We start from the raw sequence: 54,119 nt of genomic DNA, 5'->3' as shown, positions 1-54,119 counted from the left end.
GTGGAGAGCAGGGCCTTGAGCCCGTCGATGAGGTCCTCGTCCTCATGGAGCACATACGAGAGGTACGGCTCGGAGGACTGGTCCGCGATCGTGTAGACGGCGCACCAGGTGGCGAGGGTCGGGACCGTCATCTGGGCCATGAGCGCCAGGGTCTGGTCCCGGTCGAGCGTGCCGGCCAGCAGGTCCGACGCCTCGACGAGGAACGACAGGGAGCCGCGGCGCAGCCGTTCCAGCTCGCCGAGGCGCGCGGACTCCACGGCGAGCGCGATGCGGTCGGCGGCGAACTGGAGGCGCAGGGCCTCCTCGTTCGAGTAACGGCCGGCGCCCTCCGCCGCGACGCCGAGGGAGCCGGTGAGCCTTCCCTCGACCTTCAGCGGCACCGTGACGACCGAGCGCATCCCCGTGTCGGCGAGCAGGGGGACGGCGCCGGGCACGGCGGTCAGGTCCTCGTGGACGGCGGGCATGCGGGCGGAGCCGTAGCGTCCCGTACCGGCTTCGACGGGAACCCGGGCGAAGCGCTGGCGGGCCGAGGGGAGGCCCGTCGTCGCGCGGACCTCCAGCTCCGTCTCGTCGTCCGTGGCGAGCAGGAGGAACGCCGCGTCGGCGTCGAGCATGTCGCGGGCCCGCTCCACCGTCCGCTGCAGGAGGCCGTCCAGGTCGTCGGGGGCGGGGGAGCCGATGAACACCTCGAAGGGGTCCGCCGTACGGTTGTCGGACGAGGCGTCGGAAACCGGGGCGCGGACCGGCGACTGGAGGACGGCGCGTTCGTCGTCGCGGACGAGGAGGCAGACCGTAGACGGCTCGCCCTCGTTGTCGCGGACCCTCAGGTGCGAGGCGTAGACGGCGATGGTCCGGCCGTCGGCGCCGCGGACCCCGTAGCTGCCCTCCCAGCGGGAGAGCCGGAGGGCGTCGGCGATGCCCGTGCTGGTCCCGGGGGTGTGCGGCCAGGCCACGAAGTCGGTGAACTGCTTGCCGGTGACCTGCTCCGTGGTGTGCCCGAACACATACGTCGCGTCGTCGTTCCAGGCGCTGATCGCGCCCGTGCCGTCGATCTGGACCACGGCGACCCGGACTCGCCCGTCCGTGACGGGCAGGAGCGAGGTGGGCAGGACCGGGCCCGCCGAGCGGATGCCCACCGGCCGGTGGGGCAGGTCCAGCTGGAACCAGACGTGCTTGCGGGTGGGGCTGTACTCCACGCCCCAGCGGGAGGCCAGGGCGGCACAGAGGAGCAGCCCGCGGCCGTTCTCACGGTCGGGGCTGCCGAAGTCGATGCCGCTGCTCTGGAGCGGTACCTCGCGTTCCGGATAGTGGTCGGCGACCTCGACGCGAACGCCTTCCGCGGTGCGCAGGCACAACACGTCCGCGGCGGTGCCCGCATGGACGACGGCGTTGGTCACGAGCTCACTGGTGAGAACGACGGCGTCGTCGACGACATCGTTGTAGCCCCACCCCTGAAGCGTGTCCCGGACGAAGGCGCGGGCGGTCGCGACAGAGCGCCCGACCGGTTCGAACGTGGCGGCCGCGCGCGCGGTGATCACAGCACTCCCCATATTGGTGTCTCGTCGCTTCCCCGAGTCCTGTGCCCGTTTCTCGCCGCTTCGACTCGCCTGCCAGGCTAGACCTTCGGCGAAGGTCCCGGGTACACGAGGGCCGAGTTCGGGACAAGTCGCCCCGGTGGTACGCGGGCGCATCAGTATGGGTCCGCGGCGCGGAGGACGGGGGGCGATCGGAGCGGGTGGTCCGGCGACCGGTTCCGGCCTGGTACGTTGCAACGATTTGACCTCTGCCCGGCCGTCCGTTGACGGTGTGCGGTGGCGGTGAGCCAAAGTGGAACCGGGCAGGCTTCCGAAGAGGCCCGGGTGAAACGGTCAACCCCTGCGGGAGGGACACGGTGGAGTCTGGCGTGGCGGCGCAGGGTTCGAAGGCGCGTACAAAAGGCGGGCAGTCCGTGAAAAAGCAGCGCAATGGCACCGTCGAAGTGGACGCGGCGGCCCTGAACAGAGTGCTCGGGGCCCTCGTGGCGATGCGCGACGGCAATTTCCGCCGACGGCTCACCGTCTCCGGGGACGGCGTCCTGGCGGAGATCGCGGCGGTCTTCAACGAGGTGGCCGACCGCAACCTCCACCTCACCGGTGAGCTGGCGCGCGTACGGCGGGTGGTCGGGCGGGAGGGGAAGCTCACCGAACGCCTGGAGACGGGCGCCTGCGAGGGCTCCTGGGCCGCCGCGATCGACGCCTCCAACGAGCTCGTCGACGATCTCGCGCGGCCCGTCTCCGAGGTGGGCCGGGTCCTGTCGGCGGTCGCCGACGGCGACCTGGAGCAGCGGATGGAGCTGCGCTCGCACACGCAGGACGAGACGGTGCGCCCGCTGCGGGGGGAGTTCCTGAAGGTCGCCCGTACGGTCAACAACCTGGTCGACCAGTTGTCGGTCTTCACCGAACAGGTGACCCGGGTCGCCGTCGAGGTGGGTACCGAGGGCAAGCTCGGGGGCCAGGCGCAGGTGCGCGGGATGTCCGGGTCCTGGAAGGACCTCACGGACTCCGTCAACACCATGGCGTACCGGCTCACCGCTCAGGTGAGGGACATCGCCCTGGTGACGACGGCGGTCGCCAAGGGCGATCTGTCCCGCAAGGTCACCGTCCATGTGGCCGGCGAGATGCTCCAGCTGAAGAACACCGTCAACACGATGGTGGACCAGCTGTCCTCGTTCTCCTCCGAGGTGACGCGCGTCGCCCGCGAGGTGGGGACGGAGGGCGAGCTCGGCGGCCAGGCGACCGTGCCGGGCGTCGCCGGTGTGTGGAAGGACCTCACCGACTCCGTCAACACGATGGCGGGCAACCTCACCTCCCAGGTGCGCGGGATCGCGGAGGTGACGACGGCGGTCGCCAACGGCGACCTGACGCAGAAGGTCACGGTGAGCGCCCGCGGCGAGGTCGCCCAGCTCGCCGAGACGATCAACCAGATGACCGAGACGCTGCGCACCTTCGCGGACGAGGTGACGCGAGTGGCGAGCGAGGTCGGCGGCGAGGGGCTGCTCGGCGGGCAGGCGCAGGTGCCGGGGGCCGCGGGGACCTGGAAGGACCTCACCGACTCGGTGAACACGGTCTTCCGGAACCTGACCACGCAGGTGCGGGACATCGCGCAGGTGACCACGGCGGTGGCCAGCGGTGACATGTCGCAGAAGGTCACCGTCGACGTGGCCGGGGAGATGCTGGAGCTGAAGAACACCGTCAACACGATGGTGGACCAGCTCCAGTCGTTCGGTTCCGAGGTGACGCGGGTCGCCCGGGAGGTCGGCGTCGAGGGCCGGCTCGGGGGCCAGGCCGAGGTGCCGGGCGCGGCGGGGACCTGGAAGGACCTCACCGATTCGGTGAACACCGCCTTCCGCAACCTGACCGGTCAGGTCCGGGACATCGCGCAGGTCACCACGGCGGTCGCCAACGGCGACCTCTCCCAGAAGGTCACCGTCGACGTGGCCGGGGAGATGCTGGAGCTGAAGAACACCGTCAACACGATGGTGGCGCAGCTGTCCAGCTTCGCCGACCAGGTGACGCGGATGGCCCGGGACGTGGGCACCGAGGGCCGCCTCGGCGGTCAGGCACGGGTGGACGGCGTCTCTGGTACGTGGAAGGAGTTGACGGACTCCGTCAACTTCATGGCCGGGAACCTCACCTCCCAGGTGCGGCAGATCGCCCAGGTGACGACGGCGGTGGCGCGGGGCGACCTGTCGCAGAAGATCGACGTGGACGCCCGGGGCGAGATCCTGGAACTCAAGAACACGATCAACACCATGGTCGACCAGCTCTCGGCCTTCGCCGACCAGGTCACCAGGGTGGCTCGCGAAGTGGGTACGGACGGGCGCCTCGGGGGCCAGGCGCAGGTGCCCGGCGTGGCCGGAGTGTGGCGGGACCTCACCGATTCGGTGAACGGCATGGCGGGCAACCTCACCGCCCAGGTCCGCAACATCGCGCAGGTCGCCACGGCGGTGGCGCGCGGTGACCTGTCGCAGAAGATCGACGTGGACGCCCGGGGCGAGATCCTGGAACTCAAGAACACCCTGAACACGATGGTGGACCAGCTGTCCAACTTCGCGGAGCAGGTGACGCGGGTCGCCCGCGAGGTGGGCACGGAGGGCATCCTCGGCGGCCAGGCCGAGGTCCAGGGCGTCTCCGGTACGTGGAAGGACCTCACCCAGTCCGTCAACGGCATGGCGAACAACCTGACCCTCCAGGTCCGCAACATCGCCGAGGTCACCACCGCGGTCGCCAAGGGCGACCTCTCCAAGAAGATCACCGTCGACGCCAAGGGCGAGATCCTCGAACTGGTCACGACCGTCAACACGATGGTCGACCAGCTGCTGAACTTCGCCGACGAGGTGACCCGAGTGGCCCGCGAGGTGGGCACCGAGGGGATTCTCGGCGGTCAGGCGCGGGTGCGCGGGGCGACCGGCATCTGGAAGGACCTGAGCGACAACGTCAACCTGATGGCCAACAACCTCACCAGCCAGGTGCGCAACATCTCCCGGGTCTCCTCCGCGGTCGCCAACGGCGATCTGACGAAGAAGGTCACCGTGGAGGCGCGGGGCGAGGTCGCGGAGCTGGCCGACACCGTCAACACGATGGTGACGACGCTCTCCTCGTTCGCCGACGAGGTCACGCGTGTGGCCCGCGAGGTGGGCACGGAGGGCGAGCTGGGCGGCCAGGCCCGGGTGCCGGGCGTCTCGGGGACCTGGAAGGACCTCACCGAGTCCGTGAACTCGATGGCCTCCAACCTGACCGGTCAGGTGCGGCAGATCGCCACGGTCACCACCGCCATCGCCAAGGGCGACCTGACCAAGAAGATCGACATCGACGCGCGCGGCGAGATCCTGGAGCTGAAGAACACCATCAACACGATGGTCGACCAGCTGTCCTCGTTCGCCGAGCAGGTGACCCGGGTCGCCCGCGAGGTGGGCACCGAGGGGCAGTTGGGCGGGCAGGCGCGGGTGCGGGACGTGGACGGCACCTGGCGCGACCTCACCGAGTCGGTGAACGAGATGGCCGGCAACCTGACGCGCCAGGTACGGGCCATCGCGGCGGTCGCCACGGCGGTGACGCGCGGCGATCTGAACCTCAAGATCGACGTGGACGCGGCCGGTGAGATCCAGGTCCTCCAGGACAACATCAACACGATGATCGCGAACCTGCGCGACACCACGCTCGCCAACAAGGAGCAGGACTGGCTGAAGGGCAACCTCGCCCGGATCTCCGGTCTGATGCAGGGCCGCCGCGATCTGGACGACGTGGCCTCGCTGATCATGAGCGAGCTGACGCCGGTGGTCTCGGCGCAGCACGGCGCGTTCTTCCTGGCGATGGCTCCGGGAGATTCGGACGAGGTCGGTCCCGACAACGGCGAGGACGGCTCGTACGAGCTGCGGATGCGGGGGAGTTACGGCTACTCCGCGGGTTCGATGCCGACCTCCTTCCGGCCCGGGGAGACGCTCATCGGGACGGCGGCCGAGGAGAAGCGGACGATCCAGGTGGACAACGTGCCGCCGGGGTACCTGAAGATCTCCTCCGGGCTCGGGGAGGCCCCTCCGGCGCATGTGATCGTGCTGCCGGTGCTCTTCGAGGGCAAGGTCCTCGGCGTGATCGAACTGGCCTCCTTCCAGCCGTTCACGCACATCCAGCGGGACTTCCTCAACCAGCTCGCCGAGATGATCGCGACGAGCGTCAACACGATCAGCGTCAACACCAAGACCGAGAAGCTGCTGGAGCAGTCGCAGGAGCTGACCGAGCAACTGCGCGACCGTTCGCAGGAGTTGGAGAACCGTCAGAAGGCGCTCCAGGCGTCCAACGCCGAACTGGAGGAGAAGGCCGAGCTGCTGGCCCAGCAGAACCGCGACATCGAGGTGAAGAACACCGAGATCGAGGAGGCGCGCCAGGTGCTGGAGGAGCGCGCCGAGCAGCTCGCGGTCTCGATGCGCTACAAGTCCGAGTTTCTGGCGAACATGTCGCACGAGCTGCGCACGCCGCTCAACTCGCTGCTGATCCTCGCCAAGCTGCTGGCGGACAACGCCGAGGGCAACCTCTCGCCGAAGCAGGTGGAGTTCGCCGAGACGATCCACGGGGCCGGGTCCGACCTGCTCCAGCTGATCAACGACATCCTGGACCTGTCGAAGGTCGAGGCGGGCAAGATGGACGTCAGTCCCACCAGGATCGCGCTGGTCCAACTGGTGGACTACGTGGAGGCGACCTTCCGCCCGCTCACCGCGGAGAAGGGGCTCGACTTCTCCGTGCGGGTCTCGCCGGAGCTTCCCGCCACGCTGCACACCGACGAGCAGCGCCTGCTCCAGGTGCTGCGCAATCTGCTGTCCAACGCCGTGAAGTTCACCGACAGCGGTGCGGTGGAGCTGGTGATCCGGCCGGCCGGCGCCGACGTGCCCCACGCGATCCGGGAACATCTGCTGGAGGCGGGTACGCTCCGCGACCCGGACGCGGACCTGATCGCGTTCTCGGTCACCGACACCGGGATCGGGATCGCGTCCAGCAAGATGCTGGTGATCTTCGAGGCGTTCAAGCAGGCGGACGGCACGACGAGCCGCAAGTACGGCGGCACCGGTCTGGGCCTCTCCATCAGCCGGGAGATCGCCCGGCTGCTCGGCGGCGAGATCCATGCGGCGAGCGAGCCGGGGCGGGGTTCGACCTTCACCCTGTACCTGCCGCTGCACCGCGCCGAACTGCCGCCCCAGGGTTACCCCTCGACGGGTTCCGGTTCGGCCGAGGCGCTGGGCGGCGCGGGGGAGCCGGGGCAGGCTGCGTCGCCGCAGGACCAGCAGGGCCCGCTCGGCGACCCGGCCAACTCCGCCGGGGTGTTCCGCCGGCGGCGCAAGGCCCTGGGGGACGCGGCCCGCAGGGCCGCGCTGCCGGCCGGCCGCACCGCTCCCGGGAGCGCGCCGTCGCAGGAGGAATGGGTGCAGGGCGGCCAGGGCGACGGTCCGGCGCAGGATCAGGACGCCGGGGAGGAGCAGGCCCCCAGGCGGACATTCCGCTTCCGGGGGGAGAAGGTCCTCATCGTCGACGACGACATCCGCAACGTCTTCGCGCTCACCAGCGTGCTGGAGCAGCACGGACTGGCGGTGCTGTACGCGGAGAACGGCCGTGAGGGCATCGAAGTCCTGGAGCAGCACGACGACGTGACGGTCGTGCTGATGGACATCATGATGCCCGAGATGGACGGTTACGCGACGACGACCGCGATCCGGCGGATGCCGCAGTTCGCCGGGCTCCCGATCGTGGCGCTCACCGCGAAGGCGATGAAGGGCGACCGGGAGAAGGCCATCGACTGCGGAGCTTCCGACTATGTGACGAAGCCGGTCGATCCTGATCACTTGCTCGCGGTCATGGAGCAATGGATGCACGGAGAGTGATCGAAGACTGAGCGAATCGGCAGGAGTTGTTGTCCGACTCTGCTCGAACGGGTGTGAACCCGCTGCATTCGGGGAACCTTCTGGTCTCTCACCGCGTTTGCGGTATGTGCACGGTGACATCGCGGTGACAGGGTGTGGTGACGGGCGGGGTGCGGCTACCATGACCGGCACAAGGACGGACGGCGCAAGGGAGTCGTCCCCTGAGGCGGCACCCGGCGCATTTCCGGGGCGAGGAGGACGGGCCATGGTGCAGAAGGCCAAGATCCTCCTGGTCGATGACCGGCCGGAGAATCTGCTGGCGCTGGAGGCCATCCTCTCTGCGCTCGATCAGACACTGGTCCGGGCATCGTCAGGGGAGGAGGCGCTCAAAGCGCTGCTCACGGACGATTTCGCGGTCATTCTGCTGGACGTCCAGATGCCGGGCATGGACGGCTTCGAGACCGCCGCGCACATCAAGCGGCGGGAGCGGACCCGGGACATCCCCATCATCTTCCTCACCGCGATCAACCACGGTCCGCACCACACCTTCCGCGGCTACGCGGCCGGTGCGGTGGACTACATCTCGAAGCCGTTCGACCCGTGGGTGCTCCGTGCCAAGGTCTCGGTCTTCGTCGAGCTGTACATGAAGAACTGCAAGCTCCGGGAGCAGGCGGCGCTGCTGCGCCTGCAGTTGGAGGGCGACGGCCACGCGGGCGGTCGGCACGAGAAGGAGCCGGCCGGTCTGCTGGCCGAACTCTCCGCGCGGCTCGCCGCGGTCGAGGAGCAGGCCGAAGCGCTCTCCAAGCAGCTCGACGACGAATCCGCGGACGCCGCGGCGGTCGCCACCGCCGCCCACCTGGAACGCAAGCTGACCGGTCTGCGCCGGGCGCTCGACGCCCTGGAGCCGGGCACCGGCGGAAGCGCGGGCGTGCTGCCCGCTCCGAGCTGACCCCGCCCGCACCGCTCCGGCCCGCCGCCCCGGCGCACGCCGGTTCCCGATGGCGCGTCGGGCACCGAGGTGAACGGACGTCACTTCCCAGCCGCCTGTAGGCGACACGGACGGGTGAACCAGTAGGCGAACGTGTTCACGGGCGTCGACAGCGGTAACCTCGGCACCATGGCCTCACGTACGTCCGGCAAGGGTTCCCAGGGCACGGCGGGCACCACGAAGCGCGTCGGCCGTACCGCGGGGCCGGCGAAGAAAGCCGCGCCCGCGAAGAAGGCCGCCGCGAAGAGGGCGGCGGCTCCCGTGAAGAGGGCCCCCGTCAAGAAGGCGGCGGCCAGGAAGCCCGCGCCCAAGCCGGCGCCGTCCCCCACCGGCGGCCTCTACCGCCTGGTACGCGCGGTCTGGCTCGGGACCGCGCACGGTGTCGGCGCGGTGTTCCGCTCGATAGGGCGCGGAGCCAAGGGACTTGACCCCGCCCACCGCAAGGACGGCCTCGCGCTGCTGCTGCTCGGCCTGGCGCTGGTCGTCGCCGCCGGCACCTGGTCCAACCTCCAGGGCCCGGTCGGCGACCTGGTCGAGATGCTGGTCACCGGCGCCTTCGGGCGGCTCGATCTGCTCGCGCCGATACTCCTGGGCGCGATGGCGGTGCGGCTGATCCTCTATCCGGAGCGGCCGGAGGCCAACGGCCGCATCGTGATCGGGCTGTCCGCCCTCGTCGTCGGCGTCCTCGGCCAGGTCCACATCGCCTGCGGTTCGCCGGGCCGGGACGCGGGCACCGAGGCGATGCAGGACGCGGGCGGCCTGATCGGCTGGGCCGCCTCCAAGCCGCTGATCTTCATGATGGGCGAGGTCCTCGCCGTACCGCTGCTCGTGCTGCTGACCGTGTTCGGGCTCCTCGTCGTCACCGCCACCCCGGTCAACGCCATCCCGCAACGGCTGCGTCAGCTGGGCGTCCGCCTCGGCATCGTCGAACCGGACCCCGAGGACCTCGGGGGGTACGAGGACGACGACGAGCGCTACGACGAACAGTGGCGCGAGGCCCTGCCCGCCGGATCCCGCCGGCGCGGGGGCCGGCGCACCGACGCCGGCCCGGCCCCCCACCACGACCAGGCCGAGGAGGAGGCGCTCACCAAGCGGCGCAGGACCCGCCGGCCCTCCGCCCAGCCCGCGATGAACCGGCCGTTGGACGCGGTGGACGTCGCGGCCGCCGCCGCTGCCGCGCTCGACGGGGCGGTACTCAACGGCATGCCGCCCTCCCCGGTCGTCGCGGACCTGACGCAGGGCGTCTCCGTGGACCGGGAGCGCACCGGTACGCCCGTGCCCGGCGCCCGGGAGGCCGAACAGGAGGAGCGCCCGAAGCCGGGCGTGCGGAAGTCCGTCCCCGCGTCCGGGGACGCCGAGGAGCGGTCGGGCGGGGTGCCCGACCTGACCAAGCCCGCCCCCGAGTCCTCGCCGGGGCTGCCCGCCCGCGCCGAACAGCTCCAGCTCTCCGGCGACATCACGTACTCCCTGCCCTCGCTCGACCTGCTGGAGCGCGGGGGGCCCGGCAAGACCCGCAGCGCCGCCAACGACGCGGTCGTGGCCTCGCTGACCAACGTCTTCACCGAGTTCAAGGTCGACGCCGCGGTCACCGGCTTCACCCGGGGGCCGACGGTCACCCGCTACGAGATCGAGCTCGGCCCCGCCGTGAAGGTCGAGAAGATCACAGCCCTGGCCAAGAACATCGCCTACGCCGTGGCCAGCCCGGACGTGCGGATCATCTCCCCGATCCCCGGCAAGTCGGCGGTCGGCATCGAGATCCCCAACAGCGACCGGGAGATGGTCAACCTCGGAGACGTGCTGCGCCTGGCCGAGGACGACGACCCGATGATGGTGGCCTTCGGCAAGGACGTCGAGGGCGGCTACGTCATGCACAGCCTGGCCAAGATGCCCCACATGCTGGTGGCCGGCGCCACCGGCTCCGGAAAGTCCTCCTGCATCAACTGCCTGATCACCTCGGTCATGGTGCGGGCCACCCCCGAGGACGTGCGGATGGTCCTCGTCGACCCCAAGCGCGTCGAGCTGACCGCGTACGAGGGCATCCCCCACCTCATCACCCCGATCATCACCAATCCCAAGAAGGCCGCCGAGGCGCTCCAGTGGGTCGTCCGCGAGATGGACCTGCGCTACGACGACCTGGCCAACTTCGGCTACCGGCACATCGACGACTTCAACAAGGCGGTGCGCGAGGGCAAGCTCAAGCTGCCCGAGGGCAGCGAGCGGGAGCTGTCCCCGTACCCCTATCTCCTGGTGATCGTCGACGAGCTGGCCGACCTGATGATGGTGGCCCCGCGCGACGTCGAGGACTCCATCGTCCGCATCACCCAGCTGGCCCGCGCGGCCGGAATCCACCTGGTGCTGGCCACCCAGCGGCCCTCGGTCGACGTGGTGACCGGCCTGATCAAGGCCAACGTCCCCTCCCGGCTCGCCTTCGCCACCTCCTCGCTCGCCGACAGCCGCGTCATCCTCGACCAGCCCGGCGCCGAGAAGCTCATCGGCAAGGGCGACGGGCTCTTCCTCCCGATGGGCGCCAACAAGCCCACCCGCATGCAGGGGGCGTTCGTCACCGAGGACGAGGTCGCCGCCGTCGTCCAGCACTGCAAGGACCAGATGGCCCCGGTCTTCCGGGAGGACGTCGTCGTCGGCACCCAGCAGAAGAAGGAGATCGACGAGGACATCGGCGACGACCTGGACCTGCTCTGCCAGGCCGCCGAACTGGTCGTCTCCACCCAGTTCGGATCGACCTCCATGCTCCAGCGCAAGCTCCGGGTCGGCTTCGCGAAGGCGGGACGGCTGATGGACCTCATGGAGTCCCGCTCCATCGTCGGACCGAGCGAGGGCTCCAAGGCGCGCGACGTCCTCGTGAAACCCGACGAACTCGACGGCGTGTTGGCCGTCATCCGCGGGGAATCCGCTCCGTAACGGAATCCGCTCCGTAAAGGTTTTGTGGGCAACCGTTTCGTACGGCCGTACGTCCAGTTGAAGGGAGGGACGGAACCGTGCTCCTCCCCGTAGCCCGCTCCGTCTCGCCCCGCCCGTGCCCCCACCCCCGTTCGGCCCACTACCGGTTGCCCAGTCCTCGATCGGGGCCGTGCTCCGCCGCCGCTCCTCCCCGGAGCCGGAAGCGGGGCCGACCGGCGAACCCGATGGCGTACAAAGTCGTCCCTCCCGGTTGCCCCTCCCTTTCGTACCCCCCCTAGACTGAACATCCAGCAGGTGGCTCACGCTCGAAAGGCGCCCCCGTGTCCATCGGCAACTCCCCCGAAGACGACCGGCCTTCGATCGGTCGTGCCCTTCAGCAGGCTCGTATCGCCGCAGGTCTGACGGTCGAGGAAGTCAGCAGCTCCACCCGGGTGCGCATGCCCATCGTGCACGCGATCGAGCAGGACGACTTCTCCCGCTGCGGCGGCGACGTCTACGCCCGCGGCCACATCCGCACGCTCGCCCGCGCCGTGGGCCTCGATCCGGAACCGCTGGTCGAGGAGTACGACGCCGACCACGGCGGCCGTCCCGCTCCGACCCCGGCGGCCCCCCTCTTCGAGGCGGAACGCATCCGGTCCGAACCCCGGCGGCCCAACTGGACCGCCGCCATGGTCGCGGCCATCGTCGCCGTCGTCGGGTTCGCCGGGTTCACCCTCTTCAACGGAGGCGAGGACGAACCCTCCAACACCGCGCAGCTCGCGGAAGGCTCCCAGCCCGACAAGTCGGCGGCCAAGCCCACCGCGACCAAGCCTGCCGCCCCCAAGCCCGTGCCCTCCGAGAGCGCCATCGCCGCCGCCCCCCGGGACAAGGTGACGGTCAAGCTCAGCGCCGACCGGGGCAAGAGCTGGATCTCGGCCAAGGACCACAACGGACGGCTGCTCTTCGACGGGCTGCTGCTCCAGGGCGAGTCCAAGACCTTCCAGGACAACGAGCGCATCGACCTCGTCCTCGGCGACGCCGGGGCGATCCAGCTCTTCGTCAACGGAAAGCAGGTCCAGGACCGCTTCGGTCCCGGCCAGGTCGAACGCCTCACCTACACCAAGGGCGACCCCGAGGCAGGCTGATCCGCCGCCCTCACCTCTCCGCAGGCGCCACGACGGGCGTCCGGCCCCGCGCCGGGCGCCCGCCGGTCTTCCCGGGCCCGCGCCCGTCACTCCCCGTAGCGGAAAAGCGCTCGTGGGTGGCCTCGGCAACCCTGCACGGCAGGAGGGGCGCGGGGACGAAGTAGTCTTGAGTCCATGCCCGAACGCCGTACCGTCGCCCTTGTCACTCTTGGCTGCGCCCGTAACGAGGTGGACTCGGAGGAGCTTGCAGGCCGCTTGGCAGCGGACGGCTGGGACCTCGTCGAGGATGCCTCCGACGCGGATGTCGCAGTCGTCAACACCTGTGGGTTCGTCGAAGCCGCCAAGAAGGACTCCGTCGACGCCCTGCTCGAAGCCAACGATCTGAAGGACCACGGCCGCACCCAGGCCGTCGTCGCCGTCGGCTGTATGGCCGAGCGCTACGGGAAGGACCTCGCCGAGGCCCTGCCGGAGGCGGACGGCGTCCTCGGATTCGACGACTACGCCGACATCTCCGACCGGCTCCAGACCATCCTCAACGGCGGCATCCACGCCTCGCACACCCCGCGCGACCGCCGCAAGCTGCTGCCGATCAGCCCCGCCGAGCGGCAGGACGCCGCCGTGGCGCTGCCCGGCCACGCCCAGGAGACGCCCGCCCCCGCCCCCGAGGACCTGCCGGAGGGCGTCGCTCCGGTCTCCGGACCGCGGGCCCCGCTGCGCCGCCGCCTCGGCACCAGCCCCGTCGCCTCCGTGAAGCTCGCCTCCGGCTGCGACCGCCGCTGCTCCTTCTGCGCCATCCCCTCCTTCCGCGGCTCCTTCATCTCGCGCCGCCCGTCGGACGTGCTCCAGGAGACCCGCTGGCTGGCCGAGCAGGGCGTCAAGGAGGTCATGCTGGTCTCCGAGAACAACACCTCCTACGGCAAGGACCTCGGCGACATCCGCCTGCTGGAGACCCTGCTGCCCGAGCTGGCCGACGTGGACGGCATCGAGCGGATCCGGGTCAGCTACCTCCAGCCCGCCGAGATGCGCCCCGGCCTCATCGACGTGCTCACCTCGACGCCGAAGGTCGCCCCGTACTTCGACCTCTCCTTCCAGCACTCCGCCCCCGGCGTGCTGCGCGCGATGCGCCGCTTCGGCGACACCGACCGCTTCCTGGAGCTGCTGGACACCATTCGGAGCAAGGCGCCCGAGGCCGGCGCCCGCTCCAACTTCATCGTCGGCTTCCCCGGCGAGACCGAGGCCGACCTCGCGGAGCTGGAACGCTTCCTCACCGGTGCCCGCCTCGACGCGATCGGCGTCTTCGGCTACTCCGACGAGGAGGGCACCGAGGCGGTCGGTTACGAGAACAAGCTCGACGCCGACACCATCGCGGAGCGTCTCGCCCACATCTCCCAGCTGGCCGAGGAGCTGACGTCGCAGCGCGCCGAGGAGCGCGTGGGGGAGACCCTCCAGGTGCTGGTGGAGTCCGTGGAGTCGGACGAGGACGGCGAGGTCGCGGTCGGGCGCGCGGCTCACCAGGCACCCGAAACGGACGGCCAGGTGGTCTTCACCACACGCGAGGGACTCGTGCCGGGCCGTATGGTCGAGGCGAAGGCAGTGGGCACCGAGGGCGTGGACCTGGTGGCCGAACACCACGAGCTTGCGGAGGCGGCCAGATGACGGGAGTCCCGGCATCCGCGGCAGGCGGCTCCGGCGCGAAGCCGGTCCGCGGCGGCAAGCTGGGCACTGCGGCCGTCAACCAGGCCAGCCTGTGGAACATCGCCAACATCCTCACCATGGTCCGGCTGCTGCTGGTGCCCGGCTTCGTCCTGCTGCTGTTCCACAACGGCGGGTACGACCCGGCCTGGCGCTCCTTCGCCTGGGCGGCTTTCGCCGTCGCGATGATCACCGACCTGTTCGACGGCCATCTGGCACGGACGTACAACCTGGTCACGGACTTCGGGAAGATCGCCGACCCGATCGCCGACAAGGCGATCATGGGGGCCGCGCTGGTCTCGCTGTCCGTCCTGGGCGATCTGCCGTGGTGGATCACCGGAGTGATCATCGCGCGTGAGCTGGGGATCACGCTGATGCGGTTCTGGGTCATCCGCCACGCGGTGATCCCGGCCAGCAGAGGCGGCAAGCTCAAGACGCTCGCGCAGGGGACGGCGGCCGGGATGTACGTCCTGGCCCTCACGGGGCCCCTGGCGACGCTGCGGTTCTGGGTGATGATGGTCGCCGTCGTGCTGACGGTGGTCACCGGACTCGATTACGTACGCCAGGCGCTCGTCCTGCGTCGCAGGGGCCTCGCCGCCGAGCGGGCCGCGGCGGAAGCGCGGGCGGCGGACACCGCGGAGGCCCTGCGGGCGGTCGCCGGTTCTCCCGTGGGCGCCGGGCCGGCCGGCGCCGTGACGGATGTACGGGGTGGTGGGACGGACGCGCGGTCGGGGCCGGCGGACGTCCGGGGAGCCGCCGAGGCGCGGGGCGCCGCGGAGGCCGAGCGGTGACAGCCGCTGCCCGGGTGCTCCGGTCGCTCGGAGCGCGGGGCGAGACGCTCGCCGTCGCGGAATCGCTGACGGGCGGCCTGGTCGCCGCCGAGCTGACGGCCGTACCCGGCGCCTCCCGCTCCTTCCGGGGTTCGGTGACGGCGTACGCCACCTCGCTGAAGCGGGACGTCCTGGGCGTGGACGGGTCTCTCCTGGCGGAGCACGGAGCGGTGGACCCCGAGGTCGCGGTGCAGATGGCGGCCGGGGTGCGCCGGGTTCTCGACGCGGACTGGGGGATCTCCACCACGGGGGTCGCCGGGCCGGAGCCGCAGGACGGGCAGCCGGTCGGCACGGTGTACGTGGCCGTGGCCGGGCCCTCCGGCGTCGAGAAAGTCACTGCTCTGCGGTTGAATGGTAGGAGGGCGGATATCCGTAATGAGAGTGTGCGAAGCGTCCTCGAACTGCTCGCGGGCGAACTCGGCGGGAATGCGCGGGCACAGGATACGGAACAACACGGGGGGAATTGATGTTTGCAGCCCTGAGTGAACACGACATCGCTCCCCGCACGGCCGCAGCCCAAGGCGGTACGGTAGGGCGTGAAGGATGCGGCTACGCGGTCCGAGGAGGGAGCCACCGATGATTCTGCTCCGTCGCCTGTTGGGTGACGTGCTGCGTCGGCAGCGCCAGCGCCAAGGCCGTACTCTGCGCGAAGTCTCCTCGTCCGCCCGGGTCTCGCTCGGTTATCTCTCCGAGGTGGAGCGGGGGCAGAAGGAGGCATCCTCCGAACTGCTCTCCGCGATTTGCGACGCGCTTGACGTACGGATGTCCGAGCTCATGCGTGAGGTGAGCGACGAGCTCTCGCTCGCTGAGCTCGCCGAGTCGGCAGCTGCCACTGATCCGGTGCCAGTGCCGGTTCGCCCCATGCTCAACTCCGTCTCCGTCTCGTCGGTCGCAGGTGTGCCGTCGGGCCGGGTGACCATCAAGGCGCCCGCGGAAGCGGTGGACGTCGTCGCCGCTTGATTCCAGCGGCGCAATCGCTCGACCGGAGTCCCGGTCGGCCCTACCGGGCCGGCCGGGACTTTCGCGTGGGAGGGACGGGGCCCCGGTTCGGCGGGTGAGCCTGCGGGCGCGAAGTGGGGGCGGGCCCGGCTTCTGTGTGAGCTGTGCTTCATCCGTGGAGGACGGGTGTGAGACCTCGTCCGGGGGGCAGACGGAGGACAAGGCCCACATGACCGTTTTGCTTCATATGTGCCATCGTGGGTGATGCACCGAAACGGTCGGTCAAGCGGCTGACGGATGGGAGTAGCGCACATGACTGTGGTCAAGAGCACGTTGTCCGAGGGTGACCTGAAGGTCGTGGGAACGGCGCTGCAAGGCGCTCTGGTCGACCTCGTCGACCTGTCCCTGGTGGCCAAGCAGGTCCATTGGAACGTGGTCGGTCCGCGCTTCCGCTCCGTGCACCTCCAGCTCGACGATGTCGTCACCACGGCCCGCCAGCACTCCGACACCGTCGCCGAGCGCGCGTCGGCGGTCGGCGTCAACCCGGACGGGCGGTCCGGCACCGTGGCCAAGGAGACCGCCATCGCGTCCGTGCCCGAGGGCTGGATCAAGGACACCGACGCGGTGAAGATCCTGGTGGACGCGCTGGGCGTGGTCATCGGCCGGATGCGGGAGCGCATCGAGGTGACCGACGAGCCGGATCCGATCACCCAGGATCTGCTGATCGCGCTGACGGCGGAGCTCGAGAAGCACGCCTGGATGTTCCAAGCGGAAAGCGCCTGACCAGGTCAGGGGCCGGGATGGGGTGTGACCTGCGAAGTAATGCATCCCGAGGTATCCCGCTACGTCTGGCGGCATCCCGTAGTCATACGGAAGAACTCCGGAATCTGGCTGCCTGCCGGAAGGATTCCGGAACGCCAGACCGCCCCTGACCACTGGAACAACAGCTCACGACGTCGCAGAACGTCGAACGGCCCGGCACCCCGTACGCGGGTGCCGGGCCGTTGTGCTGCTCTGGTCGAAAGAGCGGCCGTTTAGGTACTGACACAAGATCATCGGCGTTTGACGTTTGGCCTGTGCCCCTCCGACGAACAGCGCCACCCCCCTGGGCCATCGACCGCCGACGACTCCTCGGCCAGCGCATCGCCCATCACCGCCGCGAGACGGGCCTCTCGCAAGAACAGCTCGCCGACCGCATCGGCGTAGAGCGCCGCACCATCCAGCGGTACGAGGCTGGCAGCCGAGACCCCCGATTCACCGACCTGCTTCTCATCGCGGCGGCCTTAGGCGGCAGAGTGGAAGACCTCGTGTGCGAGGAGGACCCGCCGGCCCCGGCCTCGCCGTGACCCAGACCAGCGGGAGTCAGCGGCGGTGACAGGAGCAGTCGCAGCGGCGGGTCTCCAGCGGCCGCGTCCACCGCGGGGCGCCCGGGAGCCGGGTCTCCCCGGGGCCGGGGCACTCCGCGTGCTCACCGATCCGGCACGCCGGGGCGAGGACCCCGGCGCGGGCCGGGGCGGTCACGGCTGCTCGCTGTACGGGGTGAGGTCGCACTGCTCCCGGCAGGGGGCGCAGGCGTACAGGGCGGCACCCGGGCCGGACCCCTGCTCGACCGCCTGGACCATCACGGCCGTGCCGGACGGGCCCTTGTGCCAGTGGCAGTACCCGAACGTGGCCTCTGCCGATGTGCCCGTGAGGTCGGTAGTCTCCTGCATGACGTCGCTCCTCCAAGCGGTGTCCGCACCCCGGGCCGGTGACACGGCGCCGGGGTTCTCACTGCCCCGGGTATACCGAGGTCTACCGCACTCTACTGCGGTCGCACGGTAGACCGCAGCTCCCTAGCGTCAACCGTATGAGCACGGAGCTGGACCGCACCCGCCCGGTATGGCGGCAGATCGCCGCAGCGATCACCGGCCGGATCGCCGACGGCACCTACCCGCCCGGCACCCGCGTCCCCTCCGTCGTCGAGATCGCCGCCGAGTGGGACGTCGCCGCGTCGACCGCGCAGAAAGTCCTCGCACACCTCAAGGCCGAAGGGGTGGTCCGCTCGGAGATCGGGCTGGGCACCTTCGTCGCCGACCGGCCCGGGTCGTAGGCTGCGGGCATGGCCGACATCGACATCCCCCCGCACCTGCTCGAGCTGGAGCGCACCGCGTGGGCGGAGCAGCAGGCCGGGGCGCTCACCCTCGCGACGGCGGACAAGGTGCAGGCCGCGTACCGGGAGCACGCGGCGGCCACCAACGGGGTGTCCCGGCTCGCGCTGGAGATGGCGACCAAGAAGCTGGTGCGGCACCCGGAAGAGTAGGCGTCCCGCGTCCCGCTCACAGCCCCACGTCATGCAGGTACGGCTCCGCCTCAGCAGGCACCGGCTGGGGCGGCGGGGGCGGCTCCATCTGGGACCGCCGTATGAACGAGACCAACGACCGCACCCAGCCCACCAGGTACCGGATCGTGTAGTCCTGCGCCGTGATCCTCTGCTGCGCCTCCGCCGCGCGCGTCTCACCCTCGGTGACACGGCGCTCCAGTCGCTCGATGTGCTGGCCGAGCTTGTCGGTCACCGCGGAGAAGTCGTCCCGCCGGTCAGCCCCTCGGGACCGCGGCTGACGGCGGCCGATCACCGCCGTGACGATCCCTCCCACCGCAGTAACCCCGGCCACCGCCAGGGCGCTCAGCGCGGTCAGCATCTCAGGTCTCACTCGGCGGCTCCTGTCGTGCGGGCGGTTCGTCCCAGCCGATCGCCACCAGGCAGACCGCGCCGAACGCGCCGAAGATCATTGCTATGACCCAGCCCTGGGAGAACTCGCACAGCGGCCACCATGAGACGAGGTAGGCCATGGCCCACGGCGTGGCGATCAGCCAGATGGCTAGGAAGCCGGGCCAGTCCCGGCGCTGAGGGAGCCACGCGCAAACGAACGCGATCAGGCCAGCCGCCACCCACGCCCACCCCCAGAACCCCAGCGGAGCGGCCTTGAGCAGCAGCGTCAGGCCGCGCGCACTGCCCGTAGGCTGGACGGTTTGGCCGTACCCGTACAGCACGGCCATCGAGCCCTTGAGGGAAAGAAGCGCGCCGCGGCGGCCCAGCTGCTTCCGGAGCCGCCGAACCGCCGCACGCATCAGACCCCCTTGGCGAGGGACGCGCTGTACGTGACGTCCCGCCACCGGGCGGCGATCCCCTTCACCAGGGCCAGGGCGGCGCCGACACCGCCCACGGCGGCGGCCTCCCACATACCGAGGTCGAACGGCTGGGTCAGGACCAGGCCACTGATGAACGCCTGGAGGAACGTCGACACAACGCGCTCGGCCAGGTCACGGGCGTACGTGCGCACGCCCTTGACGACGGTCTCGGTGGACGGGACGGGAAACGGGGTATCGCTCATGGTGCTCTCCTTCTGGTCAGGCGTCGGTGCGCAGGGCGCGCAGGACACGTCGGGTGACGGTGGCGTCGGCGTCGGCCCGCAGCTCCAACCGCAGCTGCTCGTCCTTGTCGAGGCCCCCACACCTGGTGACGGACAGATCGAGGGTGCCGTCCGGGCCTATGACCCCACCGGCGATCGGCAGGTCCAGCGACGGGCGGCCGGTCGCCAGCGGGAAGTCGTGGAACCGGGCGACCACCCGGGTTCCGGGGATGCCGACGACCGTGGCGTACGCGGTGACGACGTAGGTGCACGGCCCCTGGAGCGCGGCCGTGTCGTCGGCGAGCTTGATCAGCGTGTACTCGCCGGCCGAGAGCCGGTCGGACGCGGGCACGGACTCGGTGATGACCTTCGCGGTGGGCATGGGTGTCTCCTTGACGGCCGGGGCCGTCGGCTCGGCGGGGGCGGGCGGCGGCGGGGCAGCTGCGGGGCGGGGCGCGCCCTTCTTCACCCAGGCGTACAGCGGGCCGCCGGGGCAGGCGGTGGCGAACCCGTCGCGGTGCCCCTTGATCTCCTTGTCCGCGCCGTTGCCGCGGAGCAGGTCGATGCCGTCGCGGATCGCGGACAGCATGGCGTCCGGCGGCTCGGTGAGGCCGCTGCTGCCGACGAGCCCGACGATGGCGTAGTGCGCGATGTTGAGCGCCTGGTTGCCGTTCGCCCCGGTGCGCTTCCGCAGGCCGCGCCCTTCGAGCAGGTAGCCGTGCGGGCAGGCACCGTAGTTGTAGGCGACGTCGCTGTAGCCCTCGGCCTTGTTCGCGAGGTGGCTACGGCGGATGTCCTTCCACAGGGCGATGCACGCGTCGTGGTCGGTGAGCAGCTTCGTGCTGACCGGCGACCCCAGGTAGTGGATCTTCACCCCCTTGGCGGTGGGCTGCGACGGGGCGGCCGACGCGGGCCAGCCGAGCTGGGATCTGGTCACGAGCTTCATGGGCATGTCCTTTCAGAGGATGCGGGCGTACCGGGGGGACAGGCCGATCGAGCCGCCGCCCCCGGCCCGTCCGCCCGTAGTGGCACCCGACGTACGGCGGGTCTGGATCTGGAGCAGCACCTCAGCAACACCCCGGTACGGCAGCAAGTCGAGCGTCGTCGACGCGTACTGCACGGTGAAACTCGGCGGCACCGACCCCGACCACACGACCGCCCCAGCCAGCAGCACCTGCCAGGCGCCGCCCGTATTCACCCCGGCCACCTGATCGCCGACAGCCGTCAGCCCCAACGCCAGCCCGGCCGTACGCGGGGCGAACGTCGTCTCCCACAAGGTCGTGAACGTGACCGCGTCGGAGTACGCCAGCGCGGTGAACGCCGTCGGGTACAAGGGCAGCTCGTCCCGCTCCCACCCCGTACGGCGCAGCTGCGCCACGTCCTCCTCCAGCCGGGCCAACCGGGCCGGCAGGCTCACATCCCTCACGCGCTGCGGCACGTCACACCACCCCGCACGTCAGCCGGACCCGCTCCGGCCCAGACGCCGCGGTCACGTCGATGCTCATGATGCGGAGCACTCCCTCCCGGCCCGCGGGCATCCGTGGCTCCGGCTCGATGACGAACAGGGCCTCGTCGCCCACGGAGTACGACCCGAACGCGGGGTCGGTGTCGGCCATCACGTCGAACCACGGCTGCATCTGCGCGTTGCCGCGGGCGGTCAGCTCGGCTGCGGTCAGCCCGTTCAGCTGGATCTGGTCGATGACTCCGTCGTACGAGGTGACGGTCTCCAGCAGCGGCCACCCGGAGGTGAGCCGGTCCGTGTCCTGCGCGACCGCGGTGACCTTCGCTTCGCCGGTGCCGTCGCCAAGGCCACTGATCTCGGTGGCCATGTCGACCCCGTTCTCCGGCCACCCGAAGTCGACGATGCTGCTGGCCGGGCCGCCCTTGGTGAACACCAGGCCCGACTCGGTGGCGGTCCGTCCCCGGCGCGGAAACCACGTCCTCATCCGCTTGTACCGGGTGGGTGGCAGGTTGTTCGCGACCGGGTTCCAGCCGACCTCCACCCCGAAGTCGAACCCGTCGTCCGCGGCGGCGAGTTCGGCGATCGCCTTGTAGATCTCGGGCCGCTCGTACCCGAAGTACGTGACCGTCCGGGGCACGCCGTGCGCGGGGGCGGTCAGCAGACTGGTGCTGATCCCGATGTTCCCGTTGGGCTGCGCGTGCGCGTACTGGAGCAGCGACCACACGATGTACTTCTGGTCGGCGTACAGGCGCTGGCCGTCAGGCACATACGCCGTGTTGAGGATCAGCGACGTGTCGGTGCTGAGCGTCTGCTTCACGTGCCGGTGGGTGTAGTACGACAGCAACTCGGCGGCCTGGATCTTCTTGCCGCCCTTGACCAGCTCCCGCGTCCAGATGATCCCCGCCCACACGATCGTCCCGTCCCGGTCCACGTACAGAGAGGTGCGGGACGGCACCGACGCTGCGTCCGGGCCGAGCGGCAACGTCTCGTCCGAGTACGGGATCGTGCCCGTCAGCGTCCCGATCCCGTTCAGTTCGACCGAGTACGAGACGTCCGCCATCGGGAGTTCCGCCAGCAGCTCGTCCGTGAGGAGGTCGCAGAACAGAAACGTGTACGTGTGGTCCGGCGTCTCGTGCTCCGGCCGGCCCCGCATCAGCCGGTCCGCGGACAGGGCCTCCATCACTGCACCTCGTAGGTGATCTGGAGGTGCAACGAGTCCAGGTTGGTCCAGGTGAACGGGACCGTCGCAGCCACCGCGCCCGGCTGCGCGGTCGACCCGCCGATCGCCGTGGACACCCCAAGGAACTGGTCCGTGGCGTTGCAGAAGCAGGTGCCCGGGTAGTCCGCCCCGGTGGACTGGTCGATCAGCATCGCCGACCCGACGTGGTACATCGACGACGAGTCCAGCGTGAACGGCGGGGCCGGCAGGGCGAACCGCCAGGCCCCGGAACCGAACGTGGTGGACGATCCGGCGACCATGTGGATGCGGAGGCTGAGTGTTTTCCCGGCCCGCATCCACGCCCCGCGGAGCATGCCGTTCCCGATCGCCGGGTTCGTCACGGCGGCGGTCCACGTCGGGGTGTACGCCGTCCACCCCTGCTGGACCAGCGTGCCCGTGGTGCCGTCCTGCTTGCCGTACCGGAACTCGTCCCGGTCGGTGAGGTACATCATCTGCCCGGGGTGCGGGCGCGTCAGGGCGTTCGCGGACCCCACCGGCAGGATCCCTCCGGCGGCCACGGAGTAGTTGCGGACGTCGAAGATCTGCCCGGACGCGACGGACGTCTGCGACGGGGCGATCGTCAGGTCCGCCAGTAGCGAGCAGTTCGGCGGCAGCGACGGGCGGACCGCGGCGCCGGCCGATGCGGCGTACGTCCCCTGGATGACCTCCAGCTTCCACTCGGACACGGCTCCTGCGGTTTCGGCGTCGTACACGGAGGCGACGACGCAGTCCCGCCGGTACTGCCCGGCGCCGCCCGCCGGTTGGACGGTCAAGGTGCGGTCGCCGTCGTTGACCAGGACGTAGGTGCCGAGGCCGCCGGAGTCGTGGTTGTCGACGAAGCAGAACCCCGCGCTGACGATCACCGTCATGTTCGGGGTGGGCGCCGCGCGCACCTTCATCTGCTGCTGCTGGTAGCTGGGCTTCACGCCCTGCCGGATCCGCATCGGCGTCGGCTCGTCGACTGCGAAGCCGGGGTACGACAGCAGCGACGAGAGGATCAGCCGGTCCGTGCGGGCCGGGTACGACCCGGCCTGCATCCACGCCGGGGGGTTGATCTCTGCCATGAGTGTGGCCTCCTTACAGGCTGGTGTCGCGCCAGGTGATGGTGAGCAAGGACGACTGCCCGGGGCTGCCCGGGAGTGCGGAACCGCGGTAGGCGAAAGTCGAGGTGCCGGGCGGCAGCGTCGGCCATACCGACCCGGCCCGGACCCACGAGCGGCGGGGGCTGGTGCCCATGTAGAGGACGGCCCGGGTGCGGGTATCGATCAGCACGTACTCGCCGTCGGCGAGGGTCGCGTCGAGGGTGATCCCGGCCCCGGTGTTGACCTGTTCGACCGCCGGGTTCGCGACGGGCCCGTCGAGGCGCAGCACGGGGTAGGCGTCGGCGGAGCCGTTGTTGGTGACGGAGAGGCGCCCGGACTCGCCCGCGCTGCCGTATGCGCGGCCGGTGCCTGTGATCGTCCGAACGCTGGCCGAGGCGTTCGCCGCGCCGGACCAGGCCCACCCGTACCCGGTCATGCTGCCGTCGCCGTACGACGGCAGGACCGGAGCTGGGCTGGCCATAGCCGCGTCCGCCAGCCACGTAGCGCCTGCCGCGGTGGGCTCGAAGCTGAGGCCGATGTTGTCGCAGGTCTCGCCTGGGGCCAGGGTGTACGTGGCCGTCACCCTGGACCACACGCCCGCAGGCTGCGGTGTCAGCGACACTGTTTGCAGGGTGGCCGTCCCTGACCGCCAGGCCAGGTTGCCCCGGGTGTACGTGCCCGTCAGCGGTTTCACCCACGCGCCGATCGAGATCGTGGTGCCGCCGGGCTGCGGGGCGATCGACCACGATGTGCCCGCGATCGTGGCGCCGGAATGCGTGTGGAGGATGCTGGTGTCGCCGTGCCACGCCTCAGCCGTGTACACGGTGCGAGTCATGTTCGCGCCGTAGTTCGCCGTGTTGCTCAGGTCCACGGCCGCCGAGGGGTTGAACACGAAGTTCGTGGCCGGGGCTACGCCGCTGTAGGCCAGCGGGTACGTGCGGCCCGCCGCCGGGGAGTACGCCGTCGTGGACGCACTGTGTTCCTCCAGCCCGTACAGGTACGGGTCGGCGCAGTACAGCTCCAGGGCGGCAGTCCCGGTGCGCCACAGGTACTCGGCGTCGTACGGGATGCTGCGCCGCCGGATCTTGCCGTAGAGGACGGTGTCCTGGTCGAGGAGCTGCATCGGCGCCGGGGCCCGCTGCGGCTGGGTGGCTGCGCGCAGGGCCAACGTCAGGTCCCGCAGCTCATCCGGCGTGTCCCCCCGCAGGCCGAGGCCGAGCTGGATGACCCGGGGCCCGGTGTAGTCGGGCCCGGTGTAGTCGCCGTGCTGGCCCGGCCGCTCCATGTCGTCCGACCGGATGTCGGGCAGGTCGTCCAGGCCCTCGATCGCGGTGACGTGGTACCGGGACCCGGGGCCGAAGGTCAGGTCGCCCCACTGGATGCGGCCGATCCGCTGCTGTGCCATCAGCCTCTCCGCCCGACGAGGGAGTTCCACGACAGGGCGTGGAGGATGCCGTCCGGGGTCGCGTCGCCGCCCTGGAGGTAGAAGTTGTTCGTGGTGGTCCCGCCGCCCACAGCGCCCGCGTACACGGCGGACAGCTGGCCAAGCCGGGGAAGGGCCGGGCGCACCGAAGCGACGCCCTGAGCAGCGTTCACAGCCGCAGTCGCCACCGATGCGGCAGACCGGGCGACCGTCGCCCGCATCGCCTCAAAGCCCTGCGGCATCCCGGCCATGGCCAGCTCGGCGACCGCGCGCAGCCGCCGACTCGGCGAGTGCATGTCCAGGGCCTTCTCGATGGCCTTGACCATCGCGGTGGCGATCTTCCGCATCTGCTTCTCGATCGCGCCCTGCTTCCGCTGCAACCCGTCGACCAGCCCCTGCGCCGCCTTGACCCCGGAGTCGTAAAGGGCCCCGGCCACGGTCGCACCCGTGCTGGTGGCCGCCTTCGAGAGTTGCGCCTGGAGGTCGTTGATGCGCTTCAGCTCGGCAGGGGTGGCCTTCGCGAGCGCATCCGCCGTGGCCGCACCACCGTCGACCCCGGCGTTCCCGATGTCGTCCAGCAAGTCGGCATGGAGCCCGGCCTTGCGCAGCTTTGCCAGATTCGCGGTGAACTGCTCCGTCTTCTTGACCGCAGCCTGGAGCCCGATGGTGATCGCGGAGACCGAGTTCACCAGGTTGTGGCCGCTGGTGATGTTGGCTTCGCCCAGGATGCCGTCCCGGATGTCGGCGGCCTTCTTCGCCCGGGCGGCCACCACGTCGTCGAGTTTCTTCTGCGCGGCCTTCAGCGACGCCGCGACCTTGTCCCTGTTCTTCGCCAGGGCCAGCAGCTTCTTGTTGTCGCGCTCCACACGGTCCAGGAGGGCGGCCAGGCCGGGCAGCTTCTTCTTGTTGCCCTTGTTGATCGAGATGGCCCGCTCGATCGTGTTCGTGATGCTGGTCAGCTTGGACTTCAGCTTCGCCGTGGACGCGTCGATCCCGTCGATGAGGCCCTGGATGATGGACTTGCCCGCCGGGGTCAAGAGCGTGGCGTCCTTACGCTTCGGCCCCTTCCAGTCCGGGATCATCGACGTCAGCTCGCCGAGCTTCGCCCGCACTGCGCCGATCTTCGACTGGATACCGGAGATCAGACCCGAGATCAGCGACGCACCCGCCGCGACCAACGCCGACCCGAGGCCGCCCGCCGCCGCCTGGGCGATGCTGGGCAGACTGCCCAGCAGGGTCCGCACGTTGGCGATGCCCTGGTTCACCCCGTCCCGGAGACGCCCGGCCGCGCGTACCGCGCCCGCGCCGACCTCCGAGGCGAAGCGGCCGATGTTGCTGATAGCGTTTCCGACCAGCGCGTTGAACGCGGTGGCCGCGACACTCCGCAGGTTGCCGATGTTCACCCCGGCCGACGCGAGCGCGCCCCGGAAATCTCCGCTGAGCACGTTGCCGAGCGTCCGCACGGCGGGCACCACCGTGTGCTCCAGGATCGTCGCCAGGCCCGACAGCATCGCGATCAGCCCGACGAGCACACCCGCCAGCAGCGGACCCGCGTACGGGGCCACCTTGCTGATGATCACCGTGCTGAAGCTGAGGAAGTCCGCGATGACCGGGGCCAGTTGAACCGCCAGATCAGCGAGCTGGACCGCCAACTCCCCGAGGTACGGGGACATCGTCACCAGCGCCTGCGTCAGCGCCGGGAAGATCTCGGCTGCCGCCCGCTCGAACACCGGGACGATCGCACCGAGGATCTCCGGCAACCGCTCCAGCGCCGGCGTGAGCTGAGCGCCGATGTTCGTGGCCAGCTGCTCCAGGAACGGGGTCATCTCCTGGACGACCGTGCTCAACCCCTCGAACAGCGGGGCCAGCGCGGGCAGGGCAGTCGCCGCGAGCTCCGAGGCCAGCGTCACGAACGGCAGCAAGGCGACCACCAGGTCACCGAACGTTCCGGCGGCGGAGTCCAGGACCGGGCCCAGTTCAGCGAGGACCGTGCTCAACCCAGACCCCAGAGTGGCCACCAGCAGCTGCGCGGGCCCGGCCAAGGTCTCGACGACCGGGCCGAGCGCGGCGAGCGCCTGCCCGAGGAGCGGGCCCACCGTGGACGCCACCACCCGCATCGTGTCCGACAGGGCGCCGAGGGCCCGCTGGAACCCGGCCGTGGCGGTCGCGTCCTGAAGGGACTGGGTGATGGTCTCCAGCGTCCCGAACAGGCCCTGACCGCTGCTGGTCAGCCCACCGAAGACGTTGCTGAGGGTGCCGCCCACGTTGCCGATGACGCGGCCGAGTTGCCCAAGGAGGTCAATGGCCCCCTCGATGGCCTGTTCCATGCCGCCGGACTCGAACGCGGCGGTGAGCTTCTCCGACAGCCGGTCGAGCGCTGACCCGCTCGCCTCCGACAATCGCTGGAACGCGGGCGCGGCGGCGGCTCCGATCTGTCCGAGGGCGGTGACGATCTGGCCCGGGGCCCTGCGGAACGCGGCGAGCCCGGACGTGGCGCCCTTCAGCGCGGTACCGAGGGTGCCGTCCGCCGCAAGCCCGCGCGCGGCGGTGAACACGCCAACCGCCATCTTGTTGAGGGTGGTGGCGGTCGAACCGAGCGCGCTCCGGAAGTCCGGCAGCGCGGCCTTCGCGGTGGCCCGGAGCTGCTTGTCGAGCCCGTCGAACACGCGGTCCTGCACCGATTTGCGGATCTTGTCGAGGGCGGGCTGTGCCTTCCGGATCTCCCCGACGAAGCTGCGGGCGTTCGGGCTGAGCTTCTCCAACGCCTTCGCGTACGCCTCCGGATTGGACGGGTCCAGGGCGGCCGTCACCGCGTCGCCCACGCCCACCATGGCGAGCTTCACCGTGCCCGCGGCCAGGCCAATGGCCAGCACCCCGGACACGGCGAGCGCCGCCGCCGGAGCGATCTGCGCCAGCACAGCCACCACCCCGGCCAGCAGCGGCACCAGACTGCCCACCGCCGCCCCCGCCGCCGCGAACGGGACCGCGAGCCGACCGGCCATGCCCACGGCCCGGCCGATCCCGGACACCACCGGGCCCAGGCTGATGCTGCTGGCCAGGGCCGACAGCCGGGTGCGGATGCCGTCCGTGTCCAGGCCGTTCAGAGACCGATTGGCGTCGGCCACCATATTGCGGATCTGCCGGCGGGTGACCGCCTGCGCGAAACGCAGCCCCTCGATCAGAGGGCGCAGGTCAAGGCGTACGCGGCCTGTGAGGTCCGGGTCGTCGGCCATGCGCGGTCACCTCCTGTCGGTCAGATACGGCCCAGTGCGGCGAAGCCGAGGACACCGGGGCCTGCGGTGTCGGGCTGTGTGGTGGCTCCGGCGGTGCCTGCGGCGTGCCGGTGCTGGTCGGCAAGCGTGAGGAGCTGCGCGAGGGTCAGGTGCCAGAAGGCGGCGTCTGTGCGGCCGAGGGGGACGGTGCCGAGGTAGTAGAGCTCGTCCCACGGAAGGTGTCCGGGACCGTCAGTTCCACGTCGGTGTACGGCCCCGCCGGGGCCGCCTCTTCCCCCTGGGGGAAGGCCTCCGCGAACGCCTGCGTCATGGCGTCGGTGAGCTGCTCGAAGTTCGAGAAGTCGAGAAGGTCACCCAGCTCGCGGCGGTCGCTCGCACGGACGTACCGCACGGCGGTGACCTCACGCACATCCCTACTGGTCTTGCGGCCGTCGGGGGTTTCCTCCCGCACGGTGGACACCCGCTCGGTGAAGTGCGGCACGAACCCCCCGCTGCCAGTGAGCCCGGCTCCGATCAGCTCCAGCATCGGGCCGATGACGACGCCGGACCGGCCGCCGCCGTCGAGCTTCTCGAAAATGCCGAGGACGCCGTCGATGCCGCCGTACCGCTGCTCCAGCAGGGCGATCGCGCCCAGCGAGTAACGGAGTTGGGCGGTGGTGCCGTCGACGAAGGTCACGGTGCGACCGAGCGCGGTCAGGGGTGCGGGGCTGGTCACGATGGGTCTCCTGGGTGAGTGCCGGGTTTCGGCCTGCGGGAGGTATGGGCCCGGGCGGGCGGCGGCGTAGACGGAGGTCCGCGCCCGCCCGGGAGCTGGGGTCAGGCGATGGCGGTGGCGGTCTTGTTGAGGACAGCCGAGATCCACTTGCCGTTGGCGATGAGCGGGTCCGCGCTCGCCGTGAAGCTGACGATGCGGTAGTCCTCGTTCGCGAAGCCGAGGTCGGGGAACGCCGACAGGCTCAGCTTGTGGAGGACCCAGTGGAGGTCCCCGCCGACGATGTCGACACCGTTCGGCGGGGTCACGCCCTCCAACTTGAACGGGGGCAGGGTCGCGTTCGCGCCGGTCAGATCCCACGTAGACGCCTCGGTCGCACCCGTGCCGCTGTCCGTGACCGCACCGCCGAGGATCGCGACGAGCACGTCGAGCGACATCTTGGCGTGGGTGACCGCGACCTCCACGTTCGTGATCGCGCTGTTCGTCGCCAACTTCACGTTGTCGCCGCGGAGGGTCTTCACCTCGATCTCCCCGGAGATGGACATCTCCTGGATGCCCGGCACGTCGATGCTCGTCCCATACACGGCGGGCCCGCCGGACGGGTCGGAGGTCAGGGGCGAGATCTTCGCGTCCTGCACGGAGTAGAGCTTGGTCACTCGGCTGATCGGCATGGTCTGTTCCTTCCTGGTGCCGGGGTTCGGCCCGGGCGGTGTGGGCTACTCGGTGCTGCTGACGGACCACGCACCGCCTCCCGGCGGGGACTCCGGCTCCGGGACCGGGATGTACTCGGCGACCGCCCCGGGGATCTGCGCGGCCAGCACGTCCCCGCCGACCCACGCGCCCTGGGGTGGGATCACCCCATCGACGAGCCACCAGGTGATGCCGGGCCGGCCAGGGGTGTCGTAGACGCTGACGCCGCCGTCGGTGATCCCGGCGCCGGGGTCGATGCGGACGACGGTGGACCCGGGGGTGGGTGGCCAGGAGGGGCCGAGGTAGGACATGACGTCCTCGCGGGGGAGGGCGAACACGGTGACCGTGACCGCAGGCGGTTCCGGCTCCACGGGCGGCTCGGGCTCCACGGGGTCGGTCGGGTCCGTGGGGTCCACCGGGGGATCGACGGGCGTCGTCATGCGGGGGTTACCTCCTCGCGGAGCAATTCGCGGCGGATTTGCACCTTGATCGACGACCGGGTGCGGTTGTTGCTGATGGGGAACCGGTCGATCTCGGTGGCCTTCACGGCAGTGACCTTGGCCGGGTGATCGGGCAGCGGATGCCCGTGAAGGGCGTGCGCGAACAGCTCCACTAGGCCGTACCGCTCGGTGTTTCGGGCGGTCGTGGCACTGCTCTTGGCACGGGCGTTCTGCACGATGTCGACGGTCGCGGTCTCGATGATGTTGATTTCGGCCGCCGGGTCACCGAAGTCTCCGTTGGCCTCGGTGTCAAGAGTGATGTCGACGGCCTCGGTGATGACGCCATAGGGGGGTGCCTGGCCCTCGCGCGGCCCGTCGCGGAAGAAGGGCACGGAGGTGCCGAGGGACTCCAGCCGGGCCTTGATCGCACCGGACGTGGTGGCGGCCATCAGCGAACCCTCCGTCCGGCACGGGCCAGCTCCTCGCGCAGGAATTGCTCGGCCATCGCGATGGCCGGGGCCAGGAACGGGTGCGGAGCGGTGCCCGGGTGGTCGACGTACGCCACCGGGTGCGCGGCCCCCGGCCAGTACAACGCCTGCTTCGTACGGGGGTAGATGCGGTGCGGCCCAGTGCCGTTCTCGACTGCCTCGGCGTAGCCCACGTTGGTGCCGATGGTGACGTCGTAGATCCGCCCGCGGTCCTCGGACCGGGACACGATGGAGGACCGGAGTCGGCCGGTGTCGACCGGGGCTCGGCGCCGAGCTTCGTTCTGGACGCGGGTGCCGGTGCGGTCGCCCGCGCGCTTCGATTCGGTGCTGAGCCGGCCGACCCAGCGGCGCAGCCCGGTTTCGAACTGGCGCGCGTCCATGGTGAAGCTGCCGCTGACGGCCATCAGATACCGCCGATCAGCGACGTGCGGTTGAGGTAGCTGACCAGCAGGGCGTCTACCTGCGTCGATCCGGTGGACGCCGACGGGGCGACGGGCGTCGTCTCCTCGTCGGCGGTGTCCTCGATCTTCACGTTGTTGCCCTCGTCGTCCACGTCGAGCCCAGGGGCGGCCGTGCTGTCCGCGTCGGACGGGGCAGCGGCGGCCTGGATGTGCGCGGCGAGGAGGGCGCACGCCCGAGCCACCAGGACAGGCACGGTCGCGTACCCGAACTCCCCGACCACCCGGGCCTGCTCGGCTCCCCACCGGTCGAACAGCCCACGCCACCCGCCGTTGTACGACTCGGCCCCGACGACCAGATCGTCGTAGCCGCCCCACCGCAGGTGCACCGCGTCCACACCGCCGAGCACATCGGCCGACGTGACCCGGTACGCCGACGACGGGAGCGACGGGGCGTCGTCACCAGCGACGACGGGCGTCACCGACGTGACCGAGCGGACGTGGCGCGGGAGTAGGACTGTCCCGTCCGGCGCCACGTCCGCTACCACCACCGCCACAGTGGGCTCGAACAGTTGCTGGGTGTAGGCGGTGATTCGCTCCGTGGCAGCGCTGATCCACGCGGCAACCTCGGCGTCCTCGCCGGTGCATCCCGCGTCGCGCGCCTGGGCCAGGGAGCAGTAGGCCATCGGTCAGGCCCCGCCGTCCTGCTCGGCCTCGGCGGCGTCCAGCTCACGGCGGACTCCGTCGGTGACCTGGGCGCCCTTCGCGACGATCAGGCGGGCGTACCCGCCCGGGTGGGACGAGACGACTGGGCCGGTCGGCGTGTTGTGGCCGTCGCCGTCGAGCGCCCGGTAGGCGTCCTCCGGTGCGGTCTGGCCGATCTCCCAGCCGGTACCCGCGCTGTACTCCTGCGTCCGGACCATCGCGGCTGGCGGGGTCTGCTCGGCCGGGTCCTTCGATGTGCGTGCGGCCATCGGGCCACTCCTCACGTGAGTGCGGTCAGGGGATGGGGATCAGGTCGCCGGAGCGAACGTGATGCGGACGAACGCCTGCGGAGTGTGGACCGCGACGTTGGCCCGGCGCTCGGCGAGGATGACCAGGGTGTTCGCGGTGAAGTAGTCGGCGTGCGAGTCGGTCATGAGGATCGTGATCCCCTGCCGCTCCCACAGCGTCGCCCCGGTCCGGAAGCCGCCCAGCAGCGCGGTGCCGGCCGTCATCGCGACGGTGGTGACGACGGTCAGGCCCCACAGTCGTGTCGGGGCGCCGGGGTCGGTGACGTTCGCGATGACGCGGAACTGGCCGTTGTTGTCCTCGTCGAGCTCGATGTCCTGCCAGTCCATGGGGTTCATGACGACGGCGGTCGGCGGGTACATCGCCAGCTCGCCCTGCGTCTTCGCCTTGCGGACCGTGATCAGCTTGACGTCGGTGGAGCCGACACCGGGCTGGTACGTGCCGATGCCCGGGGTGGTGAGGATCCCCTGCATCTGCGTGGTGCCGTTGCCGGTGAGAATCTCCCGGTCGAGCTTGTACTCCAGGCCGTACGTCAGCCGCCCGTTGATGTAGCCCATGAGCTGGGAGTTGTCGTCCGCAGCCTGGCGGGTGATCGGCACCCAGTGCGCGACGGTCTTGAGAGTGGTGGTGATCAGGTCGAAGGTGAACGGCCCGGACATGGGCTTGTCCGCACCTTCGGCAACGACCGCCGCCTTGTTCCACGTGGACTGCGGGCCGGACGTGTCCCGCATGTACTCCAGAGTCGTGCCGTCCGACGTCTGCCGGTCCAGAAGGCTGGCCACCAGGAGCGGAAAGTCGGGGTTGTTCGGGATGGTCCCCGGCACGCGGGTGTTCTGCTGCGGCTGGGTACCCGTGGTGACGGTCCCCACGGGCGCGGCCCGGTGCTCGACGGCGAACTTGCCCTGCTTGCCGTTGGCCCGGAACGACTCCAGGGCCTTCGACCGGACGAACGCCTCGGCTGCCGACACGGGATGGGGCTGGCCCTGGTCGTCGGGCTGCATGCCGGGCTGGTGCCGCTGGCCGGGCTGCGGCTGCGGGTCGCCGGCGGGGAGGGTCGCGGAGCGCAGGGCCCGCAGGCGGGCGTCGCGCTGCTGGGCCTGGTCGATGCGGGCGGCGATCTCGTCGGCCTGCTGGAGGAGCTGGTCGATGTCGCCGTCGAAGTTCTCGTCCTGGAGCTGGGCAACGATGGCGTCGCGCTGCTCGGTGAGGGTGGGTGCCGGGGGCATCAGGGCCTCCTCGGTCGTGGGGCGGGCTCGCAGCCCACCCAGCGGTTGGGTGTCCTGCGCCCGTCTTTCACGGCCGGTGGGTCGCGCCCGGCGTGCCTGTGGCTTTTACGTCCGGTTCAGGCGGCCCGGATCAGATGGGGGGAGCGTAGATCGAATGCAAGAGGCGTGCGGGGGAGGTGTGTATGAGGATGTCGGGCGGGCGTCTACCTGCGTCGTCGGCGGGGCGGCAGCGACCGGTAGGAGCGGGACCGGTTGGCCCAGCGGCGGGCCCAGGGCATCTTCCGAGCGAACGCCATGCGCCACTGGGCCTTGCTGCGGAACCCGCGCTTGCCCGGCATCAGGACCCCAGACGCAGCAGCGCGGCCCGGCGGCGGCGGTCAGCCATCCGCCGGTCGTCGGCCGGGGGCGCGGCGGGCTCGGGCAGGGTCGGGGCGTCGACCTGCTCGTACAGGTCTCCGAGAGCCGACCGGACCGTCTTGAGCTTGCTGCCGGGGACGGCCGCCATGCGGGCGGTGATCTGGGAGACCTCCACGAGGCGCGCGCCCTTGATGTTCGCGAGGGTGGCCTCGCGGTCCTCGTCGCTCATCTCGGCGAGCTTCTCCCACGGGGGGAGGTCCGTACGCACGAACCCCACGGACAGCTCGGAGGCGGACCCGGAGCGGGCCATGGTGCGGGCGTCGCGCCCGGCCGTGGTGTCGTCGTACCGGCCGCTGATGTACAGCCCGTCGTCGCGCTCCTCAGCGCTGAACGTTCCGACGGGCTGGTACGGGCTGTGCATGAACAGCAGGGCGTAGTTCCCCTTGAGGCCCTTGCGGAAGGCGCGCGGGTGAAAGGTGGTGCCGTAGGAGTCGATGACGCCGTAGCGGCAGGCGAGGCCCTCGAACGTGCCGTCACCGTCCTCCCCGACCCGCCAGTCGATGTCCTCCAGGGACCGGAACTCCAGCTCGGTGCTCATCGCTGCTCTCCCTTACGCGCGTTGTCGGCGTACACCTCGGCCACGCCGTCCATCACGGCGCGGTGGGACGGGGACAGGAGCGGCGCGTACCGGTACACCGCCCGGCCCCGGGTGTCCTTGCCGTCGTACTCGTAGACGACCGCCCCGTTCCCGAACGTCATGACCTTCGGCAGCTCGCCGTCCGGGTCGGGGCGGGCCATGATGTTGTCCCGCCCGTCGTACGGGCCGCGCCTGACCTCGCGGAAGGGAACGCCCGGCGGGCAGTACGCCCCCTTGTACTGGGCGGTCCCGGCGGGCTGGAGGATCACGGGGACCTCGCCCCGCAGCAGAGTGGCCACGTCAGTTCTCCCTCTCGGCCAGGCCGATGAGGCCGGTGAACTGGGTCGGGTTGGCGGCCATCTCTTCCTCCGTGCGGTACCCGGTGATCAGGTCCCACTGGCGGTCGCCTACCTCCTCGCACGTCATGTTCGGGTGGAGGCGGTGCTTGCCGCTGGGGCAGGGGGTGTAGCGGGCGGCCATGGTCAGTTCTCCTCGAACTCGAAGGTCAGCGCGCATCGGCACTGGATGGACTGGTTGGCGGGCGCGGCCGGGTCGGCAGGCCACCGGGACTCGGTGAGCGGGAAGCGGCGGTTCATGGCCACGGTGGAGCCCTGCGCCGCGCGGTGGGTGCGGCGGGTCCGCTTGTCGTCGGTCGACACCCACGTCTTCCGGGTCGCGCCCTGGTCCAGCGCCGCCATGTGCGACGCCGCGCTGTACCCGCCCACCGTCTCCGTCCGCGCGATCATCGTCGCCCGGAAGTCGCCGAGGTTGGTGAACACCCGCTGGATCCGGGCCCGCAGCTCGGGCACCGACTCGCCCTCGGCCACACCGTGCGCCAGCAGCTGGCTGCGGAGCACCTGCTCCGTCGTCGCCGTCACCTGCCCCGCCAACTCGTCGATCCGGTCCCGCAGCGCATCAGCCACGGCAGGCTCATCCAGGTCGAACGACGGGCTGATCGCCACCCCGCCGCGCCGCCACGCCCGCTCCACGAACGGCCGCAACGCCGCCCGCGTCGCCCGCCGCCAGTACCCGCCGTCGAACAGGTCCCGCACTCGGATCCGCTCCTCCCACCCGTCCGGCCCCATCGCGACGTCCATGTCCGTCGCCCGCGCGGCCGGCACCACGTCCAGGTCCGGCGGAGCGAGGGTGAGCTGCTGCTCGCGGGCCAGGGCGCACGCCTCGGCACGCACCTCCGTCAGCCACTCGCCGGACCGCTGGGGCTTCTTCATCAGCCGGTCGAAGTCCCGCAGCACCCGCGCCTGCTGCTCCCGCGCGAGCGCCCGTACCGCCCGGACCCCGGCCGCCTCCAACTCGTCGTACGCGGCGTTGATCTCCGCCAGCGACGGAGGCGACGGGGCGTCGTCGCCCACACGCGTCAGCTCCCGACGACGCGGCACCGACGGCCCGTCGACCTGCGGCGGGACCGCACCCAGCAGCCGGGCCAACGCCGCCTCCACCGCCCGCTCGACGACGGGGCCGACGTCCGGCGACAACGGCAGCAGACGGGAGAAGTCCGCGTCCCACGACCGGGCCTCGTCACCGCCCGGCGCGCCCTGCACCGGGGCGAACTGCGCCCGGTACGCGGTGAGGGTGTGCTGGCCCATCCCGTTCGGCAGCGGGTCCAGACCGACCTCTGCGCGTGCCTCGTCGATGAGGGGGATGTCCGCGTACGTCAGGGCGCGGATCCGGTTCGCCTTGGAGTCCTGCGCCTCCTGAAGCGCCTCGACGCCGCTCAGGTCGAACTCGGCCTCTTCGCTGTCGGAGGGCAGAAGAGTCCGGTCGGTCTCGGACCCGATGATCTCCAGCTTCGCCTTGATCGTGTCCGACCACAGGGTCGCCTTCGCCGCCGCCCGGTTCTCGAACGTTGTCCCTGCGGCCAGGTAGTCGTGTGGAACACCGAAGGCCATCATGACCTCGGCGCCGTTCGCCATCCGCGATTCGAGGTAGTCCATCTCCTCGGCGGTCAGCGTGATCCGCTGGTACCCGATGCCGCCGGACCCCTGCGAACCCGGCGCGCCCCTCACCAGGAGATTCTTCCCGGCGTTCTGCGGCCCCTGCATCGACGATCGCCACGCGGCCTTCGTGCTGGACCACTCCGTGTCGCCCATCTCGCCGACGTACACGACCCCGGCCGGGGTGCCGCCGTTCTTGTACGAGTTGCGCTGCCACTCGCGGGCGTACGCGTCCATGTCGACGGCGTGCCTCGCGGCCTTCCAGGGAGGCAGGCAACCCAGGGGGTCGAACGGGTGGGGGTAGCGGAGCCAGAGCATCTCCTCGGGCAGCACAGGAACCTGCACGCCGTCCGCCCGCCGGATCACGAACCCGATGACGTCGGCCGTCGTGGGCCGCTGCGCGAGGGGCTTGTCGACAACAACGTCCACTTGGTCGAACACGATGTGCATCTCGGTGACCGGCCCCAGCCCGGTCTCGCCGCGGTCGAGCCACACGAACGCCTGCCCGGCCAGCTCGCCCTGCTGGAGCAGCAGAGACTTGAACACCCGCGCGGACATAAGCGGGTTGGGCCGCTTGTTGAAGAGGTGCGCAACCGGGTGGCCTTCGATCTCCGACCCGTCCGGCCGGCGCACGACGAGCGGCACCGACGACCCGTTGTCGGCGATGGCCGCCACGCACCGGTACGCCACCGCGCTGTTGGAGTAGCCGCGAGCCTCGGCGTCCACGGCGAGCGTCAGGGATTGCTGTCCGCCGATTGACGCCACGGTGATCGGGTGCCGGTCACGGAGGCCGTCCAGGCCGTACGCGGCACGGCGCTCGGCGGCCCGGCGCATCGCTCCCGTCTTGTATCCCACAGGGTCCTCCTAGACGACCGCGGCCGAGTTGCCGGCGGGGGCGAGTTGCAAAAGGGTGAGGGCCCACACCATGGCGTCGAGCCGGTCGGGGCTGTCGGATTCCCCGGCGACCCAGGTGGTGAGCTGGTCTTCGAGGGTGGGGAGGCTCGCGACGATGTGCGCGGCGCCCTGCTCGAAGAGGGAGGCGACCGGCTCGGCCCGGGTGAGCTTGCCGCGGCTGGCGTGCACGGTGCGATAGTTGACGGTGGGGTCGATCTGCCGGATGACGGTGCCGATCCAGTCGCCGCCGTTGTTGACCTCAGCGACGATCGCGTCGGCCTGCCGCTCGTGGTACGCCCGGATCGCGGTGCGGGCGGCCTCCACCGGGGCCATGCGGGCGGACAGGTCATCGAGCACGTACCCGTGCTGACGCGACGTGCCGTTCCGGTCGGGGATGTACTGCTCGCCGAGGCCAGCGACGATGACGCCCATCTCGTCGGACTCGTCGCCACTGGACACAGACGGGTCGACGGCGACGACGACGCGGGCCAGCGGGGGTGCCGCCCCGACGCGGGTGGTGTCGAGAAGACCCCACGACCACAGGGCGCCCTCGATGTCGTCGATCAGCTCCCCGTCCAGCTCCTGCCGTTCCAGGCGCGTGCCGGCGTACTGGGCGACGAGCTTGGTCCGCATCATCTCAGGGAGGTGGATGGCGTCCCTCGTGCGGCCCTTGGTGGTGATGACGTCGGCGCGGGCGAGAAGGCCGCGGATCTCCTTCCGCGGCTTCGGTGTCGTGCTGGCGATGTAGTGGGGGTTCGGGCCGACGCGGAGGCCCATGGCGGAGTGGGTGAGGGCGGGGCCGAGGCGGCGCATGGCGGCGGCCTCCTCCAGCCACACCAAGCAGCGGTTGCCGCCGGAGCGGAGGCGTTCGACGTCGTCCGGGCTGTGGGCTCCGAAGAGCTTGGCCTCAGCGCCGCTGGGCCACCGGACGTGGGTGCCGCCGGTGGTGGTGCGAAGGACGACGCGCGGGTCGTGGGCCTTCAACCCGCTGGGCCCGTTGACGGCGGACTCGACGGCGTCGCCCTGGGTGGGGGCGATGATCGCCATGCGGTGCCCGCCGGGGACACGGTCGTCGCACGGGGGCCCGTTGACATGGCTCACCATGTAGCGGGCGCACCCGTCCGTCTTCCCGGTGCCGCGCCCGCCGAGCTGGAGCCACATGCCGTGCGTCTCGATGGCGTCCGGGGGGACCTGCCAGGGGTACGGAGTCCAGGCGTTCCACCGCTTCGCCCAGAGCTTGGCCCGGAGCTTCTCCTCCAGCAGGTCGGCCTCGGCGTCGGTGAGCCCAGCGAGGCGTTCGCGGAGCGTTGTCGCGGTCACTCGCCCAGCTCCGCGACGAGCTGCTCCAGGGCGGCGGCCCGCTCGGGGCTGATGGTGATGGCTGCCTTGGCCGGGGCGTCCAGGCCGAGGAGCCGGGCGCGACGCTCCTGGATTTTCAGGAGGCGGTCGATCGCGGCGAGGACCGGCCCGTCGTCGGGAAGCGGTGCGTCGTTCAGGGAGACGACGCGGCCGTTGGACACGGTGACGTGCTGTCTCTCCAGCACCTCGTTGGCGGCGGCCTCCAGCCGGTCCAGGCGCTCCAGCTCCAGGGCCCGGATGTCTTCCCCGGCTTCGCGGACGGTGGCGTCGAGGACGCGCTTCACGGCGTTGTACGCGTCGGCGCGCTGCTTGAACTTGAGGTGGTCGGCGATGCGCTGGTAGGTCCAGCCCTGGGTACGGAGACGGGCGGCCTCGGCGTCGCGCTGCGCGGTCGTGAGGGAGCGCACGAACTGGCCGTCTCCGCCATGCGGGCGTGCCTGTGGGTCGTCCATGTCCGTACCTCCTCCTGCCCGGGAGGGTACGGATTTCGGGCGTAGCAGGATCTTGAGGTGTGTATGAGGCGGGGCATGGGTGAGGCCCCACCGACGGGGGTGACGGTGGGGCCTCGGTCAGGTGGGCGTCAGCGCGCCAGGTAGGCAGCCAGGGCGATGAGGCCGATGGCGCCCGCAACGGCGATGAAGGAGTACGCAACGGTCAGGAACGTGTCGCCTCGCGGGCGAAGCAAGTTCATGGGCTTGTCCCTTCGGGGTGGGGCCTCGGTCCCGTAGCGCGGCAGCCAGCTCGCGATCCAGCGGGTGTGATGCGGGTCAGGCTACTGCGGGGGTGTGACAGCGGGCGGCGGACTGTAGAACCCGTCGAGCATGACGTTCAGCTCGGCCATGTCGGGGTGCTCGGCAAGGTCGCGATCCGCTCCTTCCTGGAGCGCAGTTGCAAGCTGGCGCATCGAGTCGGTGAGCCGGATGACGGCGGCCTGCGCGTCAGCCTCGGCTGCCTTGTAGCGGTGCCACCCGGCGCGGATGTTCGCCAGGCGCTCGGCCTCGGCGCGGTTGTCGTCCATGCCGTTCATCATCCCTTCTTCGGCGTGCTGGTGCTGGCCTTCTCGGCGGCCCGCTTCTGCTGAGACTGCTCGTTCCGGCGGGCGAGGCCGCCGAGACTGATCTGCTTCTCCAGGGCCATCAGGACCCCTCCTTCTGCCAGACGACGGTGCAGTGGCCGGGTCGGTCCTCCACCACTGTGAACTGCGTGTTTGTGTTTCCAGCCCCTTCTGGGACCGGTGGGGGAGCGGGGTTAGCTGCACGGGGCACGGATCTTGCGGCCCGTCGTAGGGCGACCGCGCCGACTGCCCACAGGGCGAGGACGGCGGTGGTGCCGAGGGCGGCGAACAGGGCGGCGGTGACGCCGAGTGCGAGGGCGGCGAGGACGCATCCACCGGCCGCCCGGGACGGGCTCGGGGCGGTCTCCTCCGGGGCCTCCTCGACAGGCTCAGGGGGCTTCTTCCGGCGGCTCATCCGGCGAGCCCGTACAGCGCGCCACCCGCCCAGTTCGCGGCCTGCGCGAGAGGCACGGCCGCGAAGCCCGCCACCCCGGCCGAGGTGCCGAGGCAGATGCCGCACCAGGCGCCCATCTTGAGGCTGGACTTCACGTCGGCCGGGGTCTTCTTTCGCTTCCCGATGGCGACGAGGACTGCGGTGAGGAGGAGGACGATGGCTCCGCCGGTCTGGGTAAGGGGGAGGTAGGCGACGGTCGGCCCGCGCTGGCCGGACTCACCGCCGACGCCCCAGACGAGCGCCGCGTCCCCCAACCAGTTGGAGATCCACAGGGTGGTGTCGGCAATCCAGCCGATGAGGCCGCCGACGGTGAGGATCGCGAGAACGCCGTAGGCCCATGCGAACAGGAACGGGAGGAGGGCGGCGGCGGCCCCAGCGGGGTCCTTGCGGAGCGGCTTCATGCCGGGCCACCACTGGATGAGGGCGTAGATGAGGAGCAGCAGTCCGAGGGTGACGCCGCCGAAGGTGACCATCTGCATGGGGTGTCCTCAGTGGAGGAGGGCCGCGGCGAGGGCGGCGAGGGTGAGTACGAGGGCGACGGTCCCGGTGACGGGCGGGACGTCGTCGGTAGCCACGAAGGCGAGACCGAGCAGCGCGAGGACAGCTGCGAGCGCGCAGAACGGGCCGAAGAAGGCCACTGGGCTATGCGGCGCGACCGTGGAGTGCGGGCGGCAGCAGGGCCAGGTGCGGCTCGTGCTCCTCGATCTCCGCGCGGATGGTGCCGCGGATCGTGGAGTCGCCGACGCGTCCGTGGCCGGCGGCGATGAGGGCGTCGCGCATGGCGCCGGTGCCGGGGCGGGTGCCGTCGGCGTAGAGAGGGCGGACGACGATGCACCGGGGGTCGCGGTAGACGATCGGCGCGGGGGCCGGGGCGGGGGTGGGCGCGATGGCGGGGGCCTGCTGCGGCATGGGCGGGGCAACCGCCGGGGCCGGGTCGACGGGGGTGTCGGCCCGCTCGACGACGGGGGTGTCGACGCTGGTCGACGGGGTCGCGACGGGCGTCGGGGTGGCGGCGAGGTGCAGCAGGTGCGCGAGGACGGCCGGGGGCACCATCGAGGTAACGGCGATGAGCCACGCCTGGTTGCCGTTCATGTGCTCGGTCTGCACGAGGTGCGCGACGACCTGCGCGGCGAGGGCGAGGATGATCGCGAACCCGGCGCCGAGCTGGGCGGAGAACCTGCCGCGGGCGCCCTTGGGGCGGGTCGCGGCGACGACTGCGGCGATCCCTGCGTAGGCGGAGAGGGCGAACGGCATGCCGTAGGCCCAGGGGTCGGACCAGCCAGCGAGCTTGGCGACCTTGTATTCGCCGGGCATCGACATGATCAGGGTGGCCGCGAGGACGGCGGGGCGTCCGACGGTGGTCGCGGTGCGCGCGTACCAGGGGGGACGGGTGCCGTCGCGGGGGGACGGCACGCTAAGGTGCTGGTCAGCCATGGGAGGGTGCAACTCCTGTGGTTAGGGTCCAGACCACGGCTGCTATCCGTGTCGTCTGGGCCCGCTTTTTTTGGTTGTTGGACCGGACCGCTGCTATCGGTGTCGGTGCGAGCAGCAGCCTAGTCGACGGGTGTCGTCGTCGTCCAGACGGCCCGTCAGCGACACGTCGTCGTCACTCGTCTGTCACGGGTTGGCCACTTCCGGAGACGGCGGGTCCGCTGGTCTCGTACGGTGCGCGGACGTAGACGGAGATCCCAGGGGGACGCCATGTCGCAGCAGTATCCGCAGGGCCAGCAGCCGCAGGGGTGGGGGCAGCAGCCTCCGCAGTGGGGCGGGCAGCCGCCGGCGCCGAAGAAGTCGTCCGCCGGGAAGATCGTGGGCCTGGGGTGCCTGGGTATCGTCGGGTTGCTGGTGGTGATCGGCGTCGTCGGCGCGGTGGCGATGGGCGGTGACGACGGGGGTGAGGCGTCGTCGAAGCCTGCGACGACGGTGTCGGAGCCGGCCGCCGCGCCGGAGAAGGAGCCGGAGGAGGACGCCCCGGCGAAGGAGCCGTCCGGCCCGGAGGGCGACGTGAAGATCACCGGGTGCGAGGTGAACGGTACGACGGGCTGGCCGAAGGCGGACGTGCTGATTACGAACCGGTCCAGCAAGAAGTCGAACTACATCGTGTCCGTGGAGTTCGTGAACGCGTCGGGGAAGCGGTTGGGTGAGGCGTTCGCGGCGTCGAACAACGTGGCGGCGGGGCAGGAGGTTGAGGCGGAGGCGCAGTCCCTTGACCAGGTGGAGGGGAAGGTGGAGTGCCGGGTGACGAAGGTGACTCGGTACGCGTCCTGACGACGGCATGACGACGCCCGTCGCCCCTGGCTCACGGCCGGGGTGACGGGCGTCTGTGCTGCGTCAATCAGCTGTTGCCGTGTACGACGAGGGCGTACGCCTCCGCGAGGGACTTGAGGCGGGGAGTGCGGTGGTCGACCTGTGTCTTCTTGGCGACCTCCTCGACGTCAGCGGCGATGGCTGCGAGGAGAGCGTCGCGGGCGCGCTTCTCCGGATCGGCGTTGTTCTCGACGTGCTCGTTGAGGCTGCTCATGGTGCTCCTTGTGGCGGTTGGTGTGATGGTGTGGACGATGGGCGGCGCGGGTTAGTTCCCGTGCTGGCGCGAGGCATGCCGTGCCGCCTGCGCTCGGTCCGCAGCCTCGCGGGCCCGGACAGCGTGAGCATGGGCCACGTGGGCGTGTTCCTGTGCCTGGCGGGCGTGTTCGCGCGCCTGGCGGGCGGCGGCTTCGGCGCGGAGCATGTGGCGGTGGCTGTCCCAGGTGGCCCACCCGGCGACGCCGAGCATGACCGCAGAGGCCACGAGGAGCAGGACGTTGGCCATGGGTCAGCCCTTCGTTGCCCACATAGTGCCGCTGGCGTCCTGGTGGACGGGCCCGTCGTGCTGGTACCGCAGGACGCACGGGCCCAGCAGCCGGCCGAACGCGCCCTGGGTGGAGGCGGAGCACATCTTGTAGGGCGGGGCAGGCCAGGGCAGCGGGACGCCGTCGCCCATCAGTTGCGGCCGGGTCGCGTCGTCGCCCGTCGTCTGTGCCCCGTCGTCGTCGGTGACGACGGGCGGCACGAGGGCGAACGTCTCCTGTGCGGTCCCGTCGGCGAGGGTGTCGGCGATGCGTCTGACCTGCGTCGTCAGCTTCTCGATGGCACGGAGCAGGGCACGGTGGTTGGGGTCGGTGGGCATGTGGGTTCCCTTCGGTGTGGCGGTCATGACGCCATCGCCAACCCGCGCTGCTGCGGGGGCTGCTGGTTCATGCGGCGGGCGGCGGCCCGGACCGCCCTGTACCGGGCGTGTGCTGCCCGGCACGGCAGGCACGGCCGCTCCCCGAGCCGCCGGTGCAACTGGGCGCCGGTGGGGGTGCCGCCGCGAGCGTGTTCCTCGGCCAGCCGGGCCCGCCGCCCGGAGGCCGTACGCGCCGCCTGGGCGGCCTCACAGCGGTCGCAGGTCTCCGCGTACCGGCAGTGCGCCATGAGCGCGTTGAACGTGCCGCAGGGCAGCCGCACACGCCCCTGCGAGTCGAGCCACGTCCCGTCATCCGGGTTCAGCACCCGGCGCCGCTGGTGCGCGGTCAGCCCACCCCACGTCCCCCGCTCCTCCGGAACGGTCAGGGCGTGGGTGGCGCACCCGGCCCGGAGCGGGCAGCCGGCACAGATCGCGGCGGCCTCCCGCTCGTCCTTCGGGTCGGTGCTGTCGAACAGGCGGGCGGTGGCGGGGGTGCAGCTCGGGGTGGTTCCGTCGAGGAACTGGGGCGGGATGATCATGGTCGGTGCTCCTCGGCGGTCGGGTGGTTGGCGGGGTCAGGCGGTGGCTGCGCGTCCGGTGGTGGCGCGTGCGGCCCGGCAGCGGGGGTACGGGCAACCGGCCACCGGGGGCAGGTGGTGTTGCTCGCACATGGCCCGGGAGTCGAGGCACTGCCCCGCGGTCAGGCGGGCGTTGTCGGTCTCCAGCTCGGTCACGCGGGCCTCGGCGGTTTCGGCTCGGGCTCTCCACCGTCCGATGGCCTGCCGGTCGGACTCGGCGCGGCGTCGGAGGTCGGGGAGGAGGGATTGCTCGTGGTAGTCGAGGCGGGCCCGGGCGGCGTCCCGTTCGGCGGCCAGCTCCTCGATGGCGGGTACGAGCCGGGGCCAGGACTCCCCGCCGTGGGCTTCGTTGATCCCGGCGGCCTCCAGGGCGTCGCGGGCTTCCTCCAGCAGCGCGACTCGTTCGTCGCGTCCGGCTTCGAGGAGGGCGAGGCGGTCGTATAGCTGGTCGAGGGCGTCGCTGGTGAGGTCGTCGAGCGGGATGCGCGGCTGCGCGGGGCGAGCGTGGTTCGTGGCGGGGACAGCAACCACGGCGAGCGTCATGCCGCAGAGGGTGAGGATGCGGTCGGCCCAGTCGAGGGTGAGGGTGGCGCGGCCGGTGAGCATCTGGCTCATGTGCTTGGTGCTGAGGCCGAGTCGGCGGGCGGCTTCGGCTTGGCTGATGTGCGCGGTGGTGAGGGCGGTTTTCACCTGGGCGCGGAGGTCGGCCTCGGGCTGGGTGGTCACCGGGCCCCCTTGGCAGCGTCGAGCAGGGTCAGGGCGTGGACGAGGAGCGCCCGGCAGATGGCACGCTCGCGGGGGTCGGAGACGACCATCTGGTCGGCGAGGGTGATGGCGTCGCCGGTGCTGGAGGCGTAGATGAGGCAGGGGCCTCGGTTGGCGGTGACGGTGAACTCGGCGGGCGCGGTCATGGCGGTCGGGTCCTTCCGAGGTGTGGTGTGGCCGCCCGCAGCGGGGCGGCCACACAGCAGGGGTGTCAGGCGGCGGCGGAGCCGGAGCGGCAGGCGTAGGGGGAGCAGCCGTCCGGGTCGCCGTTCTCGGCTAGCTCGGCGTCGTACACGGCGTCGAAGAAGTCGTCCTGCTTCCACTCGGAGGGGCGGACGCGGTCGATCGGGGCTTCGTCGAGGGGCCGCCGGCTGATGTGCAGGAATCGTTCGTGGCGCAGGCCTGGCCCGGTGCGGTACGCCTTGTCGAAGCGGACAGCTTCGGCCCAGGACTCGGGGTCGGTGTCGCGCATCCGCCGCCATTCGGCGTTGCCGTGGAACGGGCAGCCGATGCACGCCGACTTCGCGGTGCTGCCCCACCCGCGGCTCTTCAGGTACGCCTCGCACTGGGTGCGGGACATGCCCAGTTCCAGCAGCGGGTGCCGGGACTTGGCGTACCGGGTGTCGGCGCGGGTGGAGACGCGGCCGATCTCGTCGGTGGAGAACCCGATCCACTGTTCGGCCCAGGTGCCGCGCGGGGGTTGGCCGACGCGGGCGAGGGTGCCGGTGCCGTCGCAGACGGAGCAGGGGCCGGGGGTGTGGTCGTTGAGCTTGGCCCGCCAGGGGGCGATGCGGGTGCCGGTGCCGTCGCAGTACCTGCACGGTACGGGGTCGGAGGTCGATGCTCCGAGGAGAAGGCGGGTTTTCCGCATGATCGGGGTGAGCTTGTACGTCTGAGTGCAGCGGCGGTTGAGCATCCCGTGGTCGCCGGTCTCGGGGTCGCGGGTGTGGGCGGGGAGGGAGCGCTGCTTGTCGGGGTTGAGGACGTCGTCCTGGATGCGGCCGGCGGAGACGCGGTAGATCGGGATCCCGGCGGGCTGGGCGACCTCCGTTTCCAGGCGGTCGAGGTGCTGGTAGACGGCGGCGGGCTCCCATCCGGTGTCGGAGAAGATCGCACCGTCCAGGCCGGGCAGGCGGCCTTCGGCGGCGAGGAGCAGCAGGGCGGTGGACTGGACGCCGGCGCCCAGGGAGAGGAGGCGCAGGGTGGGCTCGGGCGTGGTCATCGTGTGGGCTCCTCGGGCGCTCGGGTGCGGGTGATTCGGGCGCGCAGCAGGATCAGCTCCCGCAGTTGGTCGTCCGCGACGGTGGCGGCGTGCTGGGCGCGTGCGATCTGCGCGTCGACGTCGGCCACGGTGGCGTGGGCGGCGAAGTCGGGGTCGAGGGCGGGGAGGACGGTGGGCCGGGTCACTGGGGGTCCTCGGGCGCGTTGTGCTCCGGGTGGGTGGTGGCGATGTGGTCGGCGTACCGGGCGCGGGGGATCATCGCGGGCGGCGGGCAGTACGGGCAGGGGCGGCGCACCTCGACGGCAGCGGCCGGGGTGGTCGACTCCTCGGGCGCGGCAGGGGCAGCGGGCGGGGTGGTGATCCGGGCGAGCTGGTGCGGCCCGCAGGTGCAGCCCTCGGGGTACGCCTCGCTGGTGGGCGGCTGCACCCCGGCGGCAGCGTGGTCGCACAGTTCGTGGTCGCCCTCGGCGTGGGCCATCAGCCGCTCGTGCGTCGTGCACGGCTCCCCGCCCGGCTCGCACGCTCCGAAGCTGCACGGGGTGGCCACGTACTCGGCTTCGTTGGCCTGGCGGCGGAACGTCTCCATGAGGGCGAACGCGGCCCCGGCGTGCTCGTTCTGGCCCCGGCTGGCGTAGATCCCTCCGGCCCTGTCGCACTCGTCGGCCACCTGGTGGAGCACGGCGGCCCGGTCGGCAGGCGCGGGCGGGGCGGCCGGCCCGTCGAGCGCGTCCCGCAGTGCGGCCGTGCGCTCCGGGTCCAGCTCCAGCCAGTACGGCTCGCGGCCGGGCCCGGACAGCAGGATGGTGGTGGTGTCGTCGTCGCCGTACATGACGTCGTCGAGGCCCCACCGCAGCGGGGTCGGTTCCTGCTCCTCGACGGGCGGGGCGGCCACGGTGGTGCCGAGGAGCTGCCGGGCCACCGCCAGGGCAGGCGCGGGCAGGGCGGCCAAGACCGCGTCAGTGCGGCCGTAGGCGTTGGCCACGACGGTCTCAGGCCGCCGCATCCCGGCGTACTGCGGGCTGCTGTTGGTCTCGGCCCAGCCCAGAAGGGCCTCGGCGATGAGGTCGCGCAGCTGGTCGGCGGGGCGGTCGGCGGGGGTGGGTGAGGTGTCGGTCATCGGGGCTCCAGGAGGTGTGCAGGTACGGTGGTGGGGCGCCCGCCGGCTTCGACCCGGCGGGCGTGCTGCGCGGTCACGGGGTGGTGTGCGGGGCGAGCTGGGCGGCGGCCTGCTCGCCGAGGAACTGGGTGTACGCCGGCGGGATCGCTTCGCGGAGCCCGTCGCGGGTGGCCCACGGCATGCCCATGACGGTGCGGGCCTGCTCGGCTCCGGAGAAGTTCCCGACGACGTGCATGAATTCGCCGGGCTGCGGGGGGCGGCCCATCTTGGCGAGGGGCGCAAGGTGCCGCGGGTGGAGCTTCGTGCCGAGGGGCAGCGAGGATTCGAAGAGGCGGTGCCGGTAGGTGCGGAGCCCGAACATGGCCCCGCAGAGCAGCAGCGGGTCGATGAGGGCCGTCGCGGCGCCTTCGACGTTCTCGATGATGTACGGCCGCCCCGTCGCGATCATCGCCGCCCGGGTGGGGGTGATGAGGTCGGGGTGGTCGTTGCCGCGGATGCGTTGGGCGTTCGTCCACCGGCGGCAGGTGGGTGATCCGGCGATCAGGTCGAAGTCCGCCCCGTGGTCGCGGATGAACTGGACGGCGTCGCCCTGGTGGAACTCGAACGGGTAGTGGGGTTGGGAGTTGAGGTCGACGCCGACGACGTCGAACCCGGCAAGGTAGTAGCCCATGGACGCGCCGCCTTGGCAGCAGTAGGTGTCGAGAACGGTGAGCCCGTTCGGCCGACGCGGCGGGAGGGTGGTCACGTCGTTGCTCCGGAGGTCGAGTTGCCCGGGGAGGACCGGGGTCGGCGGGGTGTCGAGTCGGGCGCGGGCCCGGGTGAGGGCGGCGGTCACGCGGGGCTCCCGGTGTCGAGGGCGGTGGGGTATCCGCTGCTGGCGAGGTATTCGGTGATGCGGTCGGTGAGTCCGGCGGGGGTCTGCTGCTCGGCGGGGGTTTCGGTGCGGTAGTCGTCGATGGCGGCATCGATGACCGCGTGCAGGCCGGTCACGCGGCACCTCGGCGGCGGCGGTCGGTGCCGGTCATGGCGACGACGCGGGTGTCCTCGGAGAGCCGGGACACGATGCGCTCGCCGAGCGCCGACGTGAGGTCGGGCGCCCCGTTGGCCGCGCGGGCGGGGAGGTTGCTGGTGTAGAGGGTCGGCCGGCAGGCGTTGTACCGCTCGTTGATCAGCCGGTAGGTGATCTCCTCGGTCCACTCGCTGGCCTTGGCGGAGCCGAGGTCGTCGAGGACGAGGAGCGGCACCCGCACCAGGCGCTTCAGCTCCTCCTCGGTGCCCCGCTCGGAGCCCTTGGGGCGGAGGAGCCCGTACATGTCGGCGGCGGTGGTGGCGCGGATCTCGTAGACGCGGGGGCCGGCGGCGGCGATGCGGCGGAGGGCGCCGTAGGCCTGGTAGGTCTTGCCGGTGCCGGTGGTGCCGGTGAGAAGGAGGCTGCCTGCGGTGTCGGGGTCGGTGGCGACGTCGTCGGCCCATTGCTGGACGTCGGGGTGGGTGGCGTCGGCGCGGCGGTAGCGGGGCGGTGTGGCGGTCTCCCAGCGCTTCAGGGCCCACTCGGCGCGGCGGCGGCGGTGGTACTCGGGGTGGCCGGGTTCGTCGGGGGTCGGTTGGTCGTCGATCGGGCCGGGGCCGATGCCCTGTTGCTGCTTCTCGGTGACGCCGGCCATGAGGCGGGCGAACGCGGACGGTCCGAGGCTGCCGACGTTCAGTGGTTCGGGCATGGTCAGAATCCGTTCGAGTAGGCGGAGACGTCGACGGGGTTGGTGTAGGGCTGCCAGCCGCCGGACACGGCACGGAGCGGCGGGCGCTCGGCGCCGGGGGCGGGGAGCGGGGGGAGTTCGGCCCAGCCCTTGAGGAAGTACTTGGCCGACTCGACGGGGGTGCGGGCGGCAACCTTCGTGGCGTGCTCGACGAGGGCGGGAACGCCGGTCTTCTTGATGAGGGCGAGGACGGGAAACCACTCGTTGCCTTTGAAGGGCCAGCGGACCCGGATGTCGGCGGCGGTGAGCGCATCGACGAGGGGCCGGGCGTCGGCAGGGATGCCGTACGAGGGGTCGTGCTCTCCTGCTTGCTGGTCTTCAGCGGTCGTATTGGAACTGAAGGAACTCTTGAGGGCAGCTCCTGCCCTAGTCGTGGACATCTCCTGCCCTAGCTCTGGGGCAGCTCCTGCCCTAGGTTGGGGCAGCTCCTGCCCTAGCCCGGTGACGACTAGGGCAGCTCCTGCCCCAGAGTTGGGCAGGTCCTGCCCTAGCTCAATCCCGTCCGAATCGGGCACGGCCGCGCCCTTGGGGATGAGCAGCTTGTACTTCGTCCGGGCCTTCTTCGAGCGGGCCGCAGCCACCGGCGGCCGGTCCCGTTTCAACCAGCCGCCCGCCTCCAGCTTGTTGAGGTGGGTGCGTACGGAGGCCCGGACCATTCCGGTCGCGTCCTCCAGGGTGGTGAGGGAGGGCTGGAGCCGGTCGGGGATGGTTCCGGTGCGCACGTCTGCCCACGTTGCGACGGTGAGCGCGAGCAGCCGGGAGAGCGACGGGAGGTCGCTGTGGCGGACTGCTCGTTCGTACTCGAACCGGCTCGGCATGTGCGGCTTCTTCCGTTCGTGGTGGTGCGGGTGATGGCCCGGGGCGTGGCGGCCCCGGGCCGAAGGGGTCAGGCAGCGGGCGCGGCCTTCTCGCGGAGGGTGACCACCGCCATGTCGAACAGGCACCGGATGCCGGTCGCCAGCGCTTCGGCGGCCTGGTCGTCGCCGGACTCGATCAGGGCGCGGAACAGGGCGTACGCCGTCTGCCGATCACCGTTGCCCCACGCGGTGCTGAACTGCATCGCGAACCGGATCCCGGCCGGGGCCTCGCTGATGTCGCCGCGCTCTCCGGTGTCCGCGTTGAGCACGAGGAGACCGAAGTGGCCGCCCTTTGGCAGCGTCTTTCGGGCCTCTGCCGCGGAGACCTCGGCGAGCTCGGAGCACAGGCTGACGGCGGGACGCTCACCCCCGGCGATGATCGAGTTGAGGAGCGGGAGGGCCCGCTCCGGGTGGCCGGTCATGCCGTGAGCGAGGGCGGCCATGATCGTGTCGGCGGGGTCGTCCTGCGGGGTAGTGGGGATGCCGTGGGCCATCAGGCGGCGCTCCGTTCGGTGGTGGTGTCGTGTGCATCTCGCATGGCCTGATCCACGAGGTGGGCCACGCACTTGCCGTGCGCACACCTCTTCGTGATCCGGCCGACCGGCTCGTTCTCGCGGGCAGCCCGCCACCCCACCTGGTTCGCCGTCATCCGCACCGACCCGACGACGACCTCCCGGGCACCGACCCACAGAACGTGCTCGCCGACCCGCTCGGTGAGCGCCTCATGCGCCTCCTGGACCGACGCGAACGACTGGATGGCGACACGCTTCTTCGGGATGCGCCCGTACCGGCGGAGCGCGGTCCGCTCGTCCTCGGTGAGCCCGCCCCAGACACCGGCCCGCTCCCCGGTCTCCAGGGCCCACCGGCGGCAGGTCTCCATGACGGGGCAGCGGCGGCAGGTGGCCTTGGCCTCGCGCTCGTTGGCCATGGAGACGGCGTCGGTGCCCTTCGGGAACCACATCTCCGGGTCGTACTGCGGGCTGCGGCAGAGGGCGGCGTCACGCCAGTCCATCGCGCGGCCGGCGGTGGCCGGCGCCGTACGGGACTTGACCACCTTGACCAGGGCCGGGCTCATGCGGCCACCTCCTTCTGCGAGGCGCGCTTCACGCGGTACACGGTGCGGACGGTGACGCCCACATGGGCGGCGATCTCCGCGGGGGGCATGCCGCGCTCGATCAGCTGACGGATCACGGCGGTGCGGTCGGCGTTCCGCGGCTGCACCTCCGGGCGGTCCTTGACCCGCCGCTGGGCACCGGTGCCGCCCCACACTCCGTGGCGGGAGTGGACGCCGGCCCCGGCTTCCAGCGCCCGGGCGTACTCCTCGCAGTGGGAGCGGACCGGGCAGGTCTGGCAGAGCTGCACCGCTTTGGTCCTGGTGCCGCCGGAGGAGAACCACATGTCGGGGTCCGTGGCGGTGGCGCATACGGCGCTGGTCATCCAGTCGAGGCTCACTGGTCGGCTCCCTTCAGGTGGCCGCAGTTGGTGCACCGGTAGCCGGTGCCGTCGGGGGTGTGGGGGGTGGTGAGGTGGGCGCAGCGGGTCTCGTCGCAGCGGAGCCACCGGGTGCCGGCCGTGATCCCCACCGGGCTGAACGCGGCGGGCGCCGGACGGCGGCGGAAGCGCGGAAGGCGGAGCCTCACGACGCCTCACCGCCCGCCCGCTCCTTGCCGATACGGACGACCATCTCGCCGATCGCTTCCTCGTCACCGACCTCGTTGGTGACGAGAGCGCCCAGCTGCTGGCTCTGCTTCAGCTCGAAGTGGATCTGCCGCAGCCGTCCAGCGCTGGTCGACGGGTTGCAGACCTCGTCGAGGTAGGAGACGGCGGACCGGACAGACGACTCGCCGCGGTCAATGTCGGTGTGCCCGGGGTCCGGGTCGCCGGTCGGCACCAGACCGCCGTTGAGGAGCAGCACCCGCAGCGCGACGGACTGCGCCTTAGCCGTCCCCTTGTCGCCGGAGTCGAGCGCCTCGCCCTGCGACTGGGCGACGATGACGTCGCCGCGCGGACCGATGATGTGCCACGTGATCGTGACGGTGCACTCGCGGGTCGCCTTGCCCTTGGCGGTCTTCGTGTCCCGGTACGTGGCGTCGACCTGGAACGGGATGACGTTGACGCCGTGCCGCATCGTGACGGGAGCGAACGCCATGACGGTGGCGTCCACACCACGGAAGTTGTAGCGGGTGTAGCCGTCGTTGTACTCCTCGCCCTTCGCGATGCCGCGGATGTCCTTCCGGACCCGGAGCCAGGCAAGGTGGACGGGAACCATCTCCGGGTCGTCGTCGCCCGGCTCGTAGTCGGCCATCGGGTCGACGGCCGGGGCCTGCTCGGCGGCCTCCGAGAACGTGTGCTCCTCGGGCGCCGGGGCGGTGGTGGTGTCGGGTCGGCCGGCCGCAGCCGCCGCCCGCTCAGCGAGAGTCGTCACTGGTGTGCCTTCCGGACAGAGTTCGGGATGCTGATGCGGCGCGACGGCCGGTCTTCCACGCACGCCGCGTAGGCGTCGGGGAACTCCTCGCGCAGCCGCTCGCGGTCGACGTACTCGCGGCTCGTCTCGTCGTAGGAGTAGGCGACGTGGCCGCCCTGCACAGCGGTGTCCGCCGTACCGAGGGCACCGACGAGACCGGCCAGTGCGGTCTTCTTCCGGGCCTTCGCCTCGCGCTCGTCGGCCGCGGCGTCGAGGTAGTCGGACAGGGCGTCCAGCGCGTCACCGTCCCGGTCGATCGCAACGACGCCCGCCCGGTCGTGGTGCAGCTGCTCGTACAGGTCGAGCAGGACGTCGGGGTCGGCGTCGTGCGGGAGGACCGGGGGCCGCCGGTCGGTGATCTGCTGCCACGCCCGGGCCCCGGCGGCCCGCAGGTCCGCGACCAACTGCTCGTGGTCCGCGACCCGGACGACGAACTGCCGGTAGTCGTTGCCGCCGATCAGGACACCGACGTGGATGTGGTCGTAGCCGCAGACGTCGGCCTGCCACAGGGTCTGGGCGAGGACGTCGTCCGGGCAGCCGGTGCGCCACTGCCCGGCCTTGAACGCGGCCCGGCACTTGATCTCGACAGCGCACCGTTCGCGGCCGTCAGCGAGTGGGCATTCGAGGACGCGCCGGTCGAGGGTGCACATCTGCCACGGCCGGTCGATGTTCGCGACGAGCCCGACGCGGCGGACCACGGACCGGTTGCGGCGGGCCCACTCGCGGGCGACGGTGTCCTCGATGGCCCGGCCCCACAGGGCGGGTTCGGAGTCGTCGCCTTCGAGGGGGAGGCCGCCGGTCTTGTCGTGGTAGACGGAGAGGGCGTTGCCGTAGCGGCTGATGCCGAGGACGGCGGCCATGTCGGAGGAGCCGAGACCTTGGCGGCGGGCGGTGAGCCAGGCGGCGCGGTCGGCGTCGGCGGGGAGGATGAGGCGGCCGGTCGGGGTGACGCGGCGGCCGGCGGCCGGGGCGAGCGTAGCCCCGGCCTGCGCGGTGTGCGTCACGCGATCACCCCGAGTGCCTGCGCGGCCTCGACCAGGCCCCACCACATGAGGCCGCTGATGGGGAGGGCGATCGCGCAGCCGACTCCGGCGGGCCGGTCGCAGTCGTACGACGCGCGGTCCTGCAACTCCCGCTGGTTGCGGCCGATGCCGTCGTTGCGGGGGCGGCGGTACTCGCCGCCGAACGTGTCACCCATCGGAGCCCTCCTCCTGCTCGCCCTTCAGGCGGGCGATCTCGGCGCGGGCGGCGGCCAGTTCGTCAGCGGCGGTCCGCTCCCGGGCGGCGCGCTCGGCGATGCCGTCCCGCCACTCGGCGACGCCCGCCGCGAACCGCTCCGCGATGACAAGCTGCTCGTCGACAGTGAGCTTCGAGTCGAGCTGGAAGGTGACGTAGCCGGGCAGGTGCTGCCCGTCGGGCTCCACGTACAGCACCGGGTGCACGGACGCGCTGCCCCGGACGTGGGTCTTCTTCCCGAGGAAGAAGGTGGCGGTGAATGCGCTCATCGGGTGCCTCCGGTGCAGGTGCAGGCTTCGAAAATCAGGTGGCAGGTCGGGCAGGTGGGGATCACGACGCCCTCCTGACCTGCTGGCGGGGGGCCTTGACCAGGGACACGGCCGGGACGTCCGGGCTGTCGGCGGCGTCCGTCTCGGCGGACACCTGCACACCCAGCCGGTACGTGCGGGCCCCGATCCGGCGGGCCTGCTGCCCCGTCATCCGCACCCGGGTCGCGAGGCGCTCGACCAACTCGTCCTTCAGCTGCTCGAAGTCGAGGCGGTCCGCGTCCTGCTCCCCGTCGATCGGGGCGGAGTTCAGCGCGATGAACCGCTCGAAGAACTCGTCGCTCCCGAGGAGGTCCAGCAGGTCGTGGGTGTTGTTGTCGACCAGCGGGGTCGCGTCGAGCGTGACCCACCCGGGGCCCGACTCGACGTAGTACCGGCCCGGGACCGGCTCACGGAACGCGCTCACAGGGCACCGCCCTCGGTGTCGTCGGCGTAGCTGTGACCGGGGCACCAGACGCGAGGCCGGTCGGCCCACTCGTGCCCGTCGTGGTAGTCGTCGTAGCCGCAGCGGCCACGCGACGCCTCGGGCTCCTCGTCCGGGGCGTTCCCCCGGACCAGCGCCCGGTTCTCGTTCTCCACCCGGAGTCGCTCCAAGTCGGCGCGCTCCACCCGGATCAGCAGTTCCTCGTTCGTCTTGAAGACCGAGTTCCGCTGCTCCCGAAGGGCGTCACTGTCCTTCCGCAGGGCCACCAGCTCGGCCGCCGACTCCGGCGACTGGAGCAGCCCCGCCGCCTCCAACGCCGCCGCGATCCCCGCCGGGGTCTGCCGCTGCTTCTGCGCCGCCAGGATCACCCCGGCCGCCGCGCTCACACGCTTCGCGTTCATGCCGCCACCGCCGTATCCGCCGCCACCGGCAGGACCACGTCCACGTGCACCGGGATGTCCCGCCACATCGCCACCAGCCGATGCACCCGCACCAGCCGCCCGCCAGACGGGTAGTCGTTGCCGAGCGGCCGGATCGACCCGCCCAGCACACCGGCGTACCGGCCCAGCGCACCGAACCCCCCGTCGTGCAGGTGACCGTGGAGCGCGAACTCCCCAACGGACCACGACGCCATCGGCAGGCTGGGGTTCTCCGACAGCAGCTGCACCAGCGCCGTCGCGGCACCCAACTGCGGGATAGGATTCTGTTTCACGGTGTCCTCGATTCGTGTGTTGAGGTACTGCCGAGGGGTCGCAGCGGACCGGCCAGGGTCCGGCGGCCCCGCTTTCATGAGGTGGATCAGGCGG

67 protein-coding genes and 1 pseudogene (2 of these 68 running past the window's edge) are annotated in these 54,119 nt (G+C 71.2%); 13 read left to right on the top strand and 55 right to left on the bottom strand.

What is annotated here, in order from left to right:
- Window positions 1-1,550, bottom strand: the 5' portion of a protein-coding gene (locus AMK24_RS11395; protein ID WP_073767699.1) for a SpoIIE family protein phosphatase. Its footprint begins 1,078 nt before the window's first position; the window shows 1,550 of its 2,628 coding nt (coding positions 1-1,550); the start codon lies at window positions 1,548-1,550; the stop codon falls past the left edge of the window.
- Window positions 1,551-1,948: 398 nt separating this feature from the next.
- On the opposite strand from AMK24_RS11395, the gene AMK24_RS11390 reads away from it, so the two are divergent.
- The 10 genes from AMK24_RS11390 to AMK24_RS11345 all read left to right on the top strand — a co-directional run bounded on the left by AMK24_RS11390 (window position 1,949) and on the right by AMK24_RS11345 (window position 17,225).
- A complete protein-coding gene (locus AMK24_RS11390; protein WP_073767697.1) occupies window positions 1,949-7,408 on the top strand; it encodes a HAMP domain-containing protein in 5,460 nt (1,819 codons plus the stop codon).
- Between the two features lie 244 nt (window positions 7,409-7,652).
- Window positions 7,653-8,336, top strand: coding sequence for a response regulator (locus AMK24_RS11385; protein WP_073767695.1), 684 nt, complete (start codon window positions 7,653-7,655; stop codon window positions 8,334-8,336).
- Between the two features lie 168 nt (window positions 8,337-8,504).
- Window positions 8,505-11,294, top strand: coding sequence for a DNA translocase FtsK (locus AMK24_RS11380; protein ID WP_073768777.1), 2,790 nt, complete (start codon window positions 8,505-8,507; stop codon window positions 11,292-11,294).
- Window positions 11,295-11,614: 320 nt separating this feature from the next.
- Window positions 11,615-12,418, top strand: a complete 804-nt coding sequence (locus AMK24_RS11375) for a helix-turn-helix domain-containing protein (RefSeq protein ID WP_073767693.1) — start codon at window positions 11,615-11,617, stop codon at window positions 12,416-12,418.
- A gap of 174 nt (window positions 12,419-12,592) precedes the next feature.
- On the top strand, window positions 12,593-14,074 hold the full coding sequence (gene rimO, locus AMK24_RS11370) for a 30S ribosomal protein S12 methylthiotransferase RimO (RefSeq protein WP_073767691.1): 1,482 nt from the start codon (window positions 12,593-12,595) through the stop codon (window positions 14,072-14,074).
- Entirely contained in the window at window positions 14,071-14,901 is an 831-nt protein-coding gene (pgsA, locus tag AMK24_RS11365; protein ID WP_073767689.1) for a CDP-diacylglycerol--glycerol-3-phosphate 3-phosphatidyltransferase, read from the top strand. Before rimO ends, pgsA begins: the two co-directional genes overlap by 4 nt.
- Window positions 14,898-15,407, top strand: coding sequence for a CinA family protein (locus AMK24_RS11360; protein ID WP_073767687.1), 510 nt, complete (start codon window positions 14,898-14,900; stop codon window positions 15,405-15,407). The genes pgsA and AMK24_RS11360 overlap by 4 nt, the downstream gene beginning before the upstream one ends.
- Window positions 15,408-15,516: 109 nt before the next feature.
- Window positions 15,517-15,900, top strand: coding sequence for a helix-turn-helix domain-containing protein (locus tag AMK24_RS11355; RefSeq protein WP_015611861.1), 384 nt, complete (start codon window positions 15,517-15,519; stop codon window positions 15,898-15,900).
- Window positions 15,901-16,191: 291 nt separating this feature from the next.
- Complete coding sequence (locus tag AMK24_RS11350; RefSeq protein ID WP_073767685.1) at window positions 16,192-16,662, top strand: Dps family protein; 471 nt, start codon at window positions 16,192-16,194, stop codon at window positions 16,660-16,662.
- 293 nt (window positions 16,663-16,955) lie between these two features.
- Window positions 16,956-17,225: a helix-turn-helix transcriptional regulator gene (locus AMK24_RS11345; protein ID WP_073767683.1), complete on the top strand. Its 270-nt coding sequence runs from the start codon at window positions 16,956-16,958 to the stop codon at window positions 17,223-17,225.
- Between the two features lie 171 nt (window positions 17,226-17,396).
- Here the strand turns inward: AMK24_RS11345 and AMK24_RS11340 are convergent, their stop codons facing one another.
- Entirely contained in the window at window positions 17,397-17,591 is a 195-nt protein-coding gene (locus AMK24_RS11340) for a hypothetical protein (RefSeq protein ID WP_073767681.1), read from the bottom strand.
- A 137-nt stretch (window positions 17,592-17,728) separates the two neighbouring features.
- Between AMK24_RS11340 and AMK24_RS11335 the strand changes: the two genes are divergently transcribed.
- Window positions 17,729-17,971: a GntR family transcriptional regulator gene (locus AMK24_RS11335; RefSeq protein WP_073767679.1), complete on the top strand. Its 243-nt coding sequence runs from the start codon at window positions 17,729-17,731 to the stop codon at window positions 17,969-17,971.
- A 9-nt stretch (window positions 17,972-17,980) separates the two neighbouring features.
- On the top strand, window positions 17,981-18,181 hold the full coding sequence (locus AMK24_RS11330; protein WP_073767677.1) for a hypothetical protein: 201 nt from the start codon (window positions 17,981-17,983) through the stop codon (window positions 18,179-18,181).
- A gap of 16 nt (window positions 18,182-18,197) precedes the next feature.
- On the opposite strand, the gene AMK24_RS11325 is transcribed toward AMK24_RS11330, so the two are convergent.
- From AMK24_RS11325 to AMK24_RS11200, 28 genes are all read right to left on the bottom strand, one after another.
- The gene (locus AMK24_RS11325; RefSeq protein ID WP_143203704.1) at window positions 18,198-18,572 is read right to left on the bottom strand and encodes a hypothetical protein; all 375 of its coding nucleotides are present in this window, start codon (window positions 18,570-18,572) and stop codon (window positions 18,198-18,200) included.
- Complete coding sequence (locus tag AMK24_RS11320) at window positions 18,562-18,990, bottom strand: hypothetical protein (protein WP_073767673.1); 429 nt, start codon at window positions 18,988-18,990, stop codon at window positions 18,562-18,564. Before AMK24_RS11320 ends, AMK24_RS11325 begins: the two co-directional genes overlap by 11 nt.
- Window positions 18,990-19,253, bottom strand: a complete 264-nt coding sequence (locus AMK24_RS11315) for a hypothetical protein (RefSeq protein WP_073767671.1) — start codon at window positions 19,251-19,253, stop codon at window positions 18,990-18,992. Before AMK24_RS11315 ends, AMK24_RS11320 begins: the two co-directional genes overlap by 1 nt.
- A gap of 16 nt (window positions 19,254-19,269) precedes the next feature.
- Window positions 19,270-20,217, bottom strand: a complete 948-nt coding sequence (locus AMK24_RS34695) for a peptidoglycan recognition protein family protein (RefSeq protein WP_242435129.1) — start codon at window positions 20,215-20,217, stop codon at window positions 19,270-19,272.
- Window positions 20,218-20,229: 12 nt separating this feature from the next.
- Window positions 20,230-20,697 carry a hypothetical protein gene (locus AMK24_RS11305; protein ID WP_143203703.1) on the bottom strand — a complete coding sequence of 156 codons (468 nt, stop codon included), beginning with the start codon at window positions 20,695-20,697 and terminating at the stop codon, window positions 20,230-20,232.
- Window positions 20,698-20,710: 13 nt separating this feature from the next.
- Window positions 20,711-21,913 (bottom strand): hypothetical protein, encoded by a 1,203-nt coding sequence (locus AMK24_RS11300; RefSeq protein ID WP_199876415.1) that lies wholly within the window; start codon window positions 21,911-21,913, stop codon window positions 20,711-20,713.
- Window positions 21,913-23,016: a hypothetical protein gene (locus AMK24_RS11295; RefSeq protein ID WP_073767667.1), complete on the bottom strand. Its 1,104-nt coding sequence runs from the start codon at window positions 23,014-23,016 to the stop codon at window positions 21,913-21,915. Before AMK24_RS11295 ends, AMK24_RS11300 begins: the two co-directional genes overlap by 1 nt.
- Before the next feature lie 13 nt (window positions 23,017-23,029).
- Window positions 23,030-24,439 carry a phage distal tail protein gene (locus AMK24_RS11290; protein WP_073767665.1) on the bottom strand — a complete coding sequence of 470 codons (1,410 nt, stop codon included), beginning with the start codon at window positions 24,437-24,439 and terminating at the stop codon, window positions 23,030-23,032.
- Complete coding sequence (locus AMK24_RS11285; RefSeq protein ID WP_073767663.1) at window positions 24,439-27,690, bottom strand: phage tail protein; 3,252 nt, start codon at window positions 27,688-27,690, stop codon at window positions 24,439-24,441. The genes AMK24_RS11290 and AMK24_RS11285 overlap by 1 nt, the downstream gene beginning before the upstream one ends.
- A 145-nt stretch (window positions 27,691-27,835) precedes the next feature.
- Window positions 27,836-28,405, bottom strand: a complete 570-nt coding sequence (locus AMK24_RS11280) for a hypothetical protein (RefSeq protein ID WP_073767661.1) — start codon at window positions 28,403-28,405, stop codon at window positions 27,836-27,838.
- A 101-nt stretch (window positions 28,406-28,506) separates the two neighbouring features.
- Window positions 28,507-29,073, bottom strand: a complete 567-nt coding sequence (locus AMK24_RS11275; RefSeq protein ID WP_073767659.1) for a phage tail protein — start codon at window positions 29,071-29,073, stop codon at window positions 28,507-28,509.
- A gap of 45 nt (window positions 29,074-29,118) precedes the next feature.
- A complete protein-coding gene (locus tag AMK24_RS11270; RefSeq protein ID WP_073767657.1) occupies window positions 29,119-29,532 on the bottom strand; it encodes a hypothetical protein in 414 nt (137 codons plus the stop codon).
- Entirely contained in the window at window positions 29,529-29,981 is a 453-nt protein-coding gene (locus tag AMK24_RS11265; protein ID WP_073767654.1) for a hypothetical protein, read from the bottom strand. Before AMK24_RS11265 ends, AMK24_RS11270 begins: the two co-directional genes overlap by 4 nt.
- Window positions 29,981-30,424 (bottom strand): HK97 gp10 family phage protein, encoded by a 444-nt coding sequence (locus tag AMK24_RS11260; protein WP_073767652.1) that lies wholly within the window; start codon window positions 30,422-30,424, stop codon window positions 29,981-29,983. The genes AMK24_RS11265 and AMK24_RS11260 overlap by 1 nt, the downstream gene beginning before the upstream one ends.
- The gene (locus tag AMK24_RS11255) at window positions 30,424-31,104 is read right to left on the bottom strand and encodes a hypothetical protein (protein WP_073767650.1); all 681 of its coding nucleotides are present in this window, start codon (window positions 31,102-31,104) and stop codon (window positions 30,424-30,426) included. The genes AMK24_RS11260 and AMK24_RS11255 overlap by 1 nt, the downstream gene beginning before the upstream one ends.
- A 3-nt stretch (window positions 31,105-31,107) precedes the next feature.
- Entirely contained in the window at window positions 31,108-31,392 is a 285-nt protein-coding gene (locus AMK24_RS11250; protein ID WP_073767648.1) for a hypothetical protein, read from the bottom strand.
- A 39-nt stretch (window positions 31,393-31,431) separates the two neighbouring features.
- On the bottom strand, window positions 31,432-32,655 hold the full coding sequence (locus AMK24_RS11245; RefSeq protein ID WP_073767646.1) for a phage major capsid protein: 1,224 nt from the start codon (window positions 32,653-32,655) through the stop codon (window positions 31,432-31,434).
- Between the two features lie 203 nt (window positions 32,656-32,858).
- Entirely contained in the window at window positions 32,859-32,993 is a 135-nt protein-coding gene (locus AMK24_RS35155) for a hypothetical protein (RefSeq protein ID WP_274535069.1), read from the bottom strand.
- Window positions 32,993-33,610: an HK97 family phage prohead protease gene (locus AMK24_RS11240; RefSeq protein WP_073767644.1), complete on the bottom strand. Its 618-nt coding sequence runs from the start codon at window positions 33,608-33,610 to the stop codon at window positions 32,993-32,995. The genes AMK24_RS35155 and AMK24_RS11240 overlap by 1 nt, the downstream gene beginning before the upstream one ends.
- Window positions 33,607-33,948 (bottom strand): hypothetical protein, encoded by a 342-nt coding sequence (locus tag AMK24_RS11235; RefSeq protein ID WP_073767642.1) that lies wholly within the window; start codon window positions 33,946-33,948, stop codon window positions 33,607-33,609. The genes AMK24_RS11240 and AMK24_RS11235 overlap by 4 nt, the downstream gene beginning before the upstream one ends.
- 1 nt (window position 33,949) lies before the next feature.
- Window positions 33,950-34,129 carry a hypothetical protein gene (locus tag AMK24_RS11230; protein ID WP_073767640.1) on the bottom strand — a complete coding sequence of 60 codons (180 nt, stop codon included), beginning with the start codon at window positions 34,127-34,129 and terminating at the stop codon, window positions 33,950-33,952.
- A 2-nt stretch (window positions 34,130-34,131) separates the two neighbouring features.
- Window positions 34,132-36,456 carry a phage portal protein gene (locus AMK24_RS11225; RefSeq protein WP_073767638.1) on the bottom strand — a complete coding sequence of 775 codons (2,325 nt, stop codon included), beginning with the start codon at window positions 36,454-36,456 and terminating at the stop codon, window positions 34,132-34,134.
- Window positions 36,457-36,465: 9 nt separating this feature from the next.
- Window positions 36,466-37,815, bottom strand: coding sequence for a phage terminase large subunit family protein (locus AMK24_RS11220; protein WP_073767636.1), 1,350 nt, complete (start codon window positions 37,813-37,815; stop codon window positions 36,466-36,468).
- On the bottom strand, window positions 37,812-38,306 hold the full coding sequence (locus AMK24_RS11215) for a hypothetical protein (RefSeq protein WP_073767634.1): 495 nt from the start codon (window positions 38,304-38,306) through the stop codon (window positions 37,812-37,814). Before AMK24_RS11215 ends, AMK24_RS11220 begins: the two co-directional genes overlap by 4 nt.
- Before the next feature lie 320 nt (window positions 38,307-38,626).
- Entirely contained in the window at window positions 38,627-38,872 is a 246-nt protein-coding gene (locus AMK24_RS11210; RefSeq protein ID WP_143203702.1) for a hypothetical protein, read from the bottom strand.
- A 447-nt stretch (window positions 38,873-39,319) separates the two neighbouring features.
- Window positions 39,320-39,841, bottom strand: coding sequence for a hypothetical protein (locus AMK24_RS11205; protein WP_073767630.1), 522 nt, complete (start codon window positions 39,839-39,841; stop codon window positions 39,320-39,322).
- A gap of 9 nt (window positions 39,842-39,850) precedes the next feature.
- Window positions 39,851-40,000 (bottom strand): hypothetical protein, encoded by a 150-nt coding sequence (locus tag AMK24_RS34205; protein WP_199876414.1) that lies wholly within the window; start codon window positions 39,998-40,000, stop codon window positions 39,851-39,853.
- Window positions 40,001-40,004: 4 nt separating this feature from the next.
- Window positions 40,005-40,796, bottom strand: a complete 792-nt coding sequence (locus AMK24_RS11200; RefSeq protein ID WP_073767627.1) for a hypothetical protein — start codon at window positions 40,794-40,796, stop codon at window positions 40,005-40,007.
- Window positions 40,797-41,063: 267 nt separating this feature from the next.
- Here AMK24_RS11200 and AMK24_RS33665 point away from each other — a divergent pair, with 267 nt between their 5' ends.
- The gene (locus AMK24_RS33665) at window positions 41,064-41,630 is read left to right on the top strand and encodes an FxLYD domain-containing protein (RefSeq protein ID WP_073767624.1); all 567 of its coding nucleotides are present in this window, start codon (window positions 41,064-41,066) and stop codon (window positions 41,628-41,630) included.
- A gap of 67 nt (window positions 41,631-41,697) precedes the next feature.
- Here the strand turns inward: AMK24_RS33665 and AMK24_RS11190 are convergent, their stop codons facing one another.
- The 25 genes and pseudogenes from AMK24_RS11190 to AMK24_RS11075 form a co-directional block, all read right to left on the bottom strand.
- Window positions 41,698-41,883: a hypothetical protein gene (locus AMK24_RS11190; RefSeq protein WP_073767621.1), complete on the bottom strand. Its 186-nt coding sequence runs from the start codon at window positions 41,881-41,883 to the stop codon at window positions 41,698-41,700.
- A gap of 51 nt (window positions 41,884-41,934) precedes the next feature.
- Window positions 41,935-42,171, bottom strand: coding sequence for a hypothetical protein (locus AMK24_RS11185; RefSeq protein ID WP_073767619.1), 237 nt, complete (start codon window positions 42,169-42,171; stop codon window positions 41,935-41,937).
- A 3-nt stretch (window positions 42,172-42,174) separates the two neighbouring features.
- Window positions 42,175-42,528, bottom strand: a complete 354-nt coding sequence (locus AMK24_RS33920) for a hypothetical protein (protein ID WP_073767616.1) — start codon at window positions 42,526-42,528, stop codon at window positions 42,175-42,177.
- Window positions 42,529-42,551: 23 nt separating this feature from the next.
- Window positions 42,552-43,106 carry a WhiB family transcriptional regulator gene (locus tag AMK24_RS34690; RefSeq protein WP_073767613.1) on the bottom strand — a complete coding sequence of 185 codons (555 nt, stop codon included), beginning with the start codon at window positions 43,104-43,106 and terminating at the stop codon, window positions 42,552-42,554.
- Between the two features lie 36 nt (window positions 43,107-43,142).
- Entirely contained in the window at window positions 43,143-43,871 is a 729-nt protein-coding gene (locus AMK24_RS11170) for a helix-turn-helix domain-containing protein (RefSeq protein ID WP_073767611.1), read from the bottom strand.
- A complete protein-coding gene (locus AMK24_RS11165) occupies window positions 43,868-44,056 on the bottom strand; it encodes a hypothetical protein (protein ID WP_073767609.1) in 189 nt (62 codons plus the stop codon). The genes AMK24_RS11170 and AMK24_RS11165 overlap by 4 nt, the downstream gene beginning before the upstream one ends.
- Window positions 44,057-44,121: 65 nt before the next feature.
- Window positions 44,122-45,132, bottom strand: coding sequence for a hypothetical protein (locus tag AMK24_RS11160; protein ID WP_073767607.1), 1,011 nt, complete (start codon window positions 45,130-45,132; stop codon window positions 44,122-44,124).
- On the bottom strand, window positions 45,129-45,317 hold the full coding sequence (locus tag AMK24_RS11155) for a hypothetical protein (protein ID WP_073767605.1): 189 nt from the start codon (window positions 45,315-45,317) through the stop codon (window positions 45,129-45,131). The genes AMK24_RS11160 and AMK24_RS11155 overlap by 4 nt, the downstream gene beginning before the upstream one ends.
- Window positions 45,314-46,249 carry a hypothetical protein gene (locus AMK24_RS11150; protein WP_073767603.1) on the bottom strand — a complete coding sequence of 312 codons (936 nt, stop codon included), beginning with the start codon at window positions 46,247-46,249 and terminating at the stop codon, window positions 45,314-45,316. Before AMK24_RS11150 ends, AMK24_RS11155 begins: the two co-directional genes overlap by 4 nt.
- 73 nt (window positions 46,250-46,322) lie before the next feature.
- Window positions 46,323-47,084 carry an SAM-dependent methyltransferase gene (locus tag AMK24_RS11145; protein ID WP_384652825.1) on the bottom strand — a complete coding sequence of 254 codons (762 nt, stop codon included), beginning with the start codon at window positions 47,082-47,084 and terminating at the stop codon, window positions 46,323-46,325.
- Window positions 47,081-47,239, bottom strand: a complete 159-nt coding sequence (locus tag AMK24_RS33915) for a hypothetical protein (protein WP_158072151.1) — start codon at window positions 47,237-47,239, stop codon at window positions 47,081-47,083. The genes AMK24_RS11145 and AMK24_RS33915 overlap by 4 nt, the downstream gene beginning before the upstream one ends.
- Window positions 47,236-47,967 carry an ATP-binding protein gene (locus tag AMK24_RS11140; protein WP_073767601.1) on the bottom strand — a complete coding sequence of 244 codons (732 nt, stop codon included), beginning with the start codon at window positions 47,965-47,967 and terminating at the stop codon, window positions 47,236-47,238. Before AMK24_RS11140 ends, AMK24_RS33915 begins: the two co-directional genes overlap by 4 nt.
- A gap of 2 nt (window positions 47,968-47,969) precedes the next feature.
- The gene (locus AMK24_RS11135) at window positions 47,970-48,824 is read right to left on the bottom strand and encodes a hypothetical protein (protein ID WP_073767599.1); all 855 of its coding nucleotides are present in this window, start codon (window positions 48,822-48,824) and stop codon (window positions 47,970-47,972) included.
- A 68-nt stretch (window positions 48,825-48,892) separates the two neighbouring features.
- Window positions 48,893-49,357: a hypothetical protein gene (locus AMK24_RS11130; protein WP_073767597.1), complete on the bottom strand. Its 465-nt coding sequence runs from the start codon at window positions 49,355-49,357 to the stop codon at window positions 48,893-48,895.
- 293 nt (window positions 49,358-49,650) lie between these two features.
- Window positions 49,651-49,875, bottom strand: a pseudogene (locus AMK24_RS34685) (WhiB family transcriptional regulator); the annotation flags it as partial.
- 59 nt (window positions 49,876-49,934) lie between these two features.
- On the bottom strand, window positions 49,935-50,300 hold the full coding sequence (locus tag AMK24_RS11120; RefSeq protein ID WP_143203701.1) for a WhiB family transcriptional regulator: 366 nt from the start codon (window positions 50,298-50,300) through the stop codon (window positions 49,935-49,937).
- 11 nt (window positions 50,301-50,311) lie between these two features.
- The gene (locus AMK24_RS11115) at window positions 50,312-50,503 is read right to left on the bottom strand and encodes a hypothetical protein (protein WP_073767591.1); all 192 of its coding nucleotides are present in this window, start codon (window positions 50,501-50,503) and stop codon (window positions 50,312-50,314) included.
- On the bottom strand, window positions 50,500-51,288 hold the full coding sequence (locus tag AMK24_RS11110; protein ID WP_073767589.1) for an ERF family protein: 789 nt from the start codon (window positions 51,286-51,288) through the stop codon (window positions 50,500-50,502). The genes AMK24_RS11115 and AMK24_RS11110 overlap by 4 nt, the downstream gene beginning before the upstream one ends.
- A complete protein-coding gene (locus AMK24_RS11105) occupies window positions 51,285-52,331 on the bottom strand; it encodes a YqaJ viral recombinase family nuclease (protein WP_073767587.1) in 1,047 nt (348 codons plus the stop codon). The genes AMK24_RS11110 and AMK24_RS11105 overlap by 4 nt, the downstream gene beginning before the upstream one ends.
- Entirely contained in the window at window positions 52,328-52,525 is a 198-nt protein-coding gene (locus AMK24_RS11100) for a hypothetical protein (protein WP_073767585.1), read from the bottom strand. The genes AMK24_RS11105 and AMK24_RS11100 overlap by 4 nt, the downstream gene beginning before the upstream one ends.
- Window positions 52,518-52,832 carry a hypothetical protein gene (locus AMK24_RS11095; RefSeq protein ID WP_073767583.1) on the bottom strand — a complete coding sequence of 105 codons (315 nt, stop codon included), beginning with the start codon at window positions 52,830-52,832 and terminating at the stop codon, window positions 52,518-52,520. Before AMK24_RS11095 ends, AMK24_RS11100 begins: the two co-directional genes overlap by 8 nt.
- Window positions 52,833-52,893: 61 nt before the next feature.
- Complete coding sequence (locus AMK24_RS11090) at window positions 52,894-53,295, bottom strand: hypothetical protein (RefSeq protein ID WP_073767581.1); 402 nt, start codon at window positions 53,293-53,295, stop codon at window positions 52,894-52,896.
- On the bottom strand, window positions 53,292-53,714 hold the full coding sequence (locus AMK24_RS11085; protein ID WP_073767579.1) for a hypothetical protein: 423 nt from the start codon (window positions 53,712-53,714) through the stop codon (window positions 53,292-53,294). Before AMK24_RS11085 ends, AMK24_RS11090 begins: the two co-directional genes overlap by 4 nt.
- The gene (locus tag AMK24_RS11080) at window positions 53,711-54,025 is read right to left on the bottom strand and encodes a hypothetical protein (protein ID WP_143203700.1); all 315 of its coding nucleotides are present in this window, start codon (window positions 54,023-54,025) and stop codon (window positions 53,711-53,713) included. Before AMK24_RS11080 ends, AMK24_RS11085 begins: the two co-directional genes overlap by 4 nt.
- Window positions 54,026-54,111: 86 nt before the next feature.
- Window positions 54,112-54,119, bottom strand: partial view of a helix-turn-helix domain-containing protein gene (locus AMK24_RS11075; RefSeq protein ID WP_242435128.1) — the end only. 214 nt of this gene lie beyond the right edge of the window; the window shows 8 of its 222 coding nt (coding positions 215-222); its start codon lies beyond the right edge, outside the window; it ends in the stop codon at window positions 54,112-54,114.

The sequence above is a fragment of the Streptomyces sp. CB02366 genome, from assembly GCF_001905905.1.
GTDB lineage: Bacteria > Actinomycetota > Actinomycetes > Streptomycetales > Streptomycetaceae > Streptomyces.
This window is presented reverse-complemented; position numbering and strand designations above follow the sequence as displayed.

Coding starts and splice junctions, on each gene's coding strand:
- AMK24_RS11120 (WP_143203701.1), bottom strand. CDS start 50,300: ATGACCAGCGCCGTATGCGCCACCGCCACGGACCCCGACATGTGGTTC.
- AMK24_RS11290 (WP_073767665.1), bottom strand. CDS start 24,439: ATGGCACAGCAGCGGATCGGCCGCATCCAGTGGGGCGACCTGACCTTC.
- AMK24_RS11160 (WP_073767607.1), bottom strand. CDS start 45,132: ATGACCACGCCCGAGCCCACCCTGCGCCTCCTCTCCCTGGGCGCCGGC.
- AMK24_RS11260 (WP_073767652.1), bottom strand. CDS start 30,424: ATGGCCGTCAGCGGCAGCTTCACCATGGACGCGCGCCAGTTCGAAACC.
- AMK24_RS11215 (WP_073767634.1), bottom strand. CDS start 38,306: ATGGACGACCCACAGGCACGCCCGCATGGCGGAGACGGCCAGTTCGTG.
- AMK24_RS11200 (WP_073767627.1), bottom strand. CDS start 40,796: ATGGCTGACCAGCACCTTAGCGTGCCGTCCCCCCGCGACGGCACCCGT.
- AMK24_RS34690 (WP_073767613.1), bottom strand. CDS start 43,106: ATGATCATCCCGCCCCAGTTCCTCGACGGAACCACCCCGAGCTGCACC.
- AMK24_RS11210 (WP_143203702.1), bottom strand. CDS start 38,872: ATGGACGACAACCGCGCCGAGGCCGAGCGCCTGGCGAACATCCGCGCC.
- AMK24_RS11355 (WP_015611861.1), top strand. CDS start 15,517: ATGATTCTGCTCCGTCGCCTGTTGGGTGACGTGCTGCGTCGGCAGCGC.
- AMK24_RS11250 (WP_073767648.1), bottom strand. CDS start 31,392: ATGGCCGCACGCACATCGAAGGACCCGGCCGAGCAGACCCCGCCAGCC.
- AMK24_RS11240 (WP_073767644.1), bottom strand. CDS start 33,610: ATGAGCACCGAGCTGGAGTTCCGGTCCCTGGAGGACATCGACTGGCGG.
- AMK24_RS11130 (WP_073767597.1), bottom strand. CDS start 49,357: ATGGCCCACGGCATCCCCACTACCCCGCAGGACGACCCCGCCGACACG.
- AMK24_RS11270 (WP_073767657.1), bottom strand. CDS start 29,532: ATGACGACGCCCGTCGATCCCCCGGTGGACCCCACGGACCCGACCGAC.
- AMK24_RS11380 (WP_073768777.1), top strand. CDS start 8,505: ATGGCCTCACGTACGTCCGGCAAGGGTTCCCAGGGCACGGCGGGCACC.
- AMK24_RS11255 (WP_073767650.1), bottom strand. CDS start 31,104: ATGGCCTACTGCTCCCTGGCCCAGGCGCGCGACGCGGGATGCACCGGC.
- AMK24_RS11135 (WP_073767599.1), bottom strand. CDS start 48,824: ATGCCGAGCCGGTTCGAGTACGAACGAGCAGTCCGCCACAGCGACCTC.
- pgsA (WP_073767689.1), top strand. CDS start 14,071: ATGACGGGAGTCCCGGCATCCGCGGCAGGCGGCTCCGGCGCGAAGCCG.
- AMK24_RS11265 (WP_073767654.1), bottom strand. CDS start 29,981: ATGGCCGCCACCACGTCCGGTGCGATCAAGGCCCGGCTGGAGTCCCTC.
- AMK24_RS11295 (WP_073767667.1), bottom strand. CDS start 23,016: ATGGCAGAGATCAACCCCCCGGCGTGGATGCAGGCCGGGTCGTACCCG.
- AMK24_RS11165 (WP_073767609.1), bottom strand. CDS start 44,056: ATGACCGCGCCCGCCGAGTTCACCGTCACCGCCAACCGAGGCCCCTGC.
- rimO (WP_073767691.1), top strand. CDS start 12,593: ATGCCCGAACGCCGTACCGTCGCCCTTGTCACTCTTGGCTGCGCCCGT.
- AMK24_RS33920 (WP_073767616.1), bottom strand. CDS start 42,528: ATGCCCACCGACCCCAACCACCGTGCCCTGCTCCGTGCCATCGAGAAG.
- AMK24_RS33665 (WP_073767624.1), top strand. CDS start 41,064: ATGTCGCAGCAGTATCCGCAGGGCCAGCAGCCGCAGGGGTGGGGGCAG.
- AMK24_RS11085 (WP_073767579.1), bottom strand. CDS start 53,714: ATGAACGCGAAGCGTGTGAGCGCGGCGGCCGGGGTGATCCTGGCGGCG.
- AMK24_RS11350 (WP_073767685.1), top strand. CDS start 16,192: ATGACTGTGGTCAAGAGCACGTTGTCCGAGGGTGACCTGAAGGTCGTG.
- AMK24_RS11205 (WP_073767630.1), bottom strand. CDS start 39,841: ATGCAGATGGTCACCTTCGGCGGCGTCACCCTCGGACTGCTGCTCCTC.
- AMK24_RS11275 (WP_073767659.1), bottom strand. CDS start 29,073: ATGCCGATCAGCCGAGTGACCAAGCTCTACTCCGTGCAGGACGCGAAG.
- AMK24_RS11320 (WP_073767673.1), bottom strand. CDS start 18,990: ATGCGTGCGGCGGTTCGGCGGCTCCGGAAGCAGCTGGGCCGCCGCGGC.
- AMK24_RS34695 (WP_242435129.1), bottom strand. CDS start 20,217: ATGAAGCTCGTGACCAGATCCCAGCTCGGCTGGCCCGCGTCGGCCGCC.
- AMK24_RS11100 (WP_073767585.1), bottom strand. CDS start 52,525: ATGGGTGACACGTTCGGCGGCGAGTACCGCCGCCCCCGCAACGACGGC.
- AMK24_RS11190 (WP_073767621.1), bottom strand. CDS start 41,883: ATGAGCAGCCTCAACGAGCACGTCGAGAACAACGCCGATCCGGAGAAG.
- AMK24_RS35155 (WP_274535069.1), bottom strand. CDS start 32,993: ATGCCGGGCAAGCGCGGGTTCCGCAGCAAGGCCCAGTGGCGCATGGCG.
- AMK24_RS11315 (WP_073767671.1), bottom strand. CDS start 19,253: ATGAGCGATACCCCGTTTCCCGTCCCGTCCACCGAGACCGTCGTCAAG.
- AMK24_RS11140 (WP_073767601.1), bottom strand. CDS start 47,967: ATGCCCGAACCACTGAACGTCGGCAGCCTCGGACCGTCCGCGTTCGCC.
- AMK24_RS11230 (WP_073767640.1), bottom strand. CDS start 34,129: ATGGCCGCCCGCTACACCCCCTGCCCCAGCGGCAAGCACCGCCTCCAC.
- AMK24_RS11285 (WP_073767663.1), bottom strand. CDS start 27,690: ATGGCCGACGACCCGGACCTCACAGGCCGCGTACGCCTTGACCTGCGC.
- AMK24_RS11245 (WP_073767646.1), bottom strand. CDS start 32,655: ATGCCCCCGGCACCCACCCTCACCGAGCAGCGCGACGCCATCGTTGCC.
- AMK24_RS11385 (WP_073767695.1), top strand. CDS start 7,653: ATGGTGCAGAAGGCCAAGATCCTCCTGGTCGATGACCGGCCGGAGAAT.
- AMK24_RS11330 (WP_073767677.1), top strand. CDS start 17,981: ATGGCCGACATCGACATCCCCCCGCACCTGCTCGAGCTGGAGCGCACC.
- AMK24_RS11340 (WP_073767681.1), bottom strand. CDS start 17,591: ATGCAGGAGACTACCGACCTCACGGGCACATCGGCAGAGGCCACGTTC.
- AMK24_RS11335 (WP_073767679.1), top strand. CDS start 17,729: ATGAGCACGGAGCTGGACCGCACCCGCCCGGTATGGCGGCAGATCGCC.
- AMK24_RS11300 (WP_199876415.1), bottom strand. CDS start 21,913: ATGGAGGCCCTGTCCGCGGACCGGCTGATGCGGGGCCGGCCGGAGCAC.
- AMK24_RS11150 (WP_073767603.1), bottom strand. CDS start 46,249: ATGACCGACACCTCACCCACCCCCGCCGACCGCCCCGCCGACCAGCTG.
- AMK24_RS11095 (WP_073767583.1), bottom strand. CDS start 52,832: ATGAGCGCATTCACCGCCACCTTCTTCCTCGGGAAGAAGACCCACGTC.
- AMK24_RS11185 (WP_073767619.1), bottom strand. CDS start 42,171: ATGGCCAACGTCCTGCTCCTCGTGGCCTCTGCGGTCATGCTCGGCGTC.